General features: G+C 72.0%; 52 protein-coding genes and 1 riboswitch. Of the genes, 32 read left to right on the top strand and 20 right to left on the bottom strand.

Annotated features, from left to right (window positions below):
* The first annotated feature begins 254 nt into the window (after positions 1–254).
* Both AB0447_RS22575 and AB0447_RS22570 read left to right on the top strand, forming a co-directional pair.
* The gene (locus AB0447_RS22575; protein WP_366478506.1) at positions 255–908 is read left to right on the top strand and encodes a spherulation-specific family 4 protein; all 654 of its coding nucleotides are present in this window, start codon (positions 255–257) and stop codon (positions 906–908) included.
* Positions 905–1732, top strand: a complete 828-nt coding sequence (locus AB0447_RS22570) for an endo alpha-1,4 polygalactosaminidase (RefSeq protein WP_366478505.1) — start codon at positions 905–907, stop codon at positions 1730–1732. Before AB0447_RS22575 ends, AB0447_RS22570 begins: the two co-directional genes overlap by 4 nt.
* Positions 1733–1803: 71 nt before the next feature.
* Here AB0447_RS22570 and AB0447_RS22565 read toward each other — a convergent pair whose 3' ends face one another.
* The 5 genes from AB0447_RS22565 to AB0447_RS22545 all read right to left on the bottom strand — a co-directional run bounded on the left by AB0447_RS22565 (position 1804) and on the right by AB0447_RS22545 (position 8087).
* A complete protein-coding gene (locus AB0447_RS22565; protein ID WP_366478513.1) occupies positions 1804–3036 on the bottom strand; it encodes a sensor histidine kinase in 1233 nt (410 codons plus the stop codon).
* Between the two features lie 14 nt (positions 3037–3050).
* Positions 3051–3809, bottom strand: coding sequence for a hypothetical protein (locus tag AB0447_RS22560; protein WP_366478504.1), 759 nt, complete (start codon positions 3807–3809; stop codon positions 3051–3053).
* Positions 3806–5686, bottom strand: a complete 1881-nt coding sequence (locus AB0447_RS22555; protein WP_366478503.1) for a phosphatidylglycerol lysyltransferase domain-containing protein — start codon at positions 5684–5686, stop codon at positions 3806–3808. The genes AB0447_RS22560 and AB0447_RS22555 overlap by 4 nt, the downstream gene beginning before the upstream one ends.
* A gap of 81 nt (positions 5687–5767) precedes the next feature.
* The gene (cobT, locus tag AB0447_RS22550; protein ID WP_366478502.1) at positions 5768–6841 is read right to left on the bottom strand and encodes a nicotinate-nucleotide--dimethylbenzimidazole phosphoribosyltransferase; all 1074 of its coding nucleotides are present in this window, start codon (positions 6839–6841) and stop codon (positions 5768–5770) included.
* A gap of 49 nt (positions 6842–6890) precedes the next feature.
* Complete coding sequence (locus tag AB0447_RS22545; protein WP_366478501.1) at positions 6891–8087, bottom strand: bifunctional adenosylcobinamide kinase/adenosylcobinamide-phosphate guanylyltransferase; 1197 nt, start codon at positions 8085–8087, stop codon at positions 6891–6893.
* Between the two features lie 103 nt (positions 8088–8190).
* Between AB0447_RS22545 and AB0447_RS22540 the strand changes: the two genes are divergently transcribed.
* Complete coding sequence (locus AB0447_RS22540) at positions 8191–8403, top strand: hypothetical protein (protein WP_366478500.1); 213 nt, start codon at positions 8191–8193, stop codon at positions 8401–8403.
* Positions 8404–8609: 206 nt separating this feature from the next.
* Here AB0447_RS22540 and AB0447_RS22535 read toward each other — a convergent pair whose 3' ends face one another.
* A complete protein-coding gene (locus tag AB0447_RS22535) occupies positions 8610–9353 on the bottom strand; it encodes a class I SAM-dependent methyltransferase (RefSeq protein WP_366478499.1) in 744 nt (247 codons plus the stop codon).
* A gap of 41 nt (positions 9354–9394) precedes the next feature.
* Positions 9395–10003: a DUF3043 domain-containing protein gene (locus AB0447_RS22530; RefSeq protein WP_366478498.1), complete on the bottom strand. Its 609-nt coding sequence runs from the start codon at positions 10001–10003 to the stop codon at positions 9395–9397.
* Positions 10004–10252: 249 nt separating this feature from the next.
* Here AB0447_RS22530 and AB0447_RS22525 point away from each other — a divergent pair, with 249 nt between their 5' ends.
* Positions 10253–11050: a PspA/IM30 family protein gene (locus AB0447_RS22525; RefSeq protein ID WP_366478497.1), complete on the top strand. Its 798-nt coding sequence runs from the start codon at positions 10253–10255 to the stop codon at positions 11048–11050.
* A gap of 13 nt (positions 11051–11063) precedes the next feature.
* On the top strand, positions 11064–11342 hold the full coding sequence (locus tag AB0447_RS22520) for a hypothetical protein (protein WP_366478496.1): 279 nt from the start codon (positions 11064–11066) through the stop codon (positions 11340–11342).
* Here the strand turns inward: AB0447_RS22520 and AB0447_RS22515 are convergent.
* Positions 11314–12090, bottom strand: coding sequence for a hypothetical protein (locus tag AB0447_RS22515; RefSeq protein ID WP_366478495.1), 777 nt, complete (start codon positions 12088–12090; stop codon positions 11314–11316). The two genes, AB0447_RS22520 and AB0447_RS22515, sit on opposite strands and share 29 nt — an antisense overlap.
* 70 nt (positions 12091–12160) lie before the next feature.
* On the opposite strand from AB0447_RS22515, the gene AB0447_RS22510 reads away from it, so the two are divergent.
* Positions 12161–12982, top strand: coding sequence for an adenosylcobinamide-GDP ribazoletransferase (locus AB0447_RS22510; RefSeq protein ID WP_366478494.1), 822 nt, complete (start codon positions 12161–12163; stop codon positions 12980–12982).
* A gap of 47 nt (positions 12983–13029) precedes the next feature.
* A complete protein-coding gene (locus AB0447_RS22505; protein WP_366478493.1) occupies positions 13030–13749 on the top strand; it encodes a response regulator transcription factor in 720 nt (239 codons plus the stop codon).
* Positions 13750–13776: 27 nt separating this feature from the next.
* On the opposite strand, the gene AB0447_RS22500 is transcribed toward AB0447_RS22505, so the two are convergent.
* The 3 genes from AB0447_RS22500 to nadA all read right to left on the bottom strand — a co-directional run bounded on the left by AB0447_RS22500 (position 13777) and on the right by nadA (position 17717).
* A complete protein-coding gene (locus tag AB0447_RS22500) occupies positions 13777–16062 on the bottom strand; it encodes a TCP-1/cpn60 chaperonin family protein (RefSeq protein ID WP_366478492.1) in 2286 nt (761 codons plus the stop codon).
* Complete coding sequence (locus AB0447_RS22495; RefSeq protein WP_366478491.1) at positions 16049–16429, bottom strand: hypothetical protein; 381 nt, start codon at positions 16427–16429, stop codon at positions 16049–16051. Before AB0447_RS22495 ends, AB0447_RS22500 begins: the two co-directional genes overlap by 14 nt.
* Positions 16430–16529: 100 nt before the next feature.
* On the bottom strand, positions 16530–17717 hold the full coding sequence (gene nadA, locus AB0447_RS22490; RefSeq protein ID WP_366478490.1) for a quinolinate synthase NadA: 1188 nt from the start codon (positions 17715–17717) through the stop codon (positions 16530–16532).
* Between the two features lie 253 nt (positions 17718–17970).
* Between nadA and AB0447_RS22485 the strand changes: the two genes are divergently transcribed.
* Positions 17971–18327: an iron-sulfur cluster assembly accessory protein gene (locus AB0447_RS22485; RefSeq protein ID WP_366478489.1), complete on the top strand. Its 357-nt coding sequence runs from the start codon at positions 17971–17973 to the stop codon at positions 18325–18327.
* 187 nt (positions 18328–18514) lie between these two features.
* Here the strand turns inward: AB0447_RS22485 and AB0447_RS22480 are convergent, their stop codons facing one another.
* Both AB0447_RS22480 and AB0447_RS22475 read right to left on the bottom strand, forming a co-directional pair.
* Positions 18515–19972 (bottom strand): hypothetical protein, encoded by a 1458-nt coding sequence (locus tag AB0447_RS22480; RefSeq protein WP_366478488.1) that lies wholly within the window; start codon positions 19970–19972, stop codon positions 18515–18517.
* A 108-nt stretch (positions 19973–20080) separates the two neighbouring features.
* Positions 20081–20314 carry a hypothetical protein gene (locus AB0447_RS22475; RefSeq protein ID WP_366478487.1) on the bottom strand — a complete coding sequence of 78 codons (234 nt, stop codon included), beginning with the start codon at positions 20312–20314 and terminating at the stop codon, positions 20081–20083.
* 133 nt (positions 20315–20447) lie between these two features.
* Here AB0447_RS22475 and AB0447_RS22470 point away from each other — a divergent pair, with 133 nt between their 5' ends.
* The gene (locus AB0447_RS22470; protein WP_366478486.1) at positions 20448–21425 is read left to right on the top strand and encodes a carbohydrate kinase family protein; all 978 of its coding nucleotides are present in this window, start codon (positions 20448–20450) and stop codon (positions 21423–21425) included.
* An 846-nt stretch (positions 21426–22271) separates the two neighbouring features.
* On the opposite strand, the gene AB0447_RS22465 is transcribed toward AB0447_RS22470, so the two are convergent.
* The gene (locus AB0447_RS22465; RefSeq protein WP_366478485.1) at positions 22272–23669 is read right to left on the bottom strand and encodes an aminotransferase class V-fold PLP-dependent enzyme; all 1398 of its coding nucleotides are present in this window, start codon (positions 23667–23669) and stop codon (positions 22272–22274) included.
* Between the two features lie 272 nt (positions 23670–23941).
* On the opposite strand from AB0447_RS22465, the gene coxB reads away from it, so the two are divergent.
* The 4 genes from coxB (at position 23942) to AB0447_RS22445 (ending at position 28404) form a co-directional block, all read left to right on the top strand.
* Complete coding sequence (coxB, locus tag AB0447_RS22460; protein ID WP_366478484.1) at positions 23942–24916, top strand: cytochrome c oxidase subunit II; 975 nt, start codon at positions 23942–23944, stop codon at positions 24914–24916.
* Entirely contained in the window at positions 24913–26643 is a 1731-nt protein-coding gene (ctaD, locus tag AB0447_RS22455; protein ID WP_366478483.1) for a cytochrome c oxidase subunit I, read from the top strand. The genes coxB and ctaD overlap by 4 nt, the downstream gene beginning before the upstream one ends.
* Positions 26640–27038, top strand: a complete 399-nt coding sequence (locus AB0447_RS22450) for a cytochrome c oxidase subunit 4 (protein ID WP_366478482.1) — start codon at positions 26640–26642, stop codon at positions 27036–27038. The genes ctaD and AB0447_RS22450 overlap by 4 nt, the downstream gene beginning before the upstream one ends.
* A 112-nt stretch (positions 27039–27150) precedes the next feature.
* Positions 27151–28404, top strand: coding sequence for an Ig-like domain-containing protein (locus AB0447_RS22445; RefSeq protein ID WP_366478481.1), 1254 nt, complete (start codon positions 27151–27153; stop codon positions 28402–28404).
* Positions 28405–28450: 46 nt separating this feature from the next.
* On the opposite strand, the gene AB0447_RS22440 is transcribed toward AB0447_RS22445, so the two are convergent.
* Positions 28451–28852, bottom strand: a complete 402-nt coding sequence (locus tag AB0447_RS22440) for a hypothetical protein (RefSeq protein ID WP_366478480.1) — start codon at positions 28850–28852, stop codon at positions 28451–28453.
* Between the two features lie 198 nt (positions 28853–29050).
* Between AB0447_RS22440 and AB0447_RS22435 the strand changes: the two genes are divergently transcribed.
* From AB0447_RS22435 to AB0447_RS22410, 6 genes are all read left to right on the top strand, one after another.
* Complete coding sequence (locus AB0447_RS22435) at positions 29051–29671, top strand: heme-copper oxidase subunit III (RefSeq protein WP_366478479.1); 621 nt, start codon at positions 29051–29053, stop codon at positions 29669–29671.
* Between the two features lie 76 nt (positions 29672–29747).
* A complete protein-coding gene (locus AB0447_RS22430; RefSeq protein WP_366478478.1) occupies positions 29748–30557 on the top strand; it encodes a c-type cytochrome in 810 nt (269 codons plus the stop codon).
* Positions 30554–31612, top strand: coding sequence for a Rieske 2Fe-2S domain-containing protein (locus AB0447_RS22425; protein ID WP_366478477.1), 1059 nt, complete (start codon positions 30554–30556; stop codon positions 31610–31612). Before AB0447_RS22430 ends, AB0447_RS22425 begins: the two co-directional genes overlap by 4 nt.
* Positions 31609–33237 carry a cytochrome bc complex cytochrome b subunit gene (locus tag AB0447_RS22420; RefSeq protein ID WP_366478476.1) on the top strand — a complete coding sequence of 543 codons (1629 nt, stop codon included), beginning with the start codon at positions 31609–31611 and terminating at the stop codon, positions 33235–33237. The genes AB0447_RS22425 and AB0447_RS22420 overlap by 4 nt, the downstream gene beginning before the upstream one ends.
* 135 nt (positions 33238–33372) lie before the next feature.
* Positions 33373–34437, top strand: a complete 1065-nt coding sequence (trpD, locus tag AB0447_RS22415) for an anthranilate phosphoribosyltransferase (protein ID WP_366478475.1) — start codon at positions 33373–33375, stop codon at positions 34435–34437.
* Positions 34438–34522: 85 nt separating this feature from the next.
* Positions 34523–34639: riboswitch (SAM riboswitch) on the top strand.
* A gap of 211 nt (positions 34640–34850) precedes the next feature.
* Entirely contained in the window at positions 34851–36257 is a 1407-nt protein-coding gene (locus AB0447_RS22410; protein WP_366478474.1) for an aminotransferase class V-fold PLP-dependent enzyme, read from the top strand.
* 70 nt (positions 36258–36327) lie between these two features.
* On the opposite strand, the gene AB0447_RS22405 is transcribed toward AB0447_RS22410, so the two are convergent.
* Both AB0447_RS22405 and AB0447_RS22400 read right to left on the bottom strand, forming a co-directional pair.
* The gene (locus AB0447_RS22405) at positions 36328–36609 is read right to left on the bottom strand and encodes an Lrp/AsnC ligand binding domain-containing protein (protein ID WP_366478473.1); all 282 of its coding nucleotides are present in this window, start codon (positions 36607–36609) and stop codon (positions 36328–36330) included.
* The gene (locus AB0447_RS22400) at positions 36606–37328 is read right to left on the bottom strand and encodes a rhomboid family intramembrane serine protease (protein WP_366478472.1); all 723 of its coding nucleotides are present in this window, start codon (positions 37326–37328) and stop codon (positions 36606–36608) included. Before AB0447_RS22400 ends, AB0447_RS22405 begins: the two co-directional genes overlap by 4 nt.
* A gap of 128 nt (positions 37329–37456) precedes the next feature.
* On the opposite strand from AB0447_RS22400, the gene AB0447_RS22395 reads away from it, so the two are divergent.
* The 5 genes from AB0447_RS22395 (at position 37457) to AB0447_RS22375 (ending at position 42907) form a co-directional block, all read left to right on the top strand.
* Positions 37457–37696 carry a hypothetical protein gene (locus AB0447_RS22395; protein WP_366478471.1) on the top strand — a complete coding sequence of 80 codons (240 nt, stop codon included), beginning with the start codon at positions 37457–37459 and terminating at the stop codon, positions 37694–37696.
* A 40-nt stretch (positions 37697–37736) separates the two neighbouring features.
* Positions 37737–39101, top strand: coding sequence for an NYN domain-containing protein (locus AB0447_RS22390; protein ID WP_366478512.1), 1365 nt, complete (start codon positions 37737–37739; stop codon positions 39099–39101).
* Positions 39102–39373: 272 nt separating this feature from the next.
* On the top strand, positions 39374–40399 hold the full coding sequence (locus tag AB0447_RS22385) for an NlpC/P60 family protein (RefSeq protein ID WP_366478470.1): 1026 nt from the start codon (positions 39374–39376) through the stop codon (positions 40397–40399).
* 299 nt (positions 40400–40698) lie between these two features.
* Positions 40699–41742, top strand: coding sequence for an NlpC/P60 family protein (locus AB0447_RS22380; RefSeq protein ID WP_366478469.1), 1044 nt, complete (start codon positions 40699–40701; stop codon positions 41740–41742).
* Between the two features lie 40 nt (positions 41743–41782).
* Positions 41783–42907, top strand: a complete 1125-nt coding sequence (locus AB0447_RS22375) for a hypothetical protein (RefSeq protein ID WP_366478468.1) — start codon at positions 41783–41785, stop codon at positions 42905–42907.
* A 4-nt stretch (positions 42908–42911) separates the two neighbouring features.
* On the opposite strand, the gene AB0447_RS22370 is transcribed toward AB0447_RS22375, so the two are convergent.
* Positions 42912–44102, bottom strand: a complete 1191-nt coding sequence (locus AB0447_RS22370; RefSeq protein ID WP_366478467.1) for a glycosyltransferase 87 family protein — start codon at positions 44100–44102, stop codon at positions 42912–42914.
* 79 nt (positions 44103–44181) lie between these two features.
* On the opposite strand from AB0447_RS22370, the gene AB0447_RS22365 reads away from it, so the two are divergent.
* Both AB0447_RS22365 and AB0447_RS22360 read left to right on the top strand, forming a co-directional pair.
* Positions 44182–45324 (top strand): glycosyltransferase family 4 protein, encoded by a 1143-nt coding sequence (locus tag AB0447_RS22365; RefSeq protein ID WP_366478466.1) that lies wholly within the window; start codon positions 44182–44184, stop codon positions 45322–45324.
* 100 nt (positions 45325–45424) lie between these two features.
* Positions 45425–47041 carry a GMC oxidoreductase gene (locus tag AB0447_RS22360; RefSeq protein WP_366478465.1) on the top strand — a complete coding sequence of 539 codons (1617 nt, stop codon included), beginning with the start codon at positions 45425–45427 and terminating at the stop codon, positions 47039–47041.
* Between the two features lie 52 nt (positions 47042–47093).
* Here AB0447_RS22360 and AB0447_RS22355 read toward each other — a convergent pair whose 3' ends face one another.
* Positions 47094–48890: a long-chain fatty acid--CoA ligase gene (locus tag AB0447_RS22355; RefSeq protein ID WP_366478464.1), complete on the bottom strand. Its 1797-nt coding sequence runs from the start codon at positions 48888–48890 to the stop codon at positions 47094–47096.
* Between the two features lie 227 nt (positions 48891–49117).
* On the opposite strand from AB0447_RS22355, the gene AB0447_RS22350 reads away from it, so the two are divergent.
* From AB0447_RS22350 to AB0447_RS22325, 6 genes are all read left to right on the top strand, one after another.
* Complete coding sequence (locus AB0447_RS22350) at positions 49118–49912, top strand: metallophosphoesterase (RefSeq protein WP_366478463.1); 795 nt, start codon at positions 49118–49120, stop codon at positions 49910–49912.
* 98 nt (positions 49913–50010) lie between these two features.
* A complete protein-coding gene (locus AB0447_RS22345) occupies positions 50011–50451 on the top strand; it encodes an SRPBCC family protein (protein WP_366478462.1) in 441 nt (146 codons plus the stop codon).
* A 4-nt stretch (positions 50452–50455) separates the two neighbouring features.
* The gene (locus AB0447_RS22340; RefSeq protein ID WP_366478461.1) at positions 50456–51586 is read left to right on the top strand and encodes an ArsA-related P-loop ATPase; all 1131 of its coding nucleotides are present in this window, start codon (positions 50456–50458) and stop codon (positions 51584–51586) included.
* 155 nt (positions 51587–51741) lie between these two features.
* The gene (locus AB0447_RS22335) at positions 51742–52248 is read left to right on the top strand and encodes a DUF5304 domain-containing protein (RefSeq protein ID WP_366478460.1); all 507 of its coding nucleotides are present in this window, start codon (positions 51742–51744) and stop codon (positions 52246–52248) included.
* Positions 52249–52309: 61 nt separating this feature from the next.
* Entirely contained in the window at positions 52310–53251 is a 942-nt protein-coding gene (locus tag AB0447_RS22330) for an ROK family glucokinase (protein ID WP_366478459.1), read from the top strand.
* Between the two features lie 79 nt (positions 53252–53330).
* Positions 53331–54080: an endonuclease/exonuclease/phosphatase family protein gene (locus AB0447_RS22325; RefSeq protein WP_366478458.1), complete on the top strand. Its 750-nt coding sequence runs from the start codon at positions 53331–53333 to the stop codon at positions 54078–54080.
* Here AB0447_RS22325 and AB0447_RS22320 read toward each other — a convergent pair whose 3' ends face one another.
* On the bottom strand, positions 54081–54767 hold the full coding sequence (locus AB0447_RS22320; RefSeq protein ID WP_366478457.1) for a hypothetical protein: 687 nt from the start codon (positions 54765–54767) through the stop codon (positions 54081–54083).
* Between the last annotated feature and the right edge of the window lie 249 nt (positions 54768–55016).

Raw genomic sequence — 55016 nt, 5'->3', positions numbered from 1 at the left:
CGCCGTTGGGGCCGAGCAGGCCGAAGATCTCGCCGCGCTGGACCTCCAGCGAGACGCCGTCGGTGGCGCGGGTCTCGGGCAGCGCCGGGGCGCCGGCGGGGCTGGGATTGCTGCGCAATCCAGCCCGCGCGGCGTTTGAGCGCACGTACGGGGCTCTGGGGGCTTGCCCCCAGTTCGGGAAGGGGCGGGGAGGGGAACAGCCCCGCGCAGCGGCCCGCACGCCCGCACGCCCGCACCCCACAGGAAGAAGGAACATGCTGCTGGTCCCGCTCTACGAGCACCCCACCCACCACCCCACCGCCTGGAACACCCTCGTCCACTCCGCCGACCGCCTCCACTCCGTCGTCCTCAACCCCGCCAACGGCCCCGGCACCGCCCCCGACCCGGCCTTCCTGGAGGTCGCGGACCGGCTGAAGGACGCCGGTGTGCCCGTCCTCGGGTACGCCGATACCGACTACGGCCGCCGCCCGCACGCCGCGGTCGTGCAGGACCTGCTCCGGCACCGGGACTGGTACGGGGTCGACGGCGCCTTCCTCGACCAGGCGGCGGCCGACGGTGAACTCCTGCCCCACTACCGGCGCCTGGCGGTCGCCGCCCGGGCCGCGGGTGCCCGTACCCTGGTGCTCAACCACGGCGCCCACCCGCACCCCGGCTTCGCCGAACTCGCCGACCTGCTGGTCACCTTCGAGGGCCCCTGGGACGCCTACCAGGACGCCGAGGTGCCGCAGTGGACCGCGGGCTATCCCGCCCAGCGGTTCTGCCACCTGGTGTACGCCGTCCCGCCCGGCGGCGCCCCGGCGGCCGCCGCACTGGCCGCCGAGCGGCACGCGGGCGTGCACTGTGCCGTGCCCGGCACCGGCGCGCACCCGTGGGCGACCCTCCCGTACGCCCTGGAGGCCACCGCATGATCCGGAACCGCCGGATCGGGATCGGGGCCGGGCTGCTGGTCCTGCCCCTGCTGCTGCTCGCCGCCTGCACGGCCGGCGGCCCGGAGGAGCCGGAGCGTCCGGACAGGAAACCGGCTCCCGCCGGCCCCCGCTGGCAGCCCACCCCCGGCACCCCCTGGCAGTGGCAGCTCAGCGGCCGGCTGGACACCTCCGCCGATGTGCCGGTGTACGACGTCGACGGGTTCGAGACCAGCAAGGCGCAGGTCGCCGGGTTGCGGAAGGACGGCCGCCGGGTCATCTGCTACCTGTCCACCGGTGCCTGGGAGGAGTTCCGGCCGGACGCCGGGGAGTTCCCAGAGCGGCTGCTCGGCAAGGGCAACGGCTGGGACGGGGAACGCTGGCTGGACATCCGGCGTACGGACCTGCTGGAGCCGCTGATGGCCCGGCGGATCGACATGTGCCGGGACAAGGGGTTCGACGCGGTGGAGCCGGACAACATGGACGGCTACCGCAACACCACCGGCTTCCCGCTCACCGCGGCCGACCAGCTGCGCTACAACCGGCTGATCGCCCGGCTGGCACACGACCGGGGCCTTGCCGTCGGTCTCAAGAACGACCTCGACCAGATCCCCGAGCTGGTCGGCGACTTCGACTTCGCGGTGAACGAGCAGTGCGCCCAGTTCGGCGAGTGCGAGCGGCTGACCCCGTTCATCGATGCGGGGAAGGCGGTGTTCCACGTGGAGTACGAGCTGCCGGCCGACCGGTTCTGCGAGGGGTCCCGCCGGCTGCGGCTGAGTTCGCTGGAGAAGAAGTGGGAGCTGGGGGCCTGGCGGAAGTCCTGCTGAGGCGCCGCAGCCGAGGGCCGCAGCTGAGGGCCGTAGCCGAGGGCCGTGATCGAGGGCCGTGGCCGTCCGCGTCAGACGGGCAGGATGACGTGCACCCGGAAGCCGCCCCCGTAGCGGGGGCCCGCGTAGCAGGTTCCGCCGAGGGCGCTCGCCCGTTCCCGCATGCCGAGGAGGCCGTGGGTGCCGCCGGGGCGGGTGGCGGGCTCGCCGGCGGGGGGTGGGCCGCTGCCGCCGTCGTCGAGCACGGTGACCTCCACCGACTTCCCCACCCGGACGACGCTGACCTCCGCCTTCGCGCCGGAGCCGGCGTGCTTGCGGACGTTGGTCAGCGCTTCCTGGATCACCCGGTAGGCGGCCAGGTCCACCGCGGCCGGCAGCGGCCCGTCGGTCCCGCCCGTCCCGTCGAGTGCGAGTTCCACCGGCAGTCCGGCGTGCCGGAAGGTGTCCACGAGTTCGTCGAGGACGCCCAGCCCGGGCGCCGGCTCGGTCGGTGCCTCGGGGTCGCCGGACTGCCGCAGCAGCCCGACCGTGGCCCGCAGTTCGTTGAGCGCCGAGCGGCTGGCCTCCCGTACGTGCCCGAGGGCTTCCTTCGCCTGGTCCGGCCGCTTGTCCATGACGTGCGCGGCCACTCCCGCCTGCACGTTGACCAGGGCGATGTGGTGGGCCACCACGTCGTGCAGGTCGCGGGCGATCCGCAGGCGCTCCTCGGCGACCCGGCGGCGGGCCTCCTCCTCCCGGGTCCGCTCGGCCCGCTCGGCCCGTTCCCGGATGGCGTCGACGAAGGCCCGGCGGCTGCGCACCGCGTCGCCGGCGGCGGCGGCCATGCCGGTCCAGGCGAAGATGCCGAGGTTCTCCTGCGCGTACCAGGGCAGCGGTCCGGCCAGCATGGCCACGGCGGTCAGCCCGGTCATGGTGAGCAGGCCGACCCGCCAGGTGGTGGGCCGGTCGGTGCGGGCGGCCACCGTGTACAGGGCGACCACGGTGCAGATGGCGACCGGGGCCCGCGGGTCTCCGGTGGCCAGTTCCAGCAGGGACAGCACGCTGGTGGCGGCGAGCACGGCGCGCGGCCGGCGCCGGCGCAGGACCAGCGAGGCGGAGCCGAGCACCATCAGGACGAGGGATCCGGCGTGCGGGGTCCGGGTGCCGAAGGTGGGTCCGTGCGGCCCGTTCGGGTCGGCGAAGGACATGACGATCATGCAGACGAGCACGCCGAGGGCCAGCAGGGCGTCGGTCGCGAGCGGATGCGCCCGCGACCAGTCTTGGGCGGAACCGAGCGGTCCGATGCCCGTCCCGGAACGCGGCAGGAGGGGTGTCGTCGTCACCCGCCTACGGTACGGCCATTCCCGCGGGGTCCGGACCCCGGCGGCGGCGGCCGCCGGACCGGCGGGGTGCGGGAGCGTTCCGGACCCCACTTCGCGCGGACCGCGCAGAGCACGAGGACGGCGGCGATGGCCACCAGGTGTTCCCGGCCGGCCAGGTTGTTCTTGACCAGCACCTCCACGGTCATCGCCAGCACCACCAGTGCGGCGGTGAGGTGGGCCCCGTAGCGCCAGCAGACGTAGACGGCGAGGCCGACCACCGCCGCCGAGGGGCCGGTGTCGACGACCTGCCGGTCGGAGTCCGGCAGGCCCAGCGGATGGTCCGGGCCGAGCGCCAGCCCGATCCGGGCGTACGTGGTCCCGGCGAGCGTGGCGAGGTAGCCGATCAGCAGCGTCCGCCACCAGCCGATGCAGATCTCGGAGATCCCGAAGACCAGCAGCATCTGGGCGAGGGCCCCCCACACCGGCAGGTCCAGGGCGGGCACGAAGAGGGAGAGCGGGGTCCGCAGCAGGGCCGGCCACAGCGGGTCGGTGGCTTTCACCGAGCCCAGGTTCTGGACGAACTGGAAACCCCAGGGCTGGTTCTGCACGATCTGGAAGACCGCGGTCAGACAGACCGCGCCGAGGGTCATCGGGACCGCCCGCCACTTCCGGCGGACCAGCGCGTCGCGGACCGTCCGGTAGAGGGGCCCCCATTCACGACGGGCGAACAGCCGCAACGGGCCGGTGCTCGGTGAACCGGTGCTCCGCGCCGTCAACGCATCGTCTCCAGGTGTCTGCGGTGCAGCCACTTCGGCAGACCCGGAGCCTCCAGGAACCCCTCGGCGCGGCCCGCCGCGAGACCGATCCGCAGCAGGTCGGAACTCTTCTCGAAGAGCATGAACCGCGGTTCCCAGATCGGCCGGTATTTGGCGTTGGCCCGATAGAGGGACTCGATCTGCCACCAGCGGGAGAAGAAGCTGAGCAGGGAGCGCCACATCCGCAGCACCGGGCCCGCGCCGAGCCTGGAGCCGCGCTCGAAGACAGACCGGAACATCGCGAAGTTCAGCGAGACCTGGGTGACCCCGATCTCCTTGGAACGTTCGAGGAGTTCGATGACCATGAACTCCATCAGCCCGTTCTCGGAGTCCCGGTCACGGCGCATCAGGTCGAGGGAGAGCCCCTTGGGGCCCCAGGGCACGAAGGACAGCAGGGCGCGCAGCTCACCGTTGCCGTCGGTGCACTCCAGCATCACGCACTGGCCGTCGGCGGGGTCGCCGAGCCGGCCCAGAGCCATGGAGAACCCGCGTTCGGTGGCGCCGTCGCGCCAGTCGTCGGCGCGGCGCAGCAGTTCGTCCATCTCCTCGGCGGGGATGTCGGCGTGCCGCCGGATCCGCACCTGGTAACCGGCCCGCTTCACCCGGTTGTAGGCCTGCCGTACGGTCCGCATGGCGCGGCCCTCCAGGGTGAACTCGGCGGTCTCGACGATCGCCTCGTCGCCCAGTTCCAGCGCGTCCAGGCCGTGCCGGGCGTAGATGGTTCCGGCCTCCTCGCTCGCGCCCATCACGGCCGGCACCCAGCCGTGCTCGCGGGCCTCGGCCAGCCAGGGCTCGATGGCGCCGGGCCAGGCCTCCGGGTCGCCGATCGGGTCGCCGGAGGCCAGCGACACCCCGCCGACCACCCGGTAGGTGACGGCGGCCTTGCCGGTGGGGGACCAGATCACGCTCTTCTCGCGGCGCAGGGCGAAGTAGCCGAGCGAGTCGCGGTCGCCCTGCTTGGCGAGGAGGGCGCGGAGCCGGTCCTCGTCCTCCTCGGTGAGCCGGTCCACGGCCCGGCGGGACCGGAAGGCGGCCAGCAGTACGGCGAGCAGCAGCAGGAAGGACATCGCGTTGATGGCCACGTCCACCCAGCCGGGGGTGCTGATGTCCCGGTAGCCGGAGTCGTCGGTGGCGAGGGTGACCAGGCGCATCACGCCGTACCGCCAGCGGGCCGTGAAGGAGGCCTCGGACTGGTCGGGGGCGGTGTTGGTGGCGCCCACCAGCAGGGCCGCGACGAGGGAGGTGAGGAGCAGTCCGGCGGCGGCGACGGCGGTGGCCAGCTTCGGGTTGGAGCGGTCGCCCTTGGCGTAGAACTCGCGGCGGCCCAGCAGCAGGGCGCCGACGAAGCCCGCGGTCAGGGCGAGGGACACCCAGTTCTGGGCGTGGGCGCGGATCTCCGGGTAGCCGGGGGTGCAGAAGGCGGCGGCGAGCAGGGCCAGGAACAGTCCGCTGAGGACCAGGTTGAGGATCCAGGCGGCCCGCTTGCGGCGGCCCATGGTGACCGCGAGGAGCAGCGAGAACAGGCCGGATCCGAAGCCCGCGGTGAGCAGGTAGGGGGTGTAGAAGTCGTCGGTGTTGTGGGCGCGCAGGTCCTGTCCGAGCGATACCCACACCGCGCTGAGGAAGTTGACGAAGGTGACGGCGCGCAGGTACCAGACCGCGCCGGCCGCGCTGCGGCGCGAGCGGGCGGTGCTTCCGGCGGTGCTTCCGGCGGTGCTTCCGGCGGTGCTTCCGGCGGTGCCTGCGGCGGCGTTCCCGGTGCTGCCGTCCGGAGCCCTGCCGGGTCCGCGGTCGTTCTTCCGGACGGTCTCTGCGCTGGTCAAACGGACCTCTCCCATGAAAAGCGATCATATGGGGCATCGCATTCCATGCGAGAGTCGGGGAACGGCGGGCCCGTCAGGGCCGCCGCCCCCGGCAGCTCAGTCGGTCGTCCCCGTCTCGTCCGGCCCCGGTCGCTCGGGGAGCTCCGCCGCGAGTGCCGCGGCCGCCTGGACGAGGGGAAGCGCCAGCAACGCCCCGGTTCCTTCACCCACTGTGACGCCGTGGTCGAGCACGGGGTTGAGTGCCATCCGGTCCAGAGCCTTCGCCTGACCCGGTTCGCCGCTCGCCTGACCCGCCAGCCACCAGTCCGGCGCCCGGAACGCGGCCCGCTGCGCCACCAGCGCGCAGGCGGCCGACACCACCCCGTCGAGGATCACCGGAGTACGGCGCACCGCGGACTGAAGCAGGAAACCCGTGATCGCGGCCAGGTCGGCGCCGCCGACCGCCGCGAGCAGCTCCACCTGGTCGCCCAGCACCGGGCGGGCCCGGCGCAGCGCGTCCCGGATCGCCGCGCACTTGCGCATCCACGCCAGGTCGTCGATCGGCACACCGCCACGCCCCGTAACAACGGAGGCATCGGTTCCGCACAGGGCGGCCACCAGCGTCGCGGCCGCCGTGGTCCCGCCCACGCTCAGATCGCCGAGGACCACCAGGTCCGTCCCGGAGTCGGCCTCCTCGTCGGCGATCCGCATGCCCAGCCGGAGCGCCGCCTCGGCCTCCTCGGCGGTGAGGGCGTTCTCCGTGTCGATGCGCCCGGAGCCGCGCCGTACCCGGTGCCGTACGACCTCCTCGGGCAGCAGCCCGGGATCGCAGTCCAGCCCCGCGTCCACGATGCGCACCCCGGCACCCAGCCGGCCGGCCAGGATCGACACCGGGCTGCGCCCGTCCAGCACCGCGCGGACCAGCTCGTGCGCCCCGCCCGCGGGCCGCGCCGAGACGCCCAGGCCCGCCACCCCGTGGTCACCGGCGAAGAGCAGCACCTTCGGGTGTTCGATCGGCCTGACCGGTACGGAACCCTGCGCGGCGGCGAGCCAGTCGGCGAGCTCGTCCAGCCGGCCCAGGGCCCCGGGCGGCACGGCCAGCCGTTCACGGCGGTCTTCGGCGTCACGCCGCACGCCCCCGTCGGGGCGCTCGATCAGATCGGAGAAGTCGTCGAGATTCAGCGTGGTCATTTCCCGAACAGTACAGGCGGCACAACGCCCCCGGGCCGGTCAGGCGGGGCTACTCCTTGAGCACCAGCGCCTGCCCCGCGACCACCAGCAGGACCTGCTCGCACTCCCGGGCCACGACCGCGTTCAGCCGGCCCAGTTCGTCCCGGAACCGGCGCCCCGCCGGAGTCGCGGGCACCACGCCCGAGCCGACCTCGTTGCTGACCGCCACCACCGTCCGGCGGGTCGCCCGTACCGCCGCCGCCAGCTCCGCCATCCGCTCCCGCAGCTGCTTCTGCCCGCGGCCCGCCCAGGTCTCCTCGTCCCAGGCGCCCACCTGGTCCATGGCGTCCGTCAGCCACAGCGCCAGGCAGTCGATCAGCAGCGGCGGACCGTCCTGCGCCAGCAGCGGGACCAGATCGCAGGTCTCCACCGTCCGCCAGGAGCCCGGCCGTCGCTCCCGGTGCATTGAGACCCGGGCCGCCCAGTCCGGATCGCCCTCCCGGGTCCCGCCCGTGGCCACGTACAGCACCCCGGGGAACGCGGCGAGCCGCTCCTCCGCCTCCACCGACTTCCCGGACCGGGCCCCGCCCAGCACCAGGGTGCGCCGCGGCACGTCCGGCACCGCGTGGTACTCGCCGATGATCAGCGTGGCCCCGTCGGGCAGGGCCCGCGCCCCGGCCGCCGCGCAGCGCCGGTCCAGCTCCGGCCCCGGCGGGGTGTCGTGGTCGAGGTGCACCGCGATCACATCGGTGGCCGGGCCGACCGCCCCGGAGGCCCGGAGCCGGGCCAGCGCATCGGGCCGCCCCAGCACGTCCGCGATCACCATGTCGTACGGCCGTACGTCGCTCCCGCCGGCCGGCGACCCGCCGGGCGGCAGGTACAGCAGCCGGTCCCCGTCCGGACCGGTCACCTCATACCCCGTACCCGGCGCGTCCATCGGCACCGCCCGCACCCGGTGCCCGCTGATCACCGACAGTTCCCGCCCGTCCGGCACCCGCCCGGCGGCCGGCAGCCCCGGCGGCAGCTCCACCGCGGGCCCGTCGTGCGGATGGGTCAGCAGCACCTGCCGCACCCCGGCCAGCGAATGCCCGGCCCGGGCGGCGGCCAGCACGGCACCGGGGGTCAGATCGAGCAGCAGCGCCCCGTCCACGAGCACGGCGGTCGCCGCCCGCGCCCGGGTGCCCACGGAGACGGCGCAGGCGGCGCAGGGACAGCCGGGGCGGGGCAGTCCTTCGGGTGTTCCGGTGCCGAGCAGAGTCAGTTCCACAGGAAGATCCTCCCGCGTCCCCGCGGGTGGTGCGCGCCCGGCTACTCTGCGGGCAGACTCACGGGGACACCGGACGAGCACCGGACGAGCAACGGAGGCGGACATGGCGTGGACGTGGCGGTTCGAAACGGCGGACGGCGCGCAGACGGCGCCGGCGGTGGAGCCGGAGGAGTTCACCACGCAGGGGGACGCGGAGTCCTGGATCGGCGAGTACTGGAAGGACCTGCTGGAGGGCGGCACGGAACGGGTCCGCCTGGCGGACGACAACGGCACGGAGATCTACGCGATGAGCCTCCGCGAGGCCCTGAACGCGTAGCCCCCGGCCCGCCCGGCCTGCTCCTCTGAGCTCCGCGCGGCCTGTACGGGCGGAGCTGTCCGGGCCGGCCGCGGTCGGGTGCGGCGCCGTTGCCGGGGCCGGCCCCCGGACCCCCGCGCCTCAAACGCCGGCGGGGCTGGAGTTGCCTGCGGCAACCCAGCCCCTCCGGGCGGCACTTGGGAGGGCCCGCACCGCACCCCGCAGGGCTAGCCCCGGACTCCGCAGAGGTGGAGCAGGGCGGCGACGCCGCGGTACGGGTCGGTGCGGCCGGCCCGTTCCTCCGCGGCGAGGAGGCGCTCCAGCTCCTCCTCGGGCGGCAGCTTCTCGCCGGTCTCCGTCCCGTCGGTGAAGACCCGCACCCCGTACCAGGCCTGGAGCGGCGCCCCGATCCCCGACAGCGTGGCCGTCAGCCCCGACAGCCGGTCGGCCCGGACCTCCAGCCCCAGCCGGTTCGTGTAGTCGACGGAGTCGAACGCGGCGAGCGCGCCGGCCCAGTCGCCGTCCAGCCCCGGCCGCATCGCCAGCGCGTCACCGTTGCGCACCAGCAGCGAGAGCAGGCCGCCGGGCGCCAGCATCCGCGCCAGCCCGGCGAGCATCCCGTCCGGCTCGGCGACGTACATCAGCACCCCGTGGCACAGCACCACGTCGAAGCTGCCGGGCAGGAAGTGCGCGCCGGTCTCCCGGCCGTCGCCCTCCATCAGCCGGACCCGGTCGCGGATCCCGGCCGGCTCGGCGGCCAGCGCGGTCCGCGCGACCTCCAGCATTCCGGGGTCCTGTTCCAGGCCGGTGACCATGTGGCCGGCCCGGGCCAGCCGCAGCGCCTGGGTGCCCTGGCCCATGCCCACGTCGAGGACGCGCAGCCGCTGCCCGACCGGGAAGCGGTGCGCGATCTGCTCGTCGACCTGGCGTCCTACGAGTTCCTGGCGGACGGCGTTGCGCAGTCCGCCCAAACCCTCCAGCCAGAGCCTGGCTCCCCCCGCGAAACCCTCGCTCAGGGCCGTTCTCCACGCTTGACCTGCGGCTTCGGGAGCCGCAGCCGGCGCATCTGGAGCGTGCGCATCAGGCCGTAGGCGACGGCGCCGCGCTTCGGCTCGTCCGGGAAGCGCTCGGCCAGGGTCTTCCGCAGGCGGATGAACAGGCCGATCGAGTCGAGGATGATCAGCGCGATCACGCCGAGCCACAGCAGCAGCGCGATGTTCTGGATGGACGGGACCCGGACCATGCTCAGCACCAGGATGATCACCGCGAGCGGCAGGAACATCTCGGCGACCGAGAAGCGGGAGTCCACGTAGTCGCGGACGAACCGGCGGACCGGTCCCTTGTCGCGGGCCGGCAGGTACCGCTCGTCGCCGCTGGCCAGCGCCTCGCGCTGCTTCGCCAGTTCGACACGGCGCCGTTCGCGGGCGCGCTTGGCATCCTCCTTGCGGTTGCCGGTCGAGGCCACGACGGCCTTGCGCTGCGACTGTGCGACAGCGCGCTTCGGCGTCGGGCGGCCCTTCGGGGCCTGCGGGTCACGGGGCTGCGAAGCGTCGGCGCTCACCTTGTCGGTGGCGGCGGCCTTCTCTTCCTTGGAGGAACGGCTACCAAACACAAAACCCAAGGGTACGTGGTCGTGCGCAGCCGCCCCACCCCGGTGGGGAACGATCCGGCAACGGCAGACGTCTTCCAGAGCAAGGGGATCACCTACTCCTTACGCCGGACAGAGCGGCGTCGCACTCGTCCTGGAGGAGGAGCGCATCGGCGCCGGAACAGTGCGGTAATGGAGACAGGGCCCGTAGTGTGGTCCCGAGGTCCGCATCTCTTTGGTGACCTGCAGCCGAAGTCCGTCAGAAGGGGGCGCGCGAAGCCCATGAGCGGTGTCATGAAGCGTATGGGGATGATCTTCCGCGCGAAGGCGAACAAGGCCCTTGACCGGGCCGAGGACCCGCGCGAAACCCTCGACTACTCGTACCAGAAGCAGCTGGAGCTGCTCCAGAAGGTGCGCCGCGGTGTCGCCGACGTCGCCACCTCCCGCAAGCGCCTGGAACTGCAGCTCAACCAGCTCCAGGGGCAGTCCTCCAAGCTGGAGGACCAGGGCCGCAAGGCCCTCGCCCTGGGCCGTGAGGACCTGGCCCGGGAGGCCCTGTCCCGCCGCGCCTCGCTCCAGCAGCAGGTCAGCGACCTGGAGGTGCAGCACCAGACCCTGCAGGGCGAGGAGGAGAAGCTCACCCTCGCCGCCCAGCGGCTGCAGGCCAAGGTGGATGCCTTCCGGACGAAGAAGGAGACCATCAAGGCCACCTACACGGCGGCCCAGGCGCAGACGCGGATCGCGGAGTCCTTCTCCGGCATCTCCGAGGAGATGAGCGATGTCGGCCTGGCCATCCAGCGGGCCGAGGACAAGACCGCGCAGCTGCAGGCCCGCGCGGGCGCCATCGACGAGCTGCTGGCCTCCGGCGCGCTCGACGACCAGAGCGGTCTCGGCTCCAAGGACGACATCCAGGCCGAGCTGGACCGCCTCTCGGGCGGTACGGACGTGGAGCTGGAGCTCCAGCGGATGAAGGCGGAGCTGGCCGGCGGCACCTCCGCGCAGCAGCAGGCCATCGAGGGCGGCGCCCCGGGCGCGGCTCAGCAGCCGTCCCAGACCCAGCACCGGTTCGACAAGCAGTAGGACGGGGCCCGTCATGATTGTCCGCATCATGGGGGAGGGCCAGGTGGAGCTGGCCGACAGTCACGTCGCCGAGCTCAACAAGCTGGACGACGAGCTGCTCGCGGAGATGGAGGGCGGCGACGGCGAAGGCTTCCAGCGGACCCTGGCCGCGCTCCTGGACAAGGTCCGCGAGCTGGGCACCCCCCTGCCGGACGACGCCCTGGAGCCCTCCGAGCTGATCCTTCCCGCCCCCGATGCGAGCCTCGAAGAGGTGCGGGAGATGCTCAGTGACGGTGGTCTGATTCCCGGTTGACGGGCGGCGGGGAGGGGTTCGGTGCCCCGCCGATGAAGTCCTGGATCCTGCGTCGCGGCCCGGCCCAGCGCCGGTCGTGATGGAACGCCCGCAGGCCCGCCTTGGCGCGGGCCCGCGGGCGTTTCGCGTAGAACTTCCTCGCGTACGGGGAGTCCGGCCGGGCCAGCCGCACGGCGCCGATCAGCGCGACGAACGGGATCAGGATGCCGATCAGCGCGGTGCGCGCCTTGCCCTTCCAGAGGGCGATCAGCGCCAGGAAGAAGTTGGTCGCGGCGTTCATGGCGACCAGCCCGCGGCTCTGCCGCTCCTCGGAGGTCAGGTCGTTGACCCCGAACGGCAGGAAGCCGCCGAGGACCAGGGCGACCAGGGCCGCGGTCAGCACCACGATCTCCACGCTCTTGCGGCCCTGCTCGCTCCAGTAGACGTCGTCCAGGTGCAGGATCAGCGCGAACTCGTCGAGGACCAGGCCGGCGCCGAGCCCGAAGACGACGGCGGAGAGCAGGGCGCCGAAGCCGTAGCGGCCGCTGCCGACCGCCCCGAAACCGCCGATGATCACCAGGATGACTCCGGGGACCACGTGGTGCACGTGCATCCCGCCCGGGGTGACGTTCTTGAAGGGGCCCTTACCGGCCCGGATCATCCGGGTGATCATGCGGGTGACCAGGAAGGACGTCACGAAGGAGAGCAGGGCGAGGAGCATCGGGAGCTTGCCCGGTTCGATGATGTTCCGATACCACCAGTGACCCATACCACCAGCTCCCCATTTGGCACGTAATGCGCAATTTACCGGTTGCGGGGAGCAGGTAGCGTTCCGGGCGATGACCGACTCGCACTCCGATCCCTGCCCGTGCCCGCCCGCGGAACGCGCCTCGCTCCGCGACGGCATCCGGTTCGCGTTCGGCACCCTCACCGTGTTCCCGGCCCGGATCACCCGCTGGGACCGCCCGGCCGCCCGCACCGGCATGGCGTGCGCCCCGCTGGCCGGCCTGGCCGTGGGCCTGTGCGCGGCCCTCCCCGGTCTCCTCCTGTTCCTGCTCGGCGGCGGGCCGCTGCTCGCCGCCGCCGTCACCGTCGCCGTGCCGGCCGCCCTCACCCGCGGACTGCACCTGGACGGGCTGGCCGACACCGCCGACGGGCTGGGCAGTGCGAAACCCGCCGAGGACGCGCTGCGCATCATGAAGCAGTCCGACATCGGCCCGTTCGGCGTGATCGCCCTGCTGGTGGTGTTCCTGGTCCAGGTGGCGGCGCTGGCCGACCTCTACACCGAGAACTGGGTGCACGGAGTGCTGGCGACCGTGGTCGCCGCCGTCACCGCACGGCTCGCCCTCACCCTGGCCTCCCGGGCCGGAGTCCCGCCGGCCCGCCCCGGCGGCCTGGGCGCGGCCGTCGCCGCCACCGTCCCGGCCGGCGCCGCCTTCGGGCTCGCCGCCCTGGCCGCCGCGGCCGCAGGGCTCGTAGCCCTCCCGCTGGGCCTGCCCGCCGCCGTCCAGCTGGTGGCCGCGGTCCTCACCGCCCTGCTGGCCGCCGAACTCCTGCTCCGCCGCTGCATCCGCCGGTTCGGCGGAGTCACCGGCGACGTCTTCGGTGCCCTCGCGGAAGTCGCCGCCACCACCACCCTGATCGTCCTCGCCCTGGGCTGACCGGGAGCCGTCCCCGAGCCCGGCCCCACCCCCGTACGCTCGTCGTCGTGGAACAGACGCCGACGGACCTGCCAGCCGCCACGCCCATCAGGGTGCTGCTCGCCGACGACCAGGCGCTGCTGCGCAGTGCCTTCAAGGTGCTCGTCGACTCCGAGCCCGACATGGAGGTCGTGGGCGAGGCCTCCGACGGGGCCCAGGCCTATGCGCTCGCGGGGGAGCGGCAGGCCGACGTCGTGCTGATGGACATCCGGATGCCCGGCACCGACGGACTCGCCGCCACCCGCATGATCAGCGCCGACCCCGCGCTCGCCGCCGTACGCGTGGTGATGCTGACGACCTTCGAGGTCGACGAGTACGTCGTCGAGGCCCTGCGGTCCGGCGCCTCCGGCTTCCTCGGCAAAGGGGCCGAGCCCGACGAGCTGCTGAACGCCATCCGGATCGCCGCGGCCGGCGAGGCCCTGCTCTCCCCGGCGGCGACCAAAGGACTGATCACCACCTTCCTCGCGCAGGGCGGCGGCGACTCCGCCGGCGTGCCGGGCGGCAAGCACGCCGAGCGGCTCACCGCGCTCACCGGACGGGAGCGCGAGGTCCTCGTCCAGGTCGCCGGGGGACTCTCCAACGACGAGATCGCCGGCCGGCTGGAGGTCAGCCCGCTGACCGTGAAGACCCACGTCAACCGGGCCATGGCCAAACTCGGCGCCCGGGACCGCGCGCAGCTGGTGGTCATCGCCTACGAATCGGGCCTGGTCCGCCCCCGGGCCGACTAGCGGACAGCCGCCGGTCCCGGAGGGCGGTCACACCACCGCCAGGTAGCCGAGTACGGCGGTCTCCACGGAGCGCAGCAGTTCGCCCGGCGCGGCCGCCGGGTCCCAGACCTCCACCGCCGAGGCCGGCAGGTACCGACCGCGCGCCGCGTCGTACACGGACGTGGGCCACTCGGCGCGGACCCGGTCGACCACGGCTGCCGGATCGGCCTCCCCGTAGTTCTCGGCCAGCGCCCGCAGCGGCTCGGCGAGCGCCTTGCGCAGCGCCTCCGCCGCGGCGGAGGACCCGGTGCCCGGGATCCGGTTCCCGGCCACCGCCAGCGCGGCCGCCGCCCCGGGCAGCACCCCGACCAGCCGGGTGGCCAGCGCGATCCGGACGGCGCGGTCGGCCAGTGCCGTGCGCTGCGCCCGCACGGCCTCGGTGGCCCCGCCGACCAGGATCCGGGCGGCGGTGTGCGCGGTCTGCGGCCGCGGGGGGAGCCCGGCCCCGAGGGCCTTGGCCAGGGTGCGGCCGGCCTTGGAACGCTGGAGCCGGCCCGGCCCCGCCTGCTCGTCCCCGATCAGCGCGGTGCTCCCGCGGGTGGAGATCACATGGGCGGCCCGGCCCAGCTCGCCCGGCACCGCCTGGCGTACGTCCCGCGCCTGCATGCGCCATTTGCACCCGGTGAACTCCGCGACCGCGTCGAGGTCGTCGGTACCGGGCACGGCCAGCGCGACCGAACGGAGCGTCTCCTTGGTGGTGTTGACCGCGAGGGTGGGCAGCACATCGCCTCCCACCGAAGGCGCCACGACCAGCAGGGGGCGGTTGTCCGTGGCCACCACCTTCTCCAGCAGCGGCAGCAGGTCCTCCACCCGTTCCAGAGGCTCGATGCACACCACCACCCGCGGCTCGTCGAGCACCGCCCGTTCCGCCTCCTGGTCGGTGGCGAACTGCGGGGAGAGGTAGCCGCTGTCCACCACACAGGCCCGGGCCGTCTGCAGTTCCAGGCCGAACCCGGCGGACACGCCGAGATGGATCAGCCCGCTGCCCTGGGTCCGCTCCATGGCCCGCGCCACGATCCGGCCGGTTTCCTCGTCCCCGGCCGCGCTGATCAGCGCCCGGTCCAGCCGGTCCGCGTAGGCCAGCGGCCGCGGCTGCGCGTCCAGGGCGGAGCGGGCCGCCTCGAACACCTCCGGCACGGCCCGGGACAGCGCCGCCGGATGCTCCCCCCGGGCCAGGGCCGCCTGGAGGCTCCGTACCACCGCCCCGAACACGACCACCGCGCTCGCCGTGCCGTCGCCGGCCCGCCGGTCCTGGTCGGCGACCAGCTCCCGGACCAGCCGGGTGCCGATCGCCGAGAACCCCGGTCCGTCCTCCGGGAGCGCGGCCACGATCTCCCGGGTGTCGGTCGAGGTGTACGCCGTCCCGTCCGCCCGGTTCAGGAGCACCGGGCGGGGCAGCGGACCCAGGGTGCGGCGCAGCAGGCTCGCGGCCGCGGTGATGCCCGACAGCACCTCGGCGGCCGGCCCGGCCAGCGCCGGCATGCTGCGGGGGAGGGACAGGGGCTGCGCCCCGCCCCCGGGGGCGGCGGCCCGGCGGGCGATCTTCAGGGTGCCCTGGCCGCCCAGCACCCAGCGCAGCGGGTTCTGCCGGGCGTCCCGGGCCAGCATCTCCTCGCGGACGTGGCCGTACAGGTCCTCCACCGAGATCCAGCCGTCGCCGTCGCGGTCCGCCCGCCCGGAGCGCAGGCCCTCGACCGCCGCGGCGGTGAACACCGACAGCTGCCCCTCACCGGTCTCGGTGACCGTGTCGTCGCCCTCCCAGGCCTGCTGGAGCGCGTCCGTGGCGGTGATCACCGCCACACCGGTGTCCTTGAACTCCTCCAGCAGGTGCACGGAGGTGTCCGCCGTCTTCGAGCCGCCCGGCCGGAACGCGCCGCTGTAGCAGCAGTCGAGCAGCACCAGGATCTTCCGCGAGTTGCAGCGGACCAGCTGGGCGTTGACGAATCCGGCCGACACCGAGGTGGAGTCCAGCAGGTCCCGGTCGGTGTCGGCGGCCGCGAAGTACAGCTGGAGCTTCGAGTCCTTGATGCCGTGGCAGGACAGGTACAGCAGCAGCTGGTCGTCGGGCTTGCGGCGGGTGAAGAACCGTTCGATCTCGCGCCGCACCACATGGGCGGGCTGGTCGATGACCGGCCGTACGGCATAGCCGCCGATCCCGCGGTCGCTCAGCACCTCGGAGAGCTCCATGGCGTCCAGGCCGGGGGAGCGCAGCCGGTTCAGCCGGCTGTCCTCGTAGGTGGAGGTGCCGATGACCAGGGCCTCACGAACCGTCATCGTCCGGGCCCGAGGTGCGCTCGAGGAAGTGGTCGATGAGGGCCTGCCGCTGGGCGGCGGTGAGCCGGGACGCCTCGAACTCGTCCTCCCCGATCCGGACCCGGACCCGGCGCGACCCCGCCCACTGCACCCAGGCCTCGAAGGCCGCGACCACCGAGGCGAACAGCGGTGGGACGACGGCGACCAGGATCTCGGCGGTGGTCAGGCCGCCCGACTTGGCCCCGGGTCCGGCCGGCAGCTCCCGCACCCGGACCTCGTCCAGGCCCAGCTCCTCCAGCGCCGCCACCAGCTCGGCGCGGGCCTGCTCCTGCTCCTGGGCGTCGGCCTCCGGGCCCGCGTCGGCCAGTACGTCCATGTACAGCGTCATATCGATCAACTCCCCCTTCGTACCGGGGAGGTTAGACGAAAGGGACACCCCGGAGGGTGCCCCTTTCGATGATCTGTGCCGTCGGCACGTGCATGACGGGTTACGGCAGTGCCAGCATCCGCTCCAGCGCCAGCTTCGCGAAGCTCTCGGTCTCCTTGTCGACCCGGATCTGGTTGACCAGGTTGCCCTCGGCCAGGGATTCCAGGGTCCACACCAGGTGGGGGAGGTCGATGCGGTTCATGGTCGAGCAGAAGCAGACCGTCTTGTCGAGGAAGACGACCTCCTTGTCCTCGGCGGCGAATCGATTCGCCAGGCGCTTGACCAGGTTCAGCTCGGTACCGATGGCCCACTTGGAACCGGCCGGGGCCGCCTCCAGGGCCTTGATGATGTACTCCGTCGAGCCGACGTAGTCCGCGGCCGCCACGACCTCGTGCTTGCACTCGGGGTGCACCAGCACGTTCACGCCCGGGATGCGCTCGCGCACGTCGTTGACCGAGTCCAGCGAGAACCGGCCGTGCACCGAGCAGTGGCCGCGCCACAGGATCATCTTCGCGTTGCGCAGCTGCTCGGCGGTCAGGCCGCCACCCGGCTTGTGCGGGTTGTAGACCACGCAGTCGTCCAGGGACAGGCCCATGTCACGGACCGCGGTGTTCCGGCCCAGGTGCTGGTCCGGCAGGAAGAGGATCTTCTCGCCCTGCTCGAAGGCCCACTCCAGGGCCTTCTTCGCGTTGGACGAGGTGCAGATCGTGCCGCCGTGCTTGCCGGTGAAGGCCTTGATATCGGCGGAGGAGTTCATGTACGAGACGGGGACCGTGATGTCGGCTATGCCGGCCTCGGTCAGCACGTCCCAGCACTCCGCGACCTGCTCGGCGGTGGCCATGTCGGCCATCGAGCAGCCGGCGGCCAGGTCCGGCAGGACCACCTTCTGGTCGTCGGAGGTCAGGATGTCCGCGGACTCCGCCATGAAGTGCACGCCGCAGAAGACGATGTACTCGGCCTCCGGCTTGGCGGCCGCGTCGCGGGCCAGCTTGAAGGAGTCGCCGGTGACGTCCGCGAACTCGATGACCTCGTCACGCTGGTAGTGGTGGCCGAGGATGAAGACCTTGTCCCCGAGCTTCTCCTTGGCCGCGCGGGCGCGCGCCACCAGGTCCGGGTCGGAGGGCGAGGGCAGGTCGCCGGGACACTCCACCCCGCGCTCGCTCTTGGGGTCGGCTTCGCGGCCGAGCAGCAGCAGGGCGAGGGGCGTCGGCTGGACGTCCAAAGGCTGGGCGGTGGTCACGACACGCACCCTTTCTGTTCCGCGACTAGGGAGGAGCTCGAGCTTCGGTCCTCGAAGGTTCGACTTCTCGTCTATTTGACGCTATCTATCATAACCGGTTCACGTCAGTTTGACGATGCCCGATAGTGTCGATGTGACGAATTCGCCCTCCGGATCGGCGGGGTCCACCGATTCACCCCGGTGTGCGAGCATGGGAATGAATCCGAGGCCGCGTCGGTTGAGCCGACGGCAAGAGTCCGCCCCACTTCGGGAGTGAATGCAGATGTCCGTTCAGGACGAAAAGACCACTGTGAGCGACGGCATCCTCCTGTCCGACGCCGCCGCCGCCAAGGTCAAGGCCCTGCTCGAGCAGGAAGGCCGGGACGACCTGGCCCTGCGTGTCGCCGTTCAGCCCGGCGGCTGCTCCGGCCTGCGCTACCAGCTCTTCTTCGACGAGCGCTCGCTCGACGGCGATGTCGTCAAGGACTTCGACGGCGTCAAGGTCGTCACCGACCGCATGAGCGCCCCGTACCTGGGCGGCGCCTCGATCGACTTTGTCGACACCATCGAGAAGCAGGGCTTCACGATCGACAACCCGAACGCCTCCGGCTCCTGCGCCTGCGGCGACTCCTTCAGCTAAGCCCGAACCGGCCGAGCCCAAACGGGCCGGGCCTGGGGCGGCTGAGCCTGAACGCGGAAGGGGCCCGCACCGGACACATCCGGTGCGGGCCCCTTCCGCATGCCCCGCCTTCCGCCTGCCCGACCTCCGCATGCCCCGACTTCCGCACGCCCCGACTTCCGCACGCCCCGTCGCGGCCGGCCGGTGACTACGGCGTGCGCGGCAGCTCCTTGCCGGTCGACGCGTCCACGACCTTCCGGCTGCCCAGCGGCTCCTGAAGCGTCGCCGACAGGGACATCTCCTGGGCGATCAGGATGCAGGCCTTACCCGGCTCAGTCGGAGTGTCGATGATCTTCACCATGACCGACCCGGGGTGCTCCCGAACCTCCAGTGCGTAGGTGCTGCACACCCCGCCCCAGAAGTGCACGGTCAGCTTCCGGTCACTCGCCCCGTACGAGAATCCGGGCACCGTACGCCCCTCCTGCTTGCCCTCGGGCTGCGGCTTCTCCTTCGCCGCCGGCTGAGCCACCGTGTGGCCCGGACCGCCGTCGCGCCCCGCCACCTCGAACAGCCAGGCCGGCTCCAGCCCCCGCGCCCCGTCCACCGTGGCCGCGGTCAGCCCGAGGACCGCCCCCGCGACCTTCTCGGTGCGCGGCGGCTTCATCGGACGCGGGTCCGGGTTGCAGGGCACCGCGTCGGTCGACCGTACGGTCTCGCTGTCCAGCGGCACCGGGGTAGCGCAGGCGCTCGGGCCCGTGCTCTGCCAGCCCCGGGACGCGGCGTTCAGCCGGTCCAGGGCTTCCGCCGCCCCGACCACCGGGCGCTCACCGGACCGCTCCGGCGCCTTCAGCTCGCCGCTGCCGGCCACCACCGTGCCGTCCGCACCCACGCTGACCTTCGTCGTCCAGCCCTGGGTGGGCAGCCCGCCGATCACCGGGTCGGCGGCGACCACCCGTACCGCGCCCTGCAGCAGCCGGGCGTCCTGCTTCGCCTCCTGCTGGCCGACCGCCGCGAGCACCGGGGCCGCGGCCGCCTTCGCCGCAGCCTCGGAGACCGCCTTGCCGGGGTCGCCGGGGTCGCCGGGCTTGCCGGGGTCGCCCGGGCCTTCCGGCAGGGTGGCCGGGCCGCAGGTGTCCTTGCCCCGCTCGCAGTTGTCGCTGCCGCCCACCTGGTACCGGGTGAAGGTCCAGGTGCCGGGCGCCTGCCGGCTCACCTGCAACCGCGGGCCGCCCGAGTCCTGGACCGTGCCGGCCTGCCACAGCGCGCCGGACAGCTGCGGCTTGGCCTCGATGCCGAGCGCCGCCGCGAGCCGGGCCACCTCCGCCTCGGTCACCTCGCCCGCCGCCTTGAACACCGGGGCGCTGCCCGGACCTTGCGGCAGCGGACCCTTGGCCTCGTACACCACCGCCCCGCCGGACGGATCCGGCTCACCGGGGGCGATCCCGGGCGGCGGAGTCTCCCCGGGCGAGGGCACGGCCGACCCGGCTGCGTCCCGGGCCGCGACCGCGACCGGCCGCCCGTCCCCGCTGTGGGCGGTGGCCGCCCAGTACGCCGTACCGCCGCCGGCGAGCAGCACGGCGGCCGTGACCGCCCCGACGACGACGAAGGGCCGCCGTCGCGTCGTCGTCCGTGATGTCTCCGTCGTGCCGGGCTGCTCGCTGGTCACCGCATCGCTCCTTCGCCTGCCTCGCCGTCCGTGGTGCCAGTGGGACGGAACAGACGCGGAACCGGTTCCCTAGGGGGTGTCCAGCCGGTCAGGCCGGGCGGACACCGCCTAGTCCCCCAGTCCGGTGGAGGCGATCAGCCGGGCCGAGGCGGGCGGGACGCTGACCCCGTGGATCTGGGAGGGCGCCACCCGGACCGGGGCGGGCTCCGTCTCGGCCGGCCAGTGCGGGGCCATCCGGGCGCAGTCGCCCAGCAGCCGCGCGAAACCCGGCCGTCGCAGGGCTTCCGCACCCCGCCCCCGCGCGGTGTACTCGTTGTGACGGATTCCGTCCATGTGCGTCATGAAGGCACCGTAGGCGGGCCGCGGTACGGGGAGAAAGCCCTACTATCGGGTAGTTTCGACCGTTCGGTTGTTCGCGCTCGAGCGGGTAGCGTGGACTGTCACCCTTGCCGCCCTTCGCAGGAGCATCCACGCCGTGCGTATCGCAGTCACCGGCTCCATCGCCACCGACCACCTCATGACCTTCCCCGGCCGCTTCGCCGACCAGCTGGTCGCGGACCAGCTGCACACGGTCTCCCTCTCCTTCCTCGTCGACAACCTCGACGTGCGGCGGGGCGGGGTCGGCCCGAACATCTGCTTCGGCATGGGCCAGCTGGGCAGCCGCCCGATCCTGGTCGGCGCCGCCGGCTACGACTTCGACGAGTACCGCGCCTGGCTCGACCGGCACGGCGTCGACACGGAGTCCGTCCGTATCTCCGAGGTGCTGCACACCGCGCGCTTCGTGTGCACCACGGACTCCGACCACAACCAGATCGGCTCCTTCTACACCGGGGCGATGAGCGAGGCCCGGCTGATCGAGCTGAAGGCGGTCGCCGACCGCGTGGGCGGCCTGGACCTCGTCCTGATCGGTGCGGACGACCCCGAGGCGATGCTGCGCCACACGGAGGAGTGCCGGACCCGCGGGATCGCGTTCGCGGCGGACTTCTCGCAGCAGATCGCCCGGATGGACGGCGAGAACATCCGCACCCTGATGGAGGGTGCGACGTACCTCTTCTCGAACGAGTACGAGAAGGGGCTCATCGAGAGCAAGTCCGGCTGGACCGACGAGGAGATCCTCGGCAAGGTCGGGACCCGGGTCACCACCCTCGGCTCGCGCGGCGTGAAGATCGAGCGCGCCGGGGAGGAGCCGATCGTCGTGGGCTGCCCCGACGAGACCGCGAAGGTCGACCCGACGGGCGTCGGCGACGCGTTCCGTGCGGGCTTCCTGTCCGGGCTGGCCTGGGGGGTCGGGCTGGAGCGGGCCGCGCAGATCGGCTGCATGCTCGCCACCCTCGTGATCGAGACCCTGGGCACCCAGGAGTACACCCTTGCGCGGGCGCACTTCATGGAGCGCTTCGAGAAGGCGTACGGCTCCGAAGCCGCCACCGAGGTCCGCTCCCACCTCTCCGACTAACCCCTGGGGCTCCGCCCCCGCGCCCCGCTCTGTGCCCAAACGCCGCGCGGGCTGAACCCAGCCTCCCCGGCGTTCGGCATCCCAGCCCCGCCGGGGTTTGGCATTTCCGGCCCCGCCGGCTTTGAGGCACGGGGTCCGGGCTCCGCCGGGTGTACCGCCAGCCCCGCCTGGCGGTACCCCTAGAGCCCCTCCGGCGTTTGAGGAGCGGGGTCTGGGGCGGAGCCCCACCACCCGGCCCCGCCGGGAAAACCCCCAGCCTCGCCGGCGTTTGAGGCGCGGGTCGGGCAGAGCCCGGTTTCGGGAAGGGGCGGGTAGGGGAACAGCTCCGCGCAGCGGCCCGCCTGCCCGGGTGCGGCGCCGTTGCCGGGGGCCAGCCCCCGGGCCCCCGCGCCTCAATCGCCGGCGGGGCTGGAATTGCCGCCGCGCGGCAACCCGGCCGCGAGGGCTCAGCGGAGTGGAGGGCTCGGCGGGGGCTGAAGTGCGGGGCGGGTGCCGCGGCCGCCTGTCGGGTGCGGCGCCGTTGCCGGGGGCCGGCCCCCGGGCCCCCGCGCCTCAAACGCAGGCGGGCTGGAGGCGCGGCCCGGCGGCTGGAATTGCCGCTGCGCGGCAACCCAGCACAAGCGCTCAGCGGAGGAGGGGGCTCGGCGGGGCTGCAGCGGCCGCCTGTCGGGTGCGGCGCCGTTGCCGGGGCCAGCCCCGGACCCCGCGCCTCAATCGCCGGCGGGGCTGGATGTGCCCGGCGGGGCTGGACGTGCCCGGCGGGGCTGTGGTGTGCCCGGCGGGGCTGGACGTGCCCGGCGGGGCTGTGGTGTGCCCGGCGGGGCTGGAGGCGGGCCGGCCGGGGGGCTAGACGAGGCGGCGGATGTGGTAGGCCGTGCCCGGGGGGGACGGGGATTCGCCCAGGTATTGGTGGCCCCGCATCGCGCACCACGCCGGAATGTCCAGCCGCGCAACCTCGTCGTCCGACAGAACGGTGACCGTCCCCCCGACCGCCACCGTCCCGATCACCTTCGCCAACTCGATCACCGGCTGCGGACACCGCAACCCCATCGCATCCACCGTCACCGACTCCGCCCCCGGTCCCATCACCGGCGACCCCGGGGATTCCGGAGACTCCGACACCCCCAGCGTCTCCCGCACCCCCGCCACCGCCCCCGGCAGCACCTCCAGGAACGCGTTGACCTCCTCCGCCGTGGTCCCCGCCGGCAGCGACACCCGGACGTTTCCCTCCGACAGGACCCCCATCGCCGTGAGCACATGGCTGGGCGTCAGGGTGGAGCTGGTGCAGGAGGAGCCGGAGGAGACCGAGAAGCCGGCCCGGTCCAGCTCGTGCAGCAGCGTCTCGCCGTCGACGTACAGGCAGGAGAAGGTGACCAGGTGCGGCAGCCGCAGGTCCGGGTGGCCGACCACCTCCACGTCCGGGACGAGGCGGGCGACCCGCCGCCGGATGCGGTCGACCAGGATCCGCAGCCGCGCCGCCTCCGCTTCCGCCTCCGCGCGGACCGCCCGCAGCGAGGCTGCCGCCGCGACCACGGCCGGCAGGTTGGGGAAGCCGGGGGAGCGGCCCGACTCCCGTTCGTCGGCCGGGCCTTGGGGCGCGTACCGGACTCCCTTGCGGACGGCCAGCAGACCGACTCCGGCCGGACCGCCCCATTTGTGCGCGCTGGCGGTCAGCACCGACCAGCGGCCCTCCACCGGCCCCCAGCCCAGCGACTGCGCCGCGTCCACCAGCAGCGGCACCCCGGCGGCCGCGCAGGCCTCCGCGACCTCCGCCACCGGCTGGAGCGTGCCCACTTCGTGGTTGGCGGACTGCAGGCAGGCCAGCGCGGTGTCCGCGCGGAGCAGTTCGGCGTACGCGGCGGCGGACACCGCCCCCGTACGGTCGACCGGAGCCTCCGTCACCGAACCGCCGCCCGCCTCGTGCGCCTGCGCCGCATGCAGGACCGAACTGTGTTCGACCGCCGATACGACCAGGTGGCTCCCCACCCGCCGGCGGCCCGCCAGCGCTCCGGCGATCCCGGAGTGAACCGCGTGCGTCCCCGAAGGAGTGAAGACCAGTTCATCGGGGCGGCAGCCCACCGCCTCGGCGGCCGCCTCGCGCGCCGCGTCCAGCAGCAGCCGGACGCGCCGGCCTTCCCGGTAGAGCCGCGCGGGGTCGGCCCAGCCCTCGTCCAGCGAGGCCTGGAGGGCCTGCCGGGCGACCGGGTGCAGCGGGGCGGCTGAGGCGACGTCGAAGTACGGCATCCGATCACCGTAGAGCACGCCAGGTCAGAGGCCGTCAGATGACTTCCGGAGGCCGCCGTTCAGGGGTACTTGAGCCGTCCCCCGTACGGCCGAGCCACCCCTTCGGGGGCAGTAGCGGCGCGTTGGGCACCCTCCCCGCGCGACCCCAAATAGCGTCCAGTAGGGTTTGGTCCGCATAAACATCCAAACCCCTGCCTGCGTCAGGGCCGGCGACCGACCCGACAGACGGCCGCGGCCGGCCGCGCGGGCCGAGACTCTCGGGAAGGCGCTACGTGAGTCCCTACGGCTCCGACCGCTCGCCGCGGCGCCCGATGCGGCGGAAGCTGCTGCAGGCGCTGACGGCGGGTGCGGTCCTGGCAACCGCCACCGGTTGCTCGTACACATATAAAGACTTTCCCAACCTCGGAATGCCGGACCCGGTCACCGAGGAGGCGCCGCGCATCCTCTCGCTGTGGCAGGGGTCGTGGGCGGCCGCACTGGTCACGGGCATCCTGGTCTGGGGCCTGATCATCTGGAGTGTGATCTTCCACCGGCGCAGCCGCACCAAGGTGGCGATCCCCCCGCAGACCCGGTACAACATGCCGATCGAGGCTCTGTACACCGTGGTCCCGCTGATCATCGTCTCGGTGCTGTTCTACTTCACCGCACGTGACGAGTCGAAGCTGCTCGCGCTCTCCGAGAAGCCCGCCCACACCATCAACGTGGTCGGCTACCAGTGGAGCTGGGGCTTCAACTACGTCGAGAACGTCGACGGGGATGCGGCGACGCCCAAGGCCGGCGAGGTTCCCAAGGAGCTCGCCTCCATCCCGGACAGGTACACGAAGCAGTTCCCGGCGGGCGCCGAGGGCGTCTACCAGAAGGGCGTTCCGGGCGACCGGAACCCCGAGAAGGGCTGGCCGGGCCCGACCCTCTACCTCCCCAAGGGTGAGAAGGTCCGCTTCATCCTGTCGTCGAACGACGTCATCCACTCCTTCTGGGTGGTCCCCTTCCTGTTCAAGCAGGACGTCATCCCGGGCCACACCAACGTCTTCGAGGTCACCCCGACCGAAGAGGGCATCTTCATGGGCAAGTGCGCCGAGCTCTGCGGCGTCGACCACTCCCGGATGCTCTTCAACGTCAAGGTCGTCTCGCCGGAGGAGTACCGGGCGCACCTCAAGGAACTGGCCGAGAAGGGGCAGACCGGCTTCCTGCCGGCCGGCATCAAGCAGACTGACCCGGCCCGGAACGCGGAGACGAACAAACTGTGAGCATCCTCAACGAACCTCAGGGTGCCGCCGCAGCCGACTCGTACGAGAACGAGCTGCCGGTACGGCGCAAGCAGCCCGGGAACGTGGTCGTCAAGTGGCTCACCACCACCGACCACAAGACCATCGGTACGCTCTACCTGGTCACCTCGTTCGTGTTCTTCATCATCGGCGGCGTCCTGGCGCTGTTCATGCGCGCCGAGCTTGCCCGTCCGGGCACGCAGATCATGTCGAACGAGCAGTTCAACCAGGCGTTCACGATGCACGGCACGATCATGCTGCTGATGTTCGCGACGCCGCTGTTCGCCGGATTCGCGAACTGGATCATGCCGCTGCAGATCGGCGCGCCCGACGTGGCGTTCCCGCGGCTGAACATGTTCGCGTACTGGCTGTACCTCTTCGGCTCGACCATCGCGGTGGCCGGCTTCATGACGCCGCAGGGTGCCGCCGACTTCGGTTGGTTCGCCTACACCCCGCTGTCCGACGCGGTCCGCTCGCCGGGCATCGGCGCCGACATGTGGATCATGGGTCTGGCCTTCTCCGGCTTCGGCACGATCCTCGGCTCGGTCAACTTCATCACCACGATCATCTGCATGCGCGCTCCGGGCATGACGATGTTCCGCATGCCGATCTTCACCTGGAACGTGCTGCTGACCGGTGTTCTGGTCCTGCTCGCCTTCCCGGTGCTGGCCGCGGCGCTGTTCGCGCTGGAGGCCGACCGCAAGTTCGGTTCGCACATCTTCGACGCGGCCAATGGCGGCGCACTGCTCTGGCAGCACCTCTTCTGGTTCTTCGGCCACCCAGAGGTGTACATCATCGCGCTGCCGTTCTTCGGAATCATTTCCGAGGTCATTCCGGTCTTCTCCCGGAAGCCGATGTTCGGTTACATCGGCCTGATCGGCGCGACCATCGCGATCGCCGGTCTCTCCGTGACCGTGTGGGCGCACCACATGTACGTCACCGGCGGTGTGCTGCTGCCGTTCTTCTCCTTCATGACCTTCCTGATCGCGGTACCGACCGGTGTGAAGTTCTTCAACTGGATCGGCACCATGTGGAAGGGCTCGCTGTCCTTCGAGACCCCGATGCTCTGGGCCGTCGGCTTCCTGATCACCTTCACCTTCGGTGGTCTGACCGGCGTCATCCTGGCCTCGCCCCCGATGGACTTCCACGTCTCCGACTCGTACTTCGTCGTCGCGCACTTCCACTACGTCATCTTCGGCACCGTGGTCTTCGCGATGTTCTCCGGCTTCCACTTCTGGTGGCCCAAGTTCACGGGCAAGATGCTGGACGAGCGCCTCGGCAAGATCACCTTCTGGACGCTGTTCGTGGGCTTCCACGGCACGTTCCTGGTGCAGCATTGGCTGGGTGCCGAGGGCATGCCGCGGCGTTACGCGGACTACCTCGCCGCCGACGGTTTCACCGCGCTGAACACCATCTCCACGATCAGCTCCTTCCTGCTCGGCCTGTCGATGCTTCCCTTCATGTACAACGTGTGGAAGACCGCCAAGTACGGCAAGAAGGTCGAGGTCGACGACCCGTGGGGCTACGGCCGTTCGCTCGAGTGGGCGACGTCCTGCCCGCCGCCGCGGCACAACTTCCTCACCCTGCCGCGGATCCGTTCCGAATCCCCGGCGTTCGACCTGCACCACCCGGACATCGCGGCCCTCGAGCACCTCGAGGACCACAGCACCGCCGCCGCGGTCACCGGTGGCAAGGAGGCCGGCAAGTGAAGATCCAGGGCAAGATGTTCCTCTGGCTCTCCGCCTTCATCCTGATCATGGCCGTCGTGTACGGCGTGTGGTCGAAGGAGCCGGTCGGAACCACCGCGCTGTTCCTGGCCTTCGGCCTGAGCGTCATGATTGGCTACTACCTGGCCTTCACGGCCAAGCGCGTGGACGAGATGGCCCAGGACAACAAGGAGGCCGACGTCGCGGACGAGGCCGGCGAGCTGGGGTTCTTCTCCCCGCACAGCTGGCAGCCGCTCTCCCTGGCCGTCGGCGGCGCCTTCGCCTTCATGGGCGTCATCTTCGGCTGGTGGCTGCTGTACTTCTCGGCTCCGGTCATCCTGATCGGCCTGTGGGGCTGGGTGTACGAGTACTACCGCGGCGAGAACCAGAACCAGTAGGACGCCGCCACGGCACCTGAAACGGGGCCCGGACACCTCTTCGGAGGAGTCCGGGCCCCGTTTGCAGTCATCCCGCGCGCGATATAAGGCATATGTTCATAATGTGGCCCCCATGAGTCACACACCGCGTCTTTGGACGGTAGTCAGCTGCTCCCTGCTGGTCGCGTCCCTCGGGGCCGGCGCCACCGCCTGCGGGGGCGGCAGCGACAACCCGCTGTCCGCCAACCCGTACGACGCGGCCGATCAGGTCGCCTTCAACCAGGCCACGGGCAGCCGTCCCGTCGACCCCGACCGGCCGCTGGAGGTGACCGCCAAGGGCGCCGACGGCAGCCGGATCACCGATGTGACGGCCGTTGACACGCACGGCCGACGGCTGGCGGGCGAACTCTCCGCCAAGGGCGACCGCTGGCACAGCACCGTGCCGCTGGCCGCCGGTGTCCGCTACACCGTCACCGTCAGCACCGAGGACGAGCGAGGGGCCCCCGGGCAGCGCAGGATGACCTTCGAGACCACCCCGGCCAAGAAGCTCCTCACGGTCGGGTTCGGCCCGGAGGAGGGCACGTACGGGGTCGGGCAGCCCATCATCGCCGAACTCAGCGAGCCCGTCCGGGACAAGGCGGCCCGCGCCGTGGTCGAACGGGCCCTGGTCGTCGAGACCAAGCCCGACCGGGTCGAGGGAGCCTGGCACTGGGTGGACGACAGCCGCCTGCACTTCAGGCCGAAGGAGTACTGGCCCGCCAACTCCACCGTCTCCGTACGGAGCAATCTGGAGGGCATCCGGATCGGCGACAGCCTGCACGGCGGCGGCTCCAAGCCGCTCAAGCTCGACATCGGCGACCGGGTCGAGGTCATCACCAACGCGGCCTCGCACTGGATGACCTTCAAGCGCAACGGAGAAGTGATCAATTCCATCCCGGTGACCACCGGCAAGCCCGGCTTCTCCACCCGCAACGGCATCAAGGTGGTCCTCGGCAAGCAGTACTTCGTGCGGATGCGCGGCGATTCAGTCGGCATCGGCGGCAGCGAGTACTACAACCTGCCCGTCTACTGGGCTACCCGCGTCACCTGGAGTGGTGAATACGTCCACGCCGCGCCGTGGTCCATCGACTCCCACGGCTACGCCAACGTCAGCCACGGCTGCACGGGCATGAGCACCGGCAACGCCGCCTGGTTCTACGAGAACATCCGCGAGGGGGACATCGTCCACGTCATCAACAGCATCGGCGAGGACATGGACCCGTTCGGCAACGGCTACGGGGACTGGAACCTGGACTGGAAGGACTGGCGCGAGGGCAGCGCCCTGCTCAAGGGCACCCAGGAGGGCCGCAGCCCCGTCGACGCGGCGCGACTGCGACCCCAGGTGTAGGGGGGTGTCCCCCGACCCCTTGCAACCGCCGTACGGGCGGACCCGGTCAGGAGCTCACGGAAAGCCGTGCCCGCAGCAGGGCGGCCAGGGAGTCCGCGAACGCCACCGGGTCCACCGGAAGGGTCACCGCGGCGTCCGCACGGCTCCAGGTGGCCAGCCAGGCGTCCTGCGGACGCCCGATCAGCAGCAGCACCGGCGGGCACCGGAAGATCTCGTCCTTGATCTGCCGGCACACACCCATGCCCCCGGCCGGAACGGCCTCGCCGTCCAACACGCACACGTCGATCCCGCCCAGATCCAGCTCCTTCAGGACGGCAGGCAGCGTGGCGCACTCCAGGAACTCCACCGGCGGCAGGTCCGCGGCGGGCCTGCGCCCGGCCGCAAGCCGCACCTGCTCCCGGGTGTTCGCGTCATCGCTGTAGACCAGAACCCGCGCAGTCGCCCGCATTTGTTCCTCCACGTGTCACATGAATCACGTTGATGATGCGCCGGATGCTACTCCGTCCGATGTCCCGTCAACATCGGTTCGCACACCCCCGCGATCACGAGCCGGAAGGCGATCTGATGGGCCGTTCGGGCCTTGCACACCCCCCGGACACTCCGAACGGCACCCCCCGGGGTGAGGGCGGGATAAGCGACCGACATAATGTCGGTCGTGGCGACAGCAACGACAGTAGATACCGGGCACGCGCACCCGACGGTCAACCGGCCGAACCTCGTCAGCGTCGGAACCATCATCTGGTTGAGTTCCGAGCTGATGTTCTTCGCGGCCCTCTTCGCGATGTACTTCACCCTGCGATCGGTGACGGGCTCCGAGTACTGGACAGAACAGGCCGCGAGCCTGAATCTGCCGTTCTCGGCGACGAACACGACGATCCTGGTGCTCTCTTCCCTCACCTGCCAGCTCGGCGTATTCGCCGCCGAGCGCGGTGACGTGAAGAAGCTCCGGACGTGGTTCATCATCACGTTCGTCATGGGTGCGATCTTCATTGGCGGCCAGGTGTTCGAGTACACCGAGCTGGTCAAGCACGAGGGCATGAGCCTCTCGTCCGGTCCGTACGGCTCGGTGTTCTACCTGACCACCGGCTTCCACGGACTGCACGTGACGGGCGGACTCATCGCCTTCCTGCTGGTCCTCGGCCGGACGTACGCGGCCAAGAGGTTCACCCACGAACAGGCCACCTCGGCCATCGTCGTGTCCTACTACTGGCACTTCGTCGATGTCGTCTGGATCGGCCTCTTCGCCACGATCTACCTGATCAAGTAGCGAAACCGTCGCCGGGTACGGCCCGGCACCTCATCCAGAAACACCGACGCAGAAGATCCTGACACCGGGGTAATCCGTGAAAAAGCTCTCCGCACGACGACGCCATCCGCTGGCGGCGGTCGTCGTTCTACTCCTCGCGCTGGCGGCCACTGGGGGGCTGTACGCCGCCTTCGCGCCCGCGGGCAAGGCGCAGGCCGATGTAACCGCCCAGTCCCTCGCCATCGAGGAGGGCAAGAAGCTCTACGCCGTGGGTTGCGCAAGCTGCCACGGAACCGGCGGTCAGGGTTCCTCTGACGGCCCGAGCCTGGTGGGCGTCGGCTCTGCCGCCGTCGACTTCCAGGTGAGCACGGGCCGCATGCCCGCCCAGCAGCCCGGCGCCCAGGTGCCGAAGAAGCCCAACATCTACACCCAGGCCCAGATCGACCAGCTGGCCGCGTACATCGCCTCCCTCGGCGCCGGCCCCATCACGCCGACCGAGAAGCAGTACGACCCGGCGGGTGCCGACATCGGCAAGGGCGGCGAGCTGTTCCGCAACAACTGCGCGCAGTGCCACAACTTCACCGGCGAGGGCGGTGCCCTCACGCACGGCAAGTACGCGCCCAACCTTGCGGACGTCTCGCCGAAGCACATCTACGAGGCCATGCTCACCGGCCCGCAGAACATGCCCTCCTTCCCCGACAGCACCATGCCGGAGAAGGAGAAGAAGGACATCATCGCGTACCTCCAGCACGTGAACGGCGAGTACTCGACCAACCCGGGTGGTCTCAAGCTCGGCGGCCTCGGCCCCGTTTCCGAGGGTCTGTTCGGCTGGGTCTTCGGTCTGGGTGCGCTGATCGCTGTCGCCGTCTGGGTCGCGGCCCACACCGCTAAGGCCAAGAAGTCATGAGTAGCCAAGACATTCCCGAAGAGAAGCACCTGCCGAGCGAGCAGGGCGACGCACACCACGGCGGTGTAGCGGTCAAGGACGACCCGTTCGCGGACCCCGGCCTGCCGGCCCACAAGCCGCGCATCCAGGACATCGACGAGCGGGCCGCCAAGCGCTCCGAGCGCACGGTCGCCCTGCTGTTCACGGTGTCCATGCTGGCCACGGTCGCCTTCATCGCCTCCTACGTGGCGATCCCGGTCGACAAGATCGTGTTCATCTGGCCGATCGGCAAGGTGAGCGCGCTCAACTTCGCCCTCGGCCTGACCCTGGGCGCGGCCCTGTTCTGCATCGGCGCCGGCGCGGTCCACTGGGCCCGCACGCTGATGTCCGACGTCGAGGTCGCCGACGAGCGCCACCCGATCGCGGCTCCGCCCGAGGTCAAGGCCAAGGTCCTCCAGGACTTCGCCGACGGTGCCCGCGAGTCCGACATCGGCCGCCGCAAGCTGATCCGCAACACGATGTTCGGCGCGCTGGCCATGGTGCCGCTCTCCGGTGTGGTGCTGCTGCGCGACCTGGGCCCGCTGCCCGAGGACAAGCTCCGCAAGACCATCTGGGCGAAGGGCAAGCTGCTCATCAACCAGAACACCATGGAGCCGCTCCGCCCCGAGGACATCGCGGTCGGTTCGCTGACCTTCGCCAAGCCGGAAGGCCTGGAGGAGGATTCGCACGACTACATGGCGGAGATCGCCAAGGCGGCCCTGATGATCGTCCGGATCAACCCGGCGGACATCAAGGACAAGCAGGAACTCGAGTGGTCCCACGACGGCATCGTGGCCTACTCGAAGATCTGCACCCACGTCGGCTGCCCGATCAGCCTGTACGAGCAGCAGACGCATCACGTGCTCTGCCCGTGCCACCAGTCCACTTTCGACCTCTCCGACGGCGCCCGTGTCATCTTCGGCCCGGCCGGTCACGCCCTTCCGCAGCTGCGGATCGGTGTGAATGACGAGGGCTACCTCGAGGCGCTCGGCGACTTCGAAGAGCCCGTCGGTCCTGCATTCTGGGAGCGCGGATGAGCACTGCCACCGATACGACGGAGCGCAAAGCGCCGCGCGGCGAGCGCGTAGCCGACTGGGCGGACGGCCGCCTGGGGATCTACAGCCTCGCCAAGGCGAACATGCGCAAGATCTTCCCGGACCACTGGTCCTTCATGCTGGGTGAGATCTCCCTCTACAGCTTCCTCATCGTCATCCTCACGGGTGTCTACCTGACGCTGTTCTTCCACCCGAGCATGAACGAGGTCGTGTACCACGGCTCGTACGTGCCGATGCAGGGCGTCCGGATGTCCGAGGCGTTCGCCTCGACCCTGGACATCAGCTTCGACGTCCGCGGTGGTCTGCTCGTCCGGCAGATCCACCACTGGGCGGCCCTGATCTTCGTCGCCGCGATGCTCGTGCACATGATGCGCGTGTTCTTCACCGGCGCGTTCCGCAAGCCGCGCGAGGTCAACTGGACCTTCGGCTTCCTGCTGCTGGTCCTCGGCATGTTCACCGGTTTCACCGGTTACTCCCTGCCGGACGACCTGCTCTCGGGCACCGGTGTCCGCTTCATGGAGGGCGCGATCCTGTCCGTGCCGATCGTCGGCACGTACCTGTCGTTCTTCCTCTTCGGCGGCGAGTTCCCCGGCCACGACTTCGTGGCCCGGTTCTACTCGATCCACATCCTGCTGCTGCCGGGCATCATGCTGGGTCTGGTGGTCGCCCACCTGATCCTCGTCGTGTACCACAAGCACACCCAGTACCCGGGCCCCGGCAAGACGAACAACAACGTCGTCGGCATGCCGCTGCTGCCGGTCTACATGGCCAAGGCCGGAGGCTTCTTCTTCCTGGTCTTCGGTGTCATCGCGGCCATCGCCGGCATCGCCTCGATCAACCCGATCTGGGCGCTCGGCCCGTACGTCCCGGACCACGTGTCCACGGGCGCGCAGCCGGACTGGTACATGGGCTTCTCCGAAGGCCTGATCCGTGCCATGCCGGGCTGGGAGATCAACCTGTGGGGCCACACCCTCGTCCTGGGCGTGTTCATCCCGCTGATCATCTTCCCGCTGGTCCTGGTCGCGATCGCGGTGTACCCGTTCGTCGAGGCCTGGGTCACCGGTGACAAGCGCGAGCACCACCTGCTGGACCGCCCGCGCAACGCTCCGACCCGTACCGCCTTCGGTGTGGCCTGGCTGACCTGGTACGTCATCCTGCTGATCGCCGGTGGAAACGACATGTTCGCGCAGTTCTTCCACCTGTCGATCAACTCGATCACCTGGTTCGCCCGGATCGGCTTCTTCCTCGGCCCGGTCGTCGCCTTCGTCATCACCAAGCGGATCTGCCTCGGCCTTCAGCGCCGGGACCGGGACAAGGTGCTGCACGGTCGCGAGACCGGCATCATCAAGCGCCTGCCGCACGGTGAGTTCGTCGAGGTCCACGAGCCGCTCCCGCAGGGTCAGCTGCACACGCTCACCCAGCACGAGCAGTACAAGCCCGTCGAGATCGGCCCCACGGTCGACGAGAACGGTGTGGAGCGCAAGGTGACACGAATGGAGAAGCTTCGCTCTAAGCTGAGCAAGGGCTTCTACGGCGAGGGAACGCAGATCGAGAAGCCCTCCGTCGAGGAATACAAGGAAATTCAGAGCGGCCACGGCCACCACTGAAGCCTGATTCCGGCTGAAAACTGATCGCCACGGCGAGAGCCCCGTCCAGGGTCTGGACGGGGCTCTTTGCCGTCCTCCGCAGCTGGCTAGGCTTGAGCTCTCATCAACCGGACTGTGGACCCAGGAGCGAGGACCATGAACGTTGTGACCCCGGCGGGCGGCGACAGCGTGGCGGGCAGGTCCTGGCCGTCCGTCCTCGAGGCGCTCCTCACCGGCCAGGACCTGTCCGCCGACGACACCGCGTGGGCGATGGACAAGATCATGCGGGGCGAGGCGAGCGACGCCCAGATCGCCGGCTTCGCGGTCGCCCTGCGGGCCAAGGGCGAGACGGTCGCGGAGATCAACGGTCTGGTCCGCAGCATGTACGAGCACGCCAACCTGATCGAGGTCCCGGGCCGCACCGTGGACATCGTCGGCACCGGCGGCGACGGCGCGAAGACCGTCAACATCTCCACCATGTCCTCGATCGTGGTCGCCGGTACGGGCGCCAAGGTGGTCAAGCACGGCAACCGGGCCGCGTCCTCCGCGAGCGGCGCCTCGGACGTGCTGGAGAAGCTCGGCGTCAACCTCGACCTCACCCCGGCGCGGGTGGCGGAGGTGGCGGAGCAGGCCGGCATCACCTTCTGCTTCGCGGTCAAGTTCCACCCCGCGCTGCGGCACGTCGCGGCCGCCCGCCGCGAGCTGGGCATCCGTACCACCTTCAACTTCCTCGGCCCGCTGACGAACCCGGCGAAGGTCCGCGCCCAGGCGACCGGCGTCGCCGACGCCCGGATGGCCCCCATCGTGGCGGGCGTGCTCGCCGAGCGGGGCTCCTCGGCCCTGGTCTTCCGCGGCGACGACGGCCTCGACGAACTCACCACGACGGCCACCTCCCGGGTCTGGTGGGTCCGCGACGGCCGGGTGCAGGAGCAGGCCTTCGACCCCCGGGACGTCGGTATCCGGCTGGTCGACGTCTCCGAACTCCGGGGCGCCGACGCCTCGTACAACGCGGACGTCGCCCGCCGGCTGCTGGCCGGCGAGACCGGCCCGGTCCGCGACGCGGTGCTGCTGAACTCGGCGACGGCCCTGGTCGCGCTCGACCCGTCCACCGGTTCCCTGGAGGAGCAGCTGGCGGCCGGCATCGCCCGCGCGGCCGAGTCCATCGACTCGGGCGCGGCCCGCGCCGCGCTGGAGCGGTGGGTCGCCGCGAGCAACGCGTAACGATCGCCTTCTGCTTCCCGGCCCCGGTCCACATTATGGACCGGGGTCTTGCGTTCGGCGGATCTTGTGGCAGGATCTCTGACCAGGTCACGAGTGACAGCGTTTTGGCCCCGGCTTGCTGTCCGGCAACCCTCCGTCCGTGGCGGGGTGCCCCGGGTGATGACCAGGCCGTAGGCAGCGAGGTCTACGGCAAGCGCGGACCCCTCGACACCAGGGGTCCTGGTCTCTCGAGGAGCGTTTTTCCGTGAGCAAGCGAATGCGATAGGCGCGTAGCGCCCACTTCTTCACACCTCCGTACGGAACCGTTGCGGTCCGCTGCGTCGAGGCATCACCCGTACCGCGAACACGGCACCCGTGTATCCGCCTACGGGCCATCGAAGCCATTCAGCCCTGCCTGCCCGGGAGATACCGTCATGTCCGCGACCCTGAACACCGCAGCCGCCACCACCGCCCGCAGCGCTTCCGCCGCCACTTCGCCCGACGGGGCCGCCTGTGCCGAGCCGCTGCCGGTCCTCGGCCGGGACGTCACCGTCCCGCTCGTCACCGGTGGCGAGGTCACCTACGCGGCCCTCGACTACGCGGCCAGCGCGCCGGCCCTCCAGCGGGTCTGGGACGACGTCGCCGCTTACGCCCCCTACTACGGCAGCGTGCACCGCGGGGCCGGCTACCTCTCCCAGCTGTCCACCGACCTCTTCGAGCAGAGCCGGGCCGCCGTCGCCGAGTTCCTCGACTGCCGGGCGGCCGACCAGGTGGTCTTCACCCGGTCGACCACCGACTCGCTGAACCTGCTGGCCGCGGCGCTGCCGGCCGGCTGCCAGGTCTTCGTCTTCGAGACCGAGCACCACGCCTCGCTGCTCCCGTGGCGCGACGCGCAGGTCACGTACCTCAATGCGCCGCGCACCCCGGCCCAGGCCGTCGCCACCCTGGAGCGGGCCCTCGCCGACCGCGACCCTTACGGCCCGGCCCTGGTCTGCGTCACCGGCGCCTCCAACGTCACCGGCGAGCTGTGGCCGGTCAAGGAGCTGGCCGCGGCGGCGCACGCGCACGGCGCCCGGATCGTGCTGGACGCCGCCCAGCTGGCCCCGCACCACCCGGTGTCCGTACAGGAGCTGGACGTGGACTGGTTCGCCTTCTCCGGCCACAAGCTGTACGCGCCGTTCGGCTCGGGCGTGCTCGCCGGCCGCGCGGACTGGCTCCGGGAAGCCGACCCGTACCTGGCCGGCGGCGGCGCCTCCCGCAGGGTCGCCCGGCGCGAGGACGGCGGCGTGGACGTCGACTGGCACACCACCGCGGCCCGCCACGAGGCCGGCTCCCCGAACGTGATCGGCGTCTACTCCATCGCCTCGGCCTGCCGGGCCCTCACCGAGGCCGGCTTCGACGGCCTGGTCGCCCGCGAGCAGCACCTGATCGCGAAGGTCCGCGCGGGCCTGGCGGAGGTCCCCGAGGTCCGGGTGCTCTCCCTGTTCGGCGACGACGCCCCGCGGGTCGGCGTCCTCTCCTTCGTCGTGGACGGCTGGAACAGCTCCCACTTCGCGGCGGCTCTCTCCGCGGAGTACGGCATCGGCGTCCGCGACGGCCTGTTCTGTGCCCACCCCCTGGTCCGCACCCTGCTGGGCTCGGCCCCCCAGGAGCCGGGAGAATGCGGCGCCCCGGAGGCCGCCCCCGGCGAACGCTCCCTGAACGCGATCCGCGTCAGCTTCGGCGCCGGCACCCCGGACGAGCACGTGGACCGCTTCGTCCGGGCGGTCCGCGAACTGGTCACCGACGGCGCGAAGTGGCAGTACCGCACCGAAGAGGGCCGCTGCGTCCCCGCCGTCTGACCGGCCTGGCCGAAGGCCGCCCCGGCCGGGGAGGCCGGCCCGCAGGCCGGCCCGTGACTCGGAGGCCGCGTTACGCGTCGAGGCCGATCGCGAACGCGGCCTCCAGGTCGTGCTGCGAGTACGTACGGAACGCCACGTGGGTGTCGGTCGCCTCGACGCCCGGGATCTTGCTGATGCTGCCGGGGATGATGTCCGCGAGGTCGTCGTGCCGCGCCACCCGCACCAGGGCGATCAGGTCGTAGGTGCCCGTGACCGAGTAGACCTCGCTGACGTTCTCCAGCCTGGCGATCGACTCGGCGATCTCGGGAATGCGGTCCACGCTGGTCTTGATGAGCACGATCGCGGTGATCACGGCTGGCTGTCTCCCTCGGTGGCCGTCGCTGGTCGCCTCACTCTATCCATTCGCCGGTACCGCACCCAGGCGTAGACGAACCCCAGTGAGAATCCGACCAGGTGGGCCAGGTAGGCGACCCCCGGCCCGCTGCCCGCCCGGTGCGCCGCCAGCCACTGCAGGGCGAACCAGAACAGCAGCACCATCCAGGCCGGGAAGCGCAGCGGCAGGAAGAACAGGAACGGGAACAGGCTGGTCACCCGGGAGCGCGGGAACAGACAGAGGAAGGCTCCCAGCACCGCCGAGATCGCGCCCGACGCCCCCACCAGGGTCTGCGCCGAGGACGCGTTGGCCGCCGCGTACGCCACCAGCGACAGGTAGCCCGTACAGAGGTAGAAGAGCAGGAACCCGGCGCGGCCCATCCGCTCCTCCGTCATCGCGCCGAAGACGTACAGGAAGAGCATGTTCCCGAGCAGGTGCAGCCAGCCGCCGTGGATGAACAGTGCCGTGAGCGGTGTCAGCAGCTCGCGGCCGGTCCCGGTGAAGAGCTCCTCCGGCACCACGCCCCAGTGCCGGAAGTACGCCGTCCCGGACGCCAGCAGCGTCTCGCCGGTGCCGTAGGCGGGGTTCAGGCCGGACGCCGGGCCGAGCAGGAAGACCACGCAGCAGCCGGCGATCAGCGCGTACGTGACCACCGGGCCGCGGGCGGCCTCGCGCAGGGCCCGCCAGCTTACGATCATGCTAAGAGCATGGCGTAACCGGACGGATACCGATCGCATGCCCCGCCGATGCCGGGCTGGCCGTAGGGTTACGTGCTGCCGCCCGGGAGGCGGTTTACTTGAATCAGCGACCAAGGAGAGACGGCACGATGACGGTTCCCCTGCCGACCGCCACGACCCGGTGGCGCTGCACCCTGTGCGGCAACCTCACCCGGTTCGACGTCACCCGCTCGTCCAAGGTCGTGGAGTACGTCCACCTGGACCTCGCCGGAGAGCCCAAGGTCGAGGAGCGCGAGGTGGTCAATGAGACCATCGAGTCGGTCCGCTGCCGCTGGTGCAACGCGGTGGACCAGATCGAGCTCGTGGACAGGCCGGGCGCAGACTCCTGACGGAGCTGCCGCCCGAGAGAACGAACGGTAGGGGTGACGGATTGTGGAGCCAGCAGGCGGCGCTGAGCCGGCCGATGCGGCCGGCGACGCCGCGGAGGTCCTCGACCGCCCGCTGCCGGAAGGCGTGCGGCGCAAGGTCGTCGCGCTCGTCTCGGACGCCTTCGGCGGCCTGACGGTCGCGGACCTGCCGGCGCAGTTGCGCCAGTACGCCCGCTTCACGCCCACCCGCCGTGCCAAGTTCGCCGGCAACGCCATGGCGGCCGCCGTGGAGACGGACCCCGTCTTCCGCGGCCGGGTCGCCGAGAAGGTCCGCGAGGCGCAGGCGGAACTGGCCGCCGCCCTGGAGTCGGGCGCGCCGCCCGCCGCCGCCGACCCCCTGGACGTGGCGGCCGCCGCGTACGTGCTGCGCCCCGCCGGCTGGGTCAAGCTGGTGGCCGCCGCGGGCGAGGAGGCGCAGCGCGCCGACGCCGAGCGGGTCGGCGAGGAGAGCCGGCGCGAGCTGGAGCGGCTGCGCGAGGAGCTGGCCGCGGCCCGGGAGGCGCAGCGTACCGGCGGCGAACAGCTGAAGACCGAGCTGGAGGCGGCCCGCAAGGAAGCCGAATCGCTTCAGCGGAAACTGCGCAGCGCGCTCAGCGATGTGAAGCGGGGCGAGGCCGCGCTGCGCAAGACCACCGCCGAGATCGACGGCATCCGCAGCGAGGCGGCCGCGCAGGTGGCCGCCGCGGAGAGCGAGAACCGGCGGCTCAAGTCGCGCCTGGGGGAGAGCGAGGCGGCCCTGGAGGCTTCCCGCCGGGCCACCCGCGAGGGGCGCAGTGTCGAGGACATGCGGCTGCGGCTGCTGCTGGACACCGTGCTGGACGCAGCCCAGGGGCTGCGCCGTGAGCTGGCGCTGCCGCCGCTGTCGACCCGCCCGGCCGATTCGGTCGACGCGGTGGAGCCCGGCCGGATGACGCCGAAGGACATCGCGGCGCGCGCCCTGTCGGAGACCGATCCGGCGCTGCTGGACCAGCTGCTGGCACTGCCTCAGGCGCACCTGGTGGTGGACGGCTACAACGTGACCAAGACGGGCTATCCGACGATGCCGCTGGAGAAGCAGCGGCTGCGGCTGCTGGGCGGGCTGTCGATGCTGGCCGCGCAGACCGGCGCCGAGATGACCTGTGTCTTCGACGGGGCCGAGCTGGCCGCGCCGGTGCTGCTGGCGCCGCCGCGCGGGGTCCGGGTGCTGTTCTCCAAGCCGGGCGTGACGGCCGACGAGTTGATCCGGCAGCTGGTGCGGGCCGAGCCGCCCGGCCGGCCGGTGGTCGTGGTGTCCGCGGACCGCGAGGTCGCGGACGGGGTGGCGAAGGCCGGGGCCCGGCCGGTTGCCTCGGTGCTGCTGCTGAAGCGGCTTTCGAGGGTTTCGTAGCAGCTGCGGCTCTTGTAACTCCTGTGCTGAATGCCCGAATTGGACCCTCGATCCGGGAACCGAGGGTCAATCCACCGACACGCAGCGTGCGATGTAGGTAAAGAACCTGGTCGGGCAAGTGATTTTTTCCCGTGAGGATTTGAACTGATCACAGCAGGGTCACTAGGGTCTGGCCCAAACCTTCGTGCGGTTGATCACTCGTCCGGGTGGCGGGCGGAGGTGCTGCCGAGTGTGCGCGCTCCGGCGGCTCGAGGAAGAAGGAGCACGTCCCCGTGGCGTCCCACCGTCGACCCAAGCAGCCGAACCGCGCCCGTGTCACCGTGCTCACCGCCACGGCCGCCGCTGCTGTCGCGCTCTCCTCCCACTCCGCCGTGGCCGCCCCGGCCAAGCCCGGCAAGGACGAGGTCAAGGCGAAGGTCGACGCCCTCTACGAGGAGGCGGAGCAGGCCACCGAGAAGTTCAACGGGGCCAAGGAGCAGCAGGACAAGCTCGAGAAGGCGATCGGCCAGCTCCAGGACCAGGTGGCCCGCGGCCAGGGCGAGCTCAACGAGCTGCGGAACGCGCTCGGTTCGATGGCCTCCGCGCAGTACCGCACCGGCGGCATCGACCCCTCCCTCGCCCTCTTCCTCTCCGCCGACCCCGAGGACTACCTCGACCAGGCCGCCACCCTCGACCAGTTGGGCGGCCAGCAGGTCGAGGCCGTCCAGAAGATCCAGGCCAAGCAGCGCAGCCTCGCACAGCAGCGCGCGGAGGCCGCCGGCAAGCTGAAGGACCTCGACGCCACCCGCAAGGTACTGGGCGAGAAGAAGGCGACCATCCAGGCGAAGCTCGCCGAGGCGCAGAAGCTGCTCAACACCCTCACCGCGCAGGAGCGCGCCCAGCTCAAGGACGAGGAGAGCCGGGCCAGCCGGGACGACGGCGCCCGCGCGGACCTGGGCAACGTGAAGGCCTCGGGCCGCGCCGGAGCCGCGCTGGCCGCCGCCAAGACCAAGCTGGGCAGCGCGTACATATCGGGCGCCGAGGGCCCCACCGCCTTCGACTGCTCCGGCCTGACCCAGTGGGCGTACAAGCAAGCCGGTGTGAGCATCAGCCGCACCACCTGGACCCAGGCGAAGGAGGGCACCCGCATCCCCCTGAGCCAGCTCAAGCCCGGCGACCTGGTGTTCTTCTACGCCGACCTGCACCACGTCGGCCTGTACGCCGGCAACGGCATGACCCTGCACGCCTCGAACCCGCGCGGCGGAGTCAAGTACGAGAAGATCAGCTACATGCAGCCCCAGTTCGGCGTCCGCATCTGACACCTCGCTTGACGCCCCGCTCCGACGTCTTGCTCTGACACCTCGTCCTGACACCTCGTCCTGACGCCTCGTGGTGACGCGCCGGACGTCGACCGTCCGGGCGAATTCCGCGCCCCCCGCGCGACCCCACGCCCCGCCGATGACCTGCGTCTGTCGGCGGGGCGTCGCCGTGCGCGCCCCCGAGGGTCGTTGGCCGGGGTGTTCCGGCACGGCTACTGTCTGCCAGCGCGGAACCCGGCCACGGCCGTCCACGGAGGGCGGACACGGGCGCCGCACAGCGGAAGGGAGTGCGGCTTCCCGTGGCGAACCATCGTCGGCCGGCGTCTTCAGGTCTCGACCGGAACTCGAAAGTCACCCTCCTGACCGGCGGAATGGCCGCCGCGGCAGCGACCGCCACCGCCCTGACCGGCGGGGCCGCCAGTGCCGCGCCCGCCGACCCGGCCTCCGGGGCCCGCGCCCGCGTCGACCGGCTCTTCGAGGAGGCCGAGCAGGCCACCGAGCGCTTCAACGAGGCGGGGGAGCGGTCCGCGAAGCTGCGCGCCGAGGTGCGCCGGGCCCAGGACGCCGTCGCCCGCGGCCAGGACCGCATCAACACCATGCGCGGGGTGCTCGGCGCCTTCGCCGGCGCCCAGTACCGGTCCGGTGGTCTCGACCCCACCATGGAGCTGCTGCTCACCGAGGACCCCGACGAGTACCTGGAGAAGGCCGGCACCCTGGACCGGCTGACCGGGCATCAGGCCCGCCAGCTGGCCGAACTCCGCGAGGAGCAGCGCCGGCTGAACCAGCAGCGCCAGGAGGCCTCCCACAAGCTGGCCGAACTCGACGAGCTGCGGGCGGACGTGGCCCGGCACAAGCGGTCCGTCACCGCCAAGCTGGCGGCCGCCCGGCGGCTGCTCAACGCGATGCCCTCGGAGGAACGGGCCGCGTACGAGCGCTCCTCCCGCTCCGGAGACCGGGCCGGAGCCCTGCCCGACATGTCCTCGGCCGGACCCACCTCCGGCCGCGCCGCAGCCGCCGTGATGGCCGCCCGGGCCGCGGTCGGCCGGCCCTACGTGTGGGGCTCCACCGGGCCCTCCGGCTTCGACTGCTCCGGGCTGATGGTGTGGTCGTACCGGCAGGCCGGGGTCTCGCTGCCGCGCACCTCGCAGGCCCAGCGGTACGCCGGGCGGCGGGTGCCGCTGTCCGAGGCCCGCCCCGGCGACCTGGTCACCTACCGCTCCGACGCCAGCCACGTCGGCATGTACGTCGGCAACGGCCAGGTCATCCACGCCCCGTACCCGGGCGCGCCGGTGCGCTACGACCCGGTCGGCATGATGCCCGTCTCCGCGGTGACCCGCGTCTGACCCTTCGCAGGGGCTGCCCGGCCGGCCGTACGATCGCCGGATGCGCCGCTCCCTCCTCTGCCTGCTGCTCCTGCTCGGCCTGTCGGCCGGCTGTGCCGCGCCCGCGGACCGGGCCGGGACGGACACCGCGGCCGGCCAGGTCCGGCGGGCCGTGGCCGAGTGGGCGGCGGGCGGCGGCGGGCGGCCCGGCGGGGTACCGGTCCAGTCCTGGGCGTACGAGGTCACCTCGGTCCGGGTCACGGACGGCGGGAGCCGGGCCACGGCGGGGGCGGAGCTCCGCTACCGGCTGGCCGGGTACGACGCCGCCCCCGCCGGGGGCGCCCGGGACCTGTCGCTGGCCGCGGCGGACGGCCGCTGGCGCGTCACCGCGGACCGGCCCGCCGCCGGAGCCCTGCCCGAGCTGTGGGACCAGGGCCCGGTGCGGGCGGTGCACGGACGGCACGCGCTGGTGCTGGGCTCCGGACCGCGCGAGCAGTTGACCGGGATCGCCGCGGAGGCCGACCGGGCCGTCCCGGCCGTGACCGCGGCCTGGCCGGGCTCCTGGGCGGGCCGGGTGGTGGTCCTGGTCCCCGCCTCGACCGAGCGGATGGCGGAACTCCTCGGCTCCCCGCCCGCCGTCTACCGGGGGATGGCCGCGGTGACCACCGGCCGGGTCGGCGTCTCACCGGCCCCGGCGGACCGGGTGGTGGTCAACCCGCAGGCGTACGGGGAACTGGCCGGCGAGGGCCGCCACGTCGTGCTCACGCACGAGGTGACCCATGTGGCGACCCGCTCGGAGACGTCCGCCTCGACCCCGCTGTGGCTGTCGGAGGGATTCGCGGACTGGGTCGCGTACCGGGACAGCGGCCGCGACCCCGCCGACATCGCGCCCGCGGTGCGCCGGGCCGTCCGCGCGGGCCGGCTGCCGGCCGCCCTGCCCGCCGACGAGGCGTTCGGCTTCGGCGGGGACCAGGAGGCGCTGTCCCGGGCCTACGAGGAGGCCTGGCTGGCCTGCCGGCTGATCGCGGCCCGCTGGGGCGAGGAGGCCCTGCTGCGCCTCTACCGGGCCGCGGCACGGGACCCGCTGCCCACGGCCCTGGCCGACGTACTGGGCACGGACCTGCCGTCCCTGACCGCCGCCTGGCGCTCCGCCCTGCGGACCGACCTCGGCGGCGGCACGCCCTAGGTTTCTAGCGGCCGACGGCCACGCCGGCAGCGGGGCGGGGGTCCGCGAGCGGCTCCGGCTCCGCCTCCGGAGCGGTCCGGGAGGCGGCCCACAGCACCCGGCAGGCGGAGACCGTCGCCCAGACCAGCAGGCCGTTGCGGATCACGATCAGCACGATGCCGACCCAGTCGCTGCCCACGATCTGCGAGAAGAACGTCGGGAACTCCAGCTGGGTGAAGGCCGTGGCCACCAGCAGGATGCGGGTGGCCCGCACCATCTTCGAGTCCGCCAGGGTCAGGCACACGGCCGCCAGGGCCACCAGCCACACCAGGTACTGCGGGCTGATCACCCGGCTGGTGATGGTGAACAGCAGCACCGCGGCGAACGCCGCGTCGAAGACCACGCGTTCGTCACCGACCCGGATGCGCGCCCGCAGCCGCCAGACCAGCAGCCAGCCGAACACCACCGCGGTCAGGCCCAGGGAGAGGGTGCTGATGGTGTTCACCCAGGGGCCGAGGAACTCCACCGAACCGTAGTTCAGCTTCACCTCCCCCTCCCACCAGCCGAACGCCCGGGCGAAGTGCAGCGGCAGTGCGCCGAGCGACTCCACCTCGGTGCCGCGGTCCCGCTGGAACGTCAGGAACGCCAGCGAGCCCGGCATGGCCACCGCGAACAGCAACAGCAGCAGCGCGCCCGTCGCGGCCGCCGACAGCCACACCATCCGGTTGCGGACCCCGGCCAGCAGCAGCGCCGGCCACACCTTCAGCACCGCGCCCAGCGCGATCAGCGGCCCGCGCACCCGCGGCAGCAGCAGGGCGGCCACCGCCACCGCCGCGACGAAGATGTCGTACCGGGCGTACGCGGTCGGGCCGACCAGCGGCACCGCCCAGACCCAGTACCAGGCGGCCCGCAGCCCCTTGCGGGCGAGCAGCCAGGTGACCACCGCGTCGGCGGCCAGACACAGCAGGATGAACGCCGCCGTGTAGGAGAGGAAGGGGAGCAGGCCGGGCGCCAGGACCGCCAGGGCCGCTCCCGGCGGGTACTGCCAGGTCACGTCGTCGAGCGGAAACGTTCCGGTGCGGAGCACCCCGAACCAGCCCTGGTAGATGACCGTGACGTCGACCGTCACGTCAGCCCCCGGCAGCGGGATCACCCGGAAGGTGCAGAGCAACAGCAGGATCCTGGTGGCCGACCAGGCCGAAGACAGTTTGAGCACCGCGCCATGATGCCCAGGTCCGGGGCCCCACGGCCACGAGACGCGGCAATCGAAACCAGTCCGGTACTGTCGGCAGGCGATGCACAAGACGCTGATCGTGACCAATGACTTCCCGCCGCGACCGGGCGGAATCCAGGCATTCCTGCACAATATGGCGCTGCGCCTGGACCCGGACCGGATCGTCGTCTACGCCTCCACCTGGAAGCACAGTGCGGAAGGTCACGCGGCCACCGCCGCGTTCGACGCCGAACAGCCCTTCCAGGTCGTGCGGGACCGTACGACGATGCTGCTGCCCACGCCCCGGGTGACCCGGCGGGCGGTGGGGCTGCTGCGGGAACACGGCTGCGAATCGGTGTGGTTCGGGGCGGCGGCACCGCTCGGCCTGATGGGCCCGGCGCTGCGCCGGGCGGGCGCCCGGCGGCTGGTGGCGACCACGCACGGGCACGAGGCGGGCTGGGCGCAGCTGCCGGCGGCCCGGCAACTGCTGCGGCGGATCGGCGAGGGCACCGACACGATCACCTATCTGGGCGAGTACACGCGCTCCCGGATCGCGTCCGCGCTGACCGCTCCGGCCGCCGGGCGGATGGTGCAACTGCCGCCGGGCGTCGACGAGAAGACCTTCCACCCCGACTCGGGCGGTGCGGAGGTCCGGGCCCGGCTGGGCCTGTCCGACCGTCCGGTCGTGGTGTGCGTCAGCCGGCTGGTGCCGCGCAAGGGGCAGGACACGCTGATCGCGGCGATGCCGCGGATCCTGGCAGCCGTCCCGGAGGCGGTGCTGCTGATCGTGGGCGGCGGGCCGTACGAGGCGGAGCTGAGGAAGCTGGCCGCCTCGACCGGTGTTGCGGACTCGGTCGTCTTCACGGGTGCCGTGCCCTGGTCCGAACTCCCCGCGCACTACGGCGCCGGCGACGTCTTCGCGATGCCGTGCCGGACCCGGCGCGGCGGCCTGGACGTGGAGGGCCTCGGCATCGTCTACCTGGAGGCCTCGGCCACGGGTCTCCCGGTGGTCGCGGGCGACTCCGGCGGTGCCCCGGACGCGGTCCTGGACGGCGAGACCGGCTGGGTGGTCCGGGGTGGGGTCCCGGAGGACTCGGCGGACCGCATCGTGGCCCTGCTCCAGGACCCGGAGCTGCGGGCCCGGATGGGCGCGCGCGGCCGCGCCTGGGTCGAGGAGAAGTGGCGCTGGGACCTGCTGGCGGAGCGGCTGCGCGAGCTGCTGTAGCGCTGCGCCCGCGGGCCGGTGGAGCCAGAGCTGACTGTCACTCGGAACGGTGGCTGCGCCGCGTATGGGCGGAAGTCCGGATTCCGCCCATGATGCGGCCATGACACCCAAACTGACGCGCCGTCACATCCTGGGCCTCGGCGCACTCCAGACGGCCGCCGCCCTCGGCTTCACCCGGATCGGCCCGTCCGCCGCGGCCGCCGAAGAGCCGCCCGCCGCGCACTACGCCCCCGCCATCGTCGTCGGCTCCGGCTACGGCTCCGCGGTCGCCGCCCTGCGGCTCGGGCAGGCCGGCGTACGGACCGTCGTACTCGAAATGGGCCGGCTCTGGGACACCCCCGGGTCCGACGGCAAGGTCTTCCCCTCCACCTCGGCCCCCGACCACCGCTCCATGTGGTTCCGCACCCGCACCGAGGCCCCGCTCGCCCAGTTCCTCTGGCTGGACGTGGTCAACCGGAACATCAGCCCCTACCCGGGCGTGCTGGACCGGGTCCACCACGGGGAGATGTCCGTGTACGTGGGCCGCGGCGTCGGCGGCGGATCCCTCGTCAACGGCGGTATGGCGCCCACGCCCAGACGGTCGTACTTCACCGAGCTCTTCCCCGGGGTCGACGCCGACGAGATGTACGGGACCTACTTCCCCCGGGCCCGCAGCATGCTCGGCGTCAACGACATCGACCCGGGCTGGTTCGAGTCCACCGAGTGGTACCGGTTCGCCCGGATCTCCCGCAAGCACGCCGTGAAGACCGGCCTGAAGACCGTCTTCGTGCCCAACGTCTACGACTTCGCCTACATGCAGCGCGAAGCGGCCGGCCAGGTCCCCAGGTCCGCACTGGCCGGCGAGGTCATCTACGGCAACAACCACGGCAAGAAGAGCCTCGACAAGACCTACCTCGCCGCCGCCCTCGGCACCGGCAACGTCACCATCGAGACCCTGCAGCGGGTCGTCGGCGTCCAGCCCGATCCGGCCGCCGGGTACGTCCTCACCGTGCAGACCATCGACCTCGCCGGGCGGGTCACCCGCACCCGCGAACTCGGCTGCCGGCAGCTCTTCCTCGGCGCCGGCAGCCTCGGCACCACCGAGATCCTGCTGCGGGCCCGCGAGACCGGGGCCCTGCCCGCCCTCAGCGGGCAGGTCGGGCTCGGCTGGGGCCCCAACGGCAACGTGATGACCGCCCGCGCCAACCACCTCTGGGACACCGTCGGCGCCCACCAGGCCACCATGCCCGCCCTCGGCATCGACGACTGGGACAACGCCTCGCATCCGGTCTTCGCCGAGATCGCCCCGCTGCCCATGGGGCTGGAGCACTGGATCTCGATGTACCTGGCGATCACGAAGAACCCCGAGCGCGGCCACTTCACGTACGACGCGGCCACCGACTCGGCCCGGCTCGCCTGGCGGCGCGACCAGAACACGCCCTCGGTCAACGCGGCGAAGAACCTCTTCGACCGCATCAACCGGAAGAACGTCACCATCTACCGGTACGACCTCTTCGGCGACAACAGGCCCTTCGCCGACAACTTCACCTACCACCCGCTGGGCGGCTGCGTGCTCGGCAACGCCACCGACGCCTACGGGCGCGCCAAGGGCTACCAGGGGCTGTACGTCGTCGACGGCTCCCTGATCCCCGGGTCCCTCGGCGTGAACCCCTTCGTGACCATCACCGCGCTCGCCGAGCGCAACATGGCCAGGATCCTCGCCGAGGACCCGAGGTAGCAGGTCCGGTCCAGTCCAGGCCCGTCCGGTCCGGTCCGTCCCGGTACGGGGACTAGCCCCGGTACAGCGCCTCGATCTCGTCCGCGAAGTCCTTCGCCACCACGTTCCGCTTCAGCTTCAGCGACGGCGTGATGTGGCCCGACTCCTCCGTGAACTGGGAGGGCAGAATGCGGAATTTCCGCACCGATTCCGCCTTGGACACCGCCGCGTTGCCGTCGTCGATCGCCTGCTGGACCGCCGCGTTCAGCTCCGCGTCCTCGCGCAGCTCCGCCGCCGTCACCCCGGCCGGCTTGCCGTTCTCCTGCGCCCACCGGGCCAGGAACTCCTCGTCGATGGTCACCAGCGCCGCCACGAACGGCCGGCCGTCGCCCACCACCATGCACTCCGCGACCAGCGCGTGCGCCCGGATCCGGTCCTCGATCACCGCGGGCGCCACGTTCTTGCCGCCGGCGGTGACGATGAGCTCCTTCTTCCGGCCGGTGATCGCCAGGAAGCCGTCCTCGTCGAGGGTGCCGACGTCGCCGGTGTGGAACCAGCCGTCGGTCAGCGCGTCGGCCGTGGCCGTCTCGTTCTTCCAGTACTCCCGGAAGATGTGCTCGCCGTGCAGCAGCACCTCGCCGTCGTCCGCGATCCGCACCACGGAACCCGGCAGCGGCTGGCCGACCGTGCCGATCTTCTGCCGGTCCCACGGGTTGAAGGCGGTCGCCGCGCAGGACTCGGTCAGGCCGTAGCCCTCCAGCACCGTGAACCCGATGCCGCGGAAGAAGTGTCCGAGCCGCTCGCCCAGCGGGGCGCCGCCGGAGATCGCGTACTCGCCGCGCCCGCCGAGCACCGCGTGCAGTTTGCTGTAGACCAGCTTCGAAAAGATCTTGTGCTTGAGCTTCAGCCCGAAGGACGGGCCGCCCGGGGCGTCCAGCGCACGGCTGTACGCGATCGCCGTCTCGGCCGCCGCGTCGAAGATCCGGCCCTTGCCGTCGGCCTGCGCCTTGGCCCGCGCCGAGTTGTAGACCTTCTCGAACACCCGCGGCACGCCCAGGATCAGCGTCGGGCGGAAGGACTGCAGCTCGTCGGTCAGGTTCTTGATGTCCGGTACGCAGCCCAGCCGGATCGGCGCCAGGACGGCCGCCACCTCCACCAGCCGGCCGAACACGTGGGCCGCCGGGAGGAAGAGCAGCACCGAGCACTCGCCGGTGCGGAAGAGCGGGCTCAGCCGCTCCACCACGTTGCCGCACTCGGCGAAGAAGTTGCGGTGGGTCAGCACACAGCCCTTGGGGCGGCCGGTGGTGCCCGAGGTGTAGACGATGGTCGCCGGGTCGTCGGCGTTCGCCAGGCTGCTGCGCTCGTCGACCTCGGAGTCCGGAACCTCCGCGCCGGCCGCCTTCAGCTGCTCCAGCGCGCCCTTCTCGATCTCCCAGACCTCGCGCAGCTCCGGCAGCGCGTCGCGCAGCGAGGCCACGACCGAGCCGTGCCCGGGGCTCTCCACCACGGCGGCCACTGCGCCGGAGTCGCCGAGGATCCACTGGATCTGCTCGGGGGAGGAGGTCTCGTACACCGGGACGGTGACTCCGCCGGCGGTCCAGATCGCGAAGTCGATCAGCACCCACTCGTAGCGGGTGCGGGAGATCAGGGCGACCCGGTCGCCGGGCTGGACACCGGCCGCGATCAGGCCCTTTGCGGCGGCCCGCACCTCGGCGAGGAACTCGGTCGCCGTGACGTCCTGCCACTGCCCGCCGACCTTGCGGGCCATGACGGCGGTGTCGGGATGCTGCGAGGCATTGCGGCGGATGAGATCCGTGAGATTCCCGTCCGACGGGACCTCGTACAGGGCCGGAAGGCTGAACTCGCGCAAGACTGCTGCTCCTCTGGGGCGCCATCGCCACGATGTGGACCGACCGGACGTTACCCACCGGTAGTGGGTTCCGGATAGAGGGAACCGGCCAGATGTTCCGTGCGTCACATGACGCGGCCTCATCGCGTCGAGACTAGTCCACCCCGTTCGCGACTCGGAAGTAACCGCAGGTCCGCAGGCTGCGGCCGCCCTACCCAGGTCGCCCGCGCCGCCCTAGGGTGGCGCGCATGGGTGGTTCGAATCGCGGCAGGCCGACGCGCACCAGAGTCCACGTCGTCAGCGACGTCCACGGCAACACCGAGGCGCTGGCCCGCGCCGGGGACGGCGCCGACGCCCTGATCTGCCTCGGTGACCTCGTCCTCTTCCTCGACTACGCCGACCACTCGCGCGGCATCTTCCCCGAACTCTTCGGCGTCGAGAACGCCGACCGGATCGTCGCCCTGCGCACCGAGCGCCGGTTCGCCGAGGCGAGCGAGCTCGGCCGGCGGCTGTGGGCCGGCCTCGACCGCCAACAGGTCATCGAGGACGCGGTCCGGCGCCAGTACGCCGAGATGTTCGCCGCGTTCCCCACCCCTACGTACGCCACCTACGGCAATGTCGACATTCCGAAACTGTGGCCCGAGTACGCCGGCGCCGGCACCACCGTCCTGGACGGCGAACGGGTGGAGATCGGCGGCCGGGTCTTCGGCTTCGTCGGCGGCGGCCTGCCCTCCCCGATGCGCACCCCGTACGAGATCGGCGTCGAGGAGTACGCGGCCAAGGTGGAGGCGCTCGGCGAGGTGGACGTCCTCTGCTCGCACATCCCGCCGGAGGTTCCCGAGCTCTGCTACGACACGGTGGCCCGCCGCTTCGAACGCGGCAGCGCGGCCCTGCTCGCCGCCATCCACCGGGTCCGCCCGCGCTACGCCCTCTTCGGCCACGTCCACCAGCCGCTGGCCGCGCGGATGCGGATCGGCGGCACCGAATGCGTGAACGTCGGCCACTTCGCCGCGACCGGGCGGCCCTGGGCCCTGGAGTGGTGATCGGGGCCCTGGAGTGGTGATCGCGCAACGCGCGGTAGCCTTCACGCGGCGGCCCCAGGCCGCACATTCCTCGAACACTCCCCGGAGGAGCCACCGCGATGGCGGAACACACCAGCTCGAGCATCACGATCGATGCGGCGCCGGCCGACGTCATGGCCGTGATCGCCGACTTCGCCCGCTACCCGGAGTGGACCGGCGAGGTGAAGGAGGCCGAGGTGCTGGGCACCGACGCCGAAGGCCGTGCCGAGAAGGTCCGCCTCCTCCTGGACGCCGGGGCGATCAAGGACGACCACACCCTCTCCTACACCTGGGAGGGCACGGACGAGGTCAGCTGGACCCTGGACAAGTCCCAGATGCTCCGGCAGCTCGACGGCTCCTACCGGCTGGCCCCGCTGGAAGGCGGCAAGCGCACCGAAGTGACGTACCAGCTCACCGTGGACGTCAAGATCCCGATGCTCGGCATGATCAAGCGCAAGGCCGAGAAGGTCATCATCGACCGCGCCCTGGCCGGCCTGAAGAAGCGCGTCGAGTCGGCGTAACCCCATGCGCACCCTGCTCGTGACCGGCCCCGGCGGGGCCGGGCGGACCACCGTGGCCGCGGCCACCGCACTCGCGGCGGCGCGGCGCGGCGAGCGGGTGCTCGTGCTGTCCGCCGACGCCGGGGACCCGCTGCGCACGGTCCTCGGACCGGACGAGGTGCCCGGCCTCACCGTCGGCCGGATCGATTCCGCGGACGAGTTCAGGACCGAGCTGGTCGCCCTCCAGGAACGAGGCACCGCCGTCCTCGGCATGCTCGGCGCCCGCCCGCTCGGCGAGGAGGAGCTCACCGAACTGCCCGGCGCCGAACAGTTCGCCCTGCTCCGCGCCCTGCGCCGGTCGGCCACCGCCGGCTTCGACCTGGTCGTCGTCGACATGCCGCCGCTCCACCAGGCCGTCGCCGCCCTCGCCCTCCCCGCCCAGCTGCGGCGCTACCTGACCCGGCTGGTGCCCGCCGAACGGCAGGCCGCCCGCGCGCTGCGTCCCGTACTGGCCCAGCTGGCCGGCGTACCGATGCCCGCGCAGTGGCTGTACGAGGCCGCCGCCCGCTGGGAGCAGGAGCTGGCCGCCGTCCAGGCGGTCGTCGAGGCCCCCACCACCTCCGTACGGCTGGTCGCCGAGCCCGGCCCGGGCGCCGACGAGGCGCTCCGGCTGGGGCGGCTCGGGCTCGCCCTGCACGGACTCGCGGTCGGCCCGGTCCTCGCCAACCGCCTGGTGCCGGCCGGCTCCGCCGACCCCTGGCTGGCCGGGCTCGCCGCCCGGCAGGACAAGTACGCGAGCCGGTGGCCCGGCCACCGCCCGCTGCCCCACCTGGGCCGGGACCCGCGCGGCCCCGAGGACCTGACACTCCTGGACCCCGGCCCGCAGACCGCGCCCGCCCGCCCCGACTGGCCCGTCGAGGACCGGCGGGCCGAGGACGGGGTGCTGGTGTGGACGGTGCCGCTGCCCGGCGCCGAGAAGCCGGAACTGGACCTGGTCCGGCGCGGCGACGAGCTGCTGCTCACCGCCGGACCGCACCGCAGGATCGTTCCGCTGCCGGCCGTGCTGCGCCGCTGCACCGTCTCCGGCGCCGCACTCGCCGACGACACCCTGCGCATCCGCTTCACCCCCGACCCGGCACTCTGGCCCACCCGCTGACCGGTCCGGACACCGGCTGGACACCCGCCCGGACACCGGCTGGACGCCGCCTCGGACACCGGTCCGGACACCGGCCGGTCCCAGGGGTCCGGGGGGTCCTCCGTTCGGGTAACGTCGAAGGTGTCCGCCCCGCAGCTGCCGCAGGAGAGTCCGCCATGAGCGAGGCCACCGACCGCCCCACCGACGACGACGCCTGGGCGAAGGCCTGTGCCGAGGACCTCGCCGCGGAGAAGGCGCGCCGCCGGGCCGGGCAGGGCGCGGGCGACGCGGGCACCGGGACCGCCGCGGAGGAGCTCTTCAAGCTGTTCGAGGCCGTCGCCGACAAGGTGTCCGGGCTGAACAACCCGCTGATCGGCACCGCAGCCCAGGGCGCGGTACGCCAGTTCGTCCACCAGGCGAAGAGCGCCGCCAAGCCCGTCATCGAACGCAACCCGGAGGTCTTCGACCACCTGGCCGCCGCCGGCTCGGAGCTGCTCGCCGCCTACCGCTCGGCCGTGGAGGGCCACGAGCGCCGCTGGACCCGCGACGAGCGCGACCCGCGCGACGAGCGCGACCCCCGCGACGAGCGCGACCCCCGCGACGAGAAGGACCGCCGCGACGAAAAGGACCCGCGCGACCAGGGTGAAGACCCCGGTCCTACCGGGCGCATCGACCTCGACTGAGACTCCGCCACCCTCGGGTACCTTTGGCCCTGGCGGGGTTTGACCGGAAACCGAGGGACTAATGGGACTCACCATCGGCGTCGACATCGGCGGCACGAAGATCGCGGCCGGCGTGGTCGACGAAGAGGGCACCATCCTTGACACGTACAAGGTGCCCACCCCGCCGACCGCGGACGGCGTGACGGAGGCGATCTGCACCGCCGTCTCCGAAGTCAGCAGCAACCACACCATCGACGCCGTCGGCATCGGCGCCGCGGGCTACGTGGACGACAAGCGCGCCACCGTGCTCTTCGCGCCGAACATCAACTGGCGGCACGAGCCGCTGAAGGACAAGGTCGAGCAGCGCATCGGCCTGCCCGTCGTGGTCGAGAACGACGCGAACTGCGCGGCCTGGGGCGAGTACCGGTTCGGCGCCGGCCAGGGCCACGAGGATGTCATCTGCATCACCCTCGGCACCGGCCTCGGCGGCGGCATCATCATCGGCAACAAGCTCCGCCGCGGCCGGTTCGGCGTGGCCGCCGAGTTCGGCCACATCCGGGTGGTCCCGGACGGCCTGCTGTGCGGCTGCGGCAGCCAGGGCTGCTGGGAGCAGTACGCCTCCGGCCGCGCCCTGGTCCGTTACGCGAAGCAGCGCGCCAACGCCACCCCGGAGCGGGCCGAGATCCTGCTCCGCCTGGGCGACGGCACTCCCGAGGGCATCGAGGGCAAGCACATCAGCGAGGCCGCCCGGGCCGGCGACCCGGTCGCCGTGGACTCCTTCCGCGAGCTGGCCCGCTGGGCCGGAGCCGGCCTCGCCGACCTCGCGTCCCTCTTCGACCCGTCCGCGTTCATCGTCGGCGGCGGCGTCTCCGACGAGGGCGAGCTGGTCCTCGACCCGATCCGGAAGTCGTTCCGGCGCTGGCTGATCGGCGGTCAGTGGCGGCCGCACGCGCAGGTCCTCGCCGCGCAGCTGGGCGGCAAGGCCGGACTGGTCGGCGCGGCCGACCTGGCCCGCCAGGGCTGACCGCGTTCGTTCCCGATGTCCGCCATCTGCCCGTCGCGCCCCCTGTGGCCGCGGCGGGCAGTTGCATAGGTTGCCCCGTATGGATGACCTGCCTCAGTCCCGCACGGAACCCGACGGCTCCGCAGTGATCCGGGTGCTCAGCTACAACATCCGCTCACTGCGCGACGACGAGAACGCACTGGCCCGGGTGATCCGTGCCTGCGCTCCCGACCTGGTCTTCGTCCAGGAGGCCCCGCGCTTCTTCCGCTGGCGCAAACACGCGGCCCGGCTGGCCGCGAAGACAGACCTGGTGGTGCTGAGCGGCGGAGCCACCGCCGCCGGGCCGCTGCTGCTGTGCTCGCTCCGCGCGTTCGTCGAACGCACCGAGGACGTGCTCCTTCCGCTCACCCCCGGCCTGCACCGGCGCGGCTTCGCGACGGCGGTGGTGCGGTTCGCGGGGGCGCGGGTGGCGCTGCTGAGCGCGCACCTGTCGCTGCACCCGGAGGAGCGCCTGGCCCAGGCGGACCAGGTGCTGGCCAGGCTGCGGGAAGCGGATGCGCCGTACGCGATCGCCGCGGGGGACATCAACGAGACACCGGCCGGCCCGGCCTTCGGGCGGCTGTCGGCCGGGCTGACGGACTGCCGGACGGCGGCTCCCTGGGGCGGGGAGTACACGTTCCCGGTGGGCGGCCCGGACCGCCGTATCGACGCGATCTTCACGACGGCGGGGGTGGAGGTGCTGGGATGCGGTGTCCCGGCCGGGCTCGCGGGAGTGTCGGAGACGGACCTCAAGGCCGCCACCGACCACCTCCCCGTCCTGGCGGCCCTCCGCCTCCCGGCGACCGCCTGATCAGGAGCCCGCAAGGATCCGGGCGGTCCGCTTCCGCACCTCGGCGAGATGGGCACGCGACCGGTCCAGCTCCCCGCGGTGCCGGTCCACCAGGCGCCTCTGGTACGCGCGGTCCAGCGCGTACCAGAGGTCCGTGACCCGGTGCTCCGCCCGGCAGTCGAGGTCGGCCAGGGCCATGGCCACGTCCTCCCGTTCGCCGCGCTGCCGGTCGCCGGCCCGGGACCGGCGCGCCCCGGCGTCGTCGTTCGCCTGCCACGGGTCGGCGTACCGGTACCCGGAACGCTCCATGCAGGCACTCCACGCGGCGAACGCGCCACGCAGCCGCGGGTCCGCCAGGGCGCTGTCCTCGGCCTCCTTCCGCAGCCGCAGTACCAGGGCCATCGTGTCGACCGGGGCGTCCCCGGTGAGGGCCTGCTGGGCCTCGCGGGCGCAGGTGTCCGTCCATACGGCGAGCTGGGCCGCGGGGCGTTCGGACGGCTGTGGCTGTGGCTGTGGCTGTGGCTGAGGCGCGCCGGGCCGGTCCGGGGCGGGCCGGTCCGCGGCGTGCTGCTCGTCCGCCGGGTTGCGGTACCCCCAGCGCGCGACCTCCGCACGGTCGACGATCCCGTAGCGTCCGGCGTTCATCTCCGCCGTGGACATCTGCCGTCCGGGGTCCACCACCGGCCAATCGATCCCGTGTTTCCGCATGCACGCGGCTCCGGCCTTCTGCAATGCAATATTGGCCTTCCGGCGGTCCTCAGGTTCGGCCCAATAAGAATCCAGCGGCAATCGGATATCCGAGGGTGCCGCCACGGCGGTCAATTCACCGAGGGGCGGGAGGCCTGAATTCCCGCCCTCCTCGCGCCCGCACGCGGTGAGCGCCGCAAGGGAAAGACAAAAGGCCGCGGCGGGCCGCAGCCGGATACGGAAGGACCGCATGAAGGACGAACTCCTTTC

The sequence above is a fragment of the Streptomyces sp. NPDC051211 genome, assembly GCF_040689505.1.
Classification (GTDB): Bacteria; Actinomycetota; Actinomycetes; order Streptomycetales; family Streptomycetaceae; genus Streptomyces.
This window is presented reverse-complemented; position numbering and strand designations above follow the sequence as displayed.

Excerpts from the sequence above, each read along its gene's own strand:
- AB0447_RS22575 (WP_366478506.1), top strand. The coding sequence starts at position 255 with ATGCTGCTGGTCCCGCTCTACGAGCACCCCACCCACCACCCCACCGCC.
- AB0447_RS22570 (WP_366478505.1), top strand. The coding sequence starts at position 905 with ATGATCCGGAACCGCCGGATCGGGATCGGGGCCGGGCTGCTGGTCCTG.
- AB0447_RS22555 (WP_366478503.1), bottom strand. The coding sequence starts at position 5,686 with ATGGGAGAGGTCCGTTTGACCAGCGCAGAGACCGTCCGGAAGAACGAC.
- cobT (WP_366478502.1), bottom strand. The coding sequence starts at position 6,841 with ATGACCACGCTGAATCTCGACGACTTCTCCGATCTGATCGAGCGCCCC.
- AB0447_RS22540 (WP_366478500.1), top strand. The coding sequence starts at position 8,191 with ATGGCGTGGACGTGGCGGTTCGAAACGGCGGACGGCGCGCAGACGGCG.
- AB0447_RS22525 (WP_366478497.1), top strand. The coding sequence starts at position 10,253 with ATGAGCGGTGTCATGAAGCGTATGGGGATGATCTTCCGCGCGAAGGCG.
- AB0447_RS22520 (WP_366478496.1), top strand. The coding sequence starts at position 11,064 with ATGATTGTCCGCATCATGGGGGAGGGCCAGGTGGAGCTGGCCGACAGT.
- AB0447_RS22515 (WP_366478495.1), bottom strand. The coding sequence starts at position 12,090 with ATGGGTCACTGGTGGTATCGGAACATCATCGAACCGGGCAAGCTCCCG.
- AB0447_RS22510 (WP_366478494.1), top strand. The coding sequence starts at position 12,161 with ATGACCGACTCGCACTCCGATCCCTGCCCGTGCCCGCCCGCGGAACGC.
- AB0447_RS22500 (WP_366478492.1), bottom strand. The coding sequence starts at position 16,062 with ATGACGGTTCGTGAGGCCCTGGTCATCGGCACCTCCACCTACGAGGAC.
- AB0447_RS22495 (WP_366478491.1), bottom strand. The coding sequence starts at position 16,429 with ATGACGCTGTACATGGACGTACTGGCCGACGCGGGCCCGGAGGCCGAC.
- AB0447_RS22485 (WP_366478489.1), top strand. The coding sequence starts at position 17,971 with ATGTCCGTTCAGGACGAAAAGACCACTGTGAGCGACGGCATCCTCCTG.
- AB0447_RS22475 (WP_366478487.1), bottom strand. The coding sequence starts at position 20,314 with ATGACGCACATGGACGGAATCCGTCACAACGAGTACACCGCGCGGGGG.
- AB0447_RS22465 (WP_366478485.1), bottom strand. The coding sequence starts at position 23,669 with ATGCCGTACTTCGACGTCGCCTCAGCCGCCCCGCTGCACCCGGTCGCC.
- AB0447_RS22445 (WP_366478481.1), top strand. The coding sequence starts at position 27,151 with ATGAGTCACACACCGCGTCTTTGGACGGTAGTCAGCTGCTCCCTGCTG.
- AB0447_RS22440 (WP_366478480.1), bottom strand. The coding sequence starts at position 28,852 with ATGCGGGCGACTGCGCGGGTTCTGGTCTACAGCGATGACGCGAACACC.
- AB0447_RS22435 (WP_366478479.1), top strand. The coding sequence starts at position 29,051 with ATGTCGGTCGTGGCGACAGCAACGACAGTAGATACCGGGCACGCGCAC.
- AB0447_RS22425 (WP_366478477.1), top strand. The coding sequence starts at position 30,554 with ATGAGTAGCCAAGACATTCCCGAAGAGAAGCACCTGCCGAGCGAGCAG.
- AB0447_RS22420 (WP_366478476.1), top strand. The coding sequence starts at position 31,609 with ATGAGCACTGCCACCGATACGACGGAGCGCAAAGCGCCGCGCGGCGAG.
- trpD (WP_366478475.1), top strand. The coding sequence starts at position 33,373 with ATGAACGTTGTGACCCCGGCGGGCGGCGACAGCGTGGCGGGCAGGTCC.
- AB0447_RS22410 (WP_366478474.1), top strand. The coding sequence starts at position 34,851 with ATGTCCGCGACCCTGAACACCGCAGCCGCCACCACCGCCCGCAGCGCT.
- AB0447_RS22400 (WP_366478472.1), bottom strand. The coding sequence starts at position 37,328 with ATGATCGTAAGCTGGCGGGCCCTGCGCGAGGCCGCCCGCGGCCCGGTG.
- AB0447_RS22395 (WP_366478471.1), top strand. The coding sequence starts at position 37,457 with ATGACGGTTCCCCTGCCGACCGCCACGACCCGGTGGCGCTGCACCCTG.
- AB0447_RS22375 (WP_366478468.1), top strand. The coding sequence starts at position 41,783 with ATGCGCCGCTCCCTCCTCTGCCTGCTGCTCCTGCTCGGCCTGTCGGCC.
- AB0447_RS22365 (WP_366478466.1), top strand. The coding sequence starts at position 44,182 with ATGCACAAGACGCTGATCGTGACCAATGACTTCCCGCCGCGACCGGGC.
- AB0447_RS22360 (WP_366478465.1), top strand. The coding sequence starts at position 45,425 with ATGACACCCAAACTGACGCGCCGTCACATCCTGGGCCTCGGCGCACTC.
- AB0447_RS22350 (WP_366478463.1), top strand. The coding sequence starts at position 49,118 with ATGGGTGGTTCGAATCGCGGCAGGCCGACGCGCACCAGAGTCCACGTC.
- AB0447_RS22345 (WP_366478462.1), top strand. The coding sequence starts at position 50,011 with ATGGCGGAACACACCAGCTCGAGCATCACGATCGATGCGGCGCCGGCC.
- AB0447_RS22340 (WP_366478461.1), top strand. The coding sequence starts at position 50,456 with ATGCGCACCCTGCTCGTGACCGGCCCCGGCGGGGCCGGGCGGACCACC.
- AB0447_RS22335 (WP_366478460.1), top strand. The coding sequence starts at position 51,742 with ATGAGCGAGGCCACCGACCGCCCCACCGACGACGACGCCTGGGCGAAG.
- AB0447_RS22330 (WP_366478459.1), top strand. The coding sequence starts at position 52,310 with ATGGGACTCACCATCGGCGTCGACATCGGCGGCACGAAGATCGCGGCC.
- AB0447_RS22325 (WP_366478458.1), top strand. The coding sequence starts at position 53,331 with ATGGATGACCTGCCTCAGTCCCGCACGGAACCCGACGGCTCCGCAGTG.
- AB0447_RS22320 (WP_366478457.1), bottom strand. The coding sequence starts at position 54,767 with ATGCGGAAACACGGGATCGATTGGCCGGTGGTGGACCCCGGACGGCAG.